This is a genomic window from Ruegeria sp. CDSA033 (assembly GCF_059612305.1).
In genome coordinates this window covers 54,730-109,092 of the sequence record NZ_JBXWQI010000006.1, presented here as the reverse complement: position 1 = coordinate 109,092, position 54,363 = coordinate 54,730, and the positions used below count along the sequence as shown (strand labels likewise).

Below are 54,363 nucleotides of genomic sequence, written 5' to 3'. Positions count from 1 at the left end.
TACAGAACGCCCTCAAGATCGTGCGTTTCTAGGAATGGATAGCGCTCTTTAGCTTCTTCCGGGGTCCACATCTCCATCGGGATGCCTTGATAGCGTCCCATCGCCATGGCGTGTTCGAACTCTTGCATCCGCTCTTTGCTGTGCGCCAGACGGATCGAGCCGGAAACGTGGTAGTTCATCGGATAGTCGACCTCTTCGCCCAGACGCGAATACAGCTCGGTCGAGTATCGCTGCATGTTCATGATCGCCCATGAATTCGAGAACGTAGGAACGTTACCCGCCGCGTGCCAGGTCGAGCCTGCGGTCAATTCGTTCTTTTCCAGCAGGACACAGTCGGTCCAGCCCTTCTTGGCCAGATGATACAGCGAGGAGGCCCCCACCACACCGCCACCGATAACAACCACGCGGGCTTTTGTCGGAAAATCGCTCATTGGTCTTGATCCTTGTTACTGTGCCCGTTGGGGCAGATCGTCTGTGATGTCGTAATAATCGCCCTTGTCGGCCACAAAGATGTGCCGGGCGAGCTGTAATCCGGTGGGCGTATCGAAAGCCCCCATGGAAATCGAAATCGTGTCCTCGTCATTGTGCTGCCAAAAGAGGAACGAGCCGCAGGAACGGCAGAAACCGCGGCGGGCGGTGTCCGAAGCGCGGAACCACGTAAGCGTATCGCTGGCGGTGAAGCTGAGGTTATCCTGATGTGTCCAGGTCGAAGACCAAACATGGCCGGACTGCTTGCGGCATTGACCGCAATGGCAGGCCGAAGGCGGTGAAAGCTCTCCGTCAATCGTGAACGCGACTGCGCCGCAGAGGCAAGAACCAGTTTGCATGTGACTACCCCCTTGCTGTGGGCGTGGAGCTGGCCCCCAGCAACACGCCATAGATGATGAAACAGGCGGCCATGACACGGCGCACCCATGTGTTGAACACAGCGCCCAGCGCCGCTTTGCCCATCAATGTGCCCATCACGGTGAACCCGGTGTAGCTGAGCGTGGTAATGACCAGCGCCGTGGGCATGATGACGACCATCTGCTGCCAAATCGGCACATCCGGTTGCACAAATTGCGAAAAGGCGGCGAGATACCCTGCCACGCTTTTGGGATTGATCGTCGCGACCGCCAGTGCGTGTAGATACACGTGACGCGCGGGGCGTTCGGTAACTGGCGCCGGACGCGATGCATTCATCCATCCGCGAACCCCAACCCAGATCAGGAACCCTGCACCAACCAGTTTGGCGATGAAAAACCCGGTTGGGGAGGCTGCGATCAACGCGGTCACACCTAGTGCTGACAAAATTAGAAACACGCTGGCCTGCGTTAGAATCGCCAGCACACCCAGCATCGCTTTGGGAAACGGCAGACTCATTCCGTTCGAGATGCAGTTTACCGCATTCGGACCCGGAGTGGTGACGAACACCACCCAGAACAATGCGAATATGGTCCAGGCTTCAAAGCTCATCAGTACACCGGCGGGGCGATAACCCAGATGGCCACTGCGGGCTCATCATAGGGGTTCGACCATTGATAGGGTTCATGTTTGATCCGAAAGCTGTCGCCGGGGCCGACCGAAAACTGGCGCCCACTGATCGTCAGTTCCAACCGCCCTGACACCATGTACCCTACCTCCTGCGTTGGTCGGTTGGCCGGAGTTTGCATTTTTGAACGTGGTTTGAACGTGGAATGCACCATTTCGAAATCATCGGTCAGATCGGGCGACAGCAGTTCTTCGATCAACCCTTCCTCACCGGACCCCATCGGGCGGCGCGTTCCGGCGCGCACCACATACCCCTGCTCATCTGCCGGAGCGGAGGAATGCGCGAACAGCATCGACATCGGCACGCCCAGACATTCGGCAATCTGGCGCAGGTCGGAAATTGAGGGGTCGGACTTGTCGCGCTCGACTTGGCTAAGCCAACCAACAGACCGACCCAGACGTGCAGCGATCTCGGTCAGCGTCAACCCACGCGCCTTACGCAAAGCCCGAAGATCGGCTCCGAGTGTGGCGCTGTGCGGGGCTTGGCTGTTCACTGAACACTCCGGGGTTTGGTGAAATTTTCTCCTCGTTTTTCACGATGCATTGATTCCGTGAAAAAACCAAGAATTTTTTCACTTGGGTCCACGACATTGTTTGGATATCCGTCAACCATGTGGATTGCGGTGATTTATCTGTGGGTCGTCAACACCCTGACTTTGCTTGCCTTTGGCTGGGATAAACTGCGGACAAGACGGCGGAAAAGGCGTATCCCGGAACGAAAGCTATTGTGGTTGGCGGCGCTGGGCGGCAGTCCAGGCGCATTGCTGGGGCGGTGGATTTTCAGACACAAAACCCGCAAGCGGCTGTTTTCATACTACATCTTTGGGATTTTCGGCGCTCAGGCTGTCCTGGCCTATCTTCTGGCGGCCTTGGAATTGCCCAGCCTGGTCTAGCGCGAGATTTCCATCAGGGATTAGGTGCTAACCATTTGGGAAACTGTCTGCTACACTCTCATTCTATCTGAATATGATTATTCTTACGCATTCGCAAAGGGTTGAATGACAAATGGACAACGGTATCGGCTTTTTCGACATAGTCTGGTCAATCTTCTGGCTGTTCCTGATGGTGGCCTGGTTCTGGGTGATGATTTCGGTTGTGGCCGATGTCTTCCGCTCTAAGGACCTAAGCGGCGGTGGAAAGGCAGTCTGGATCGCCTTTGTCATCCTGATTCCATGGATGGGCGTTCTGGCTTACCTGATCGTCCGCGGCGACAAGATGCACCAGCACAATGCCGAGGCCATGAGCCAGATCGAACAGGCGCAAAAGGACTATATCCGCTCGGTAGCCACAGTATCTGCTGCGGATGAACTGGAACGGCTTGCTGCGCTCAAGGAAAAAGGCGTTCTGACGGATGAGGAATTTGCAGCGCAGAAAGCCAAGCTTCTGAGCACCTGATAGGAAACACACACTAATCAAAATGGCCGGGGGTACGCCCCCGGCCATTTTTACTTGGCGAATACGCCGGCCAGAATTTCGCTCAGTTTCCTTGCGTCTTGTTCATTGAACGCGTTGGGTTGATCACTGTCGATATCGAACACCGCAATGACGTCACCGGCGGCGTTGTGCACAGGCAGAACCACCTCGGATCTGGTCGAAGATGCGCAGGCGATATGGCCCGGAAACGCATCCACATCCGGCACCAACTGTACCTCGCCCGTACGGGCGGCAGCGCCACAGACACCGCGGTCGAACGGGATGACCAGACAGCCGTGCCCACCCTGATAGGGTCCGATCTTCAAAAGCCCCGGCTCGGTGACACGGTAGAAGCCTGTCCAGTCAAAACGATCATCGGAATGATGCACCTCGCACGCGATGGTGGCCATCAGGGCCACGTTATCGGCTTCACCCTCGGTCAGGGCCGCGATGGTTTTGGCAAGTGTATCGTAATCAGCTGTCATGTCGGAACTCGTGGCAGGGGTTTGCGCCGGAGTATTTGGAAAAAGGTGAAGCGTCAAACGCGTTCGATGGCTATCGCCGTGCCTTCGCCGCCGCCGATGCAGATCGCCGCCACCCCGCGTTTCAGGTTTCGCTTTTCCAACGCGTTCAGCAGGGTGACCATGATCCGCGCACCCGACGCGCCAATCGGGTGACCAAGAGCGCACGCCCCGCCGTTCACGTTGACGATATCGCGGGGCAGACCCATCTCGTGCATGAACGCCATCGGCACGACGGCAAAGGCTTCGTTGACCTCCCACAGATCGACATCTTCTTTCGACCAACCGATATTGGTCAGCAGTTTTTGCGCGGCCGGAACTGGTGCGGTCGTGAACAGCCCCGGTGCCTGCGCGTGACTGGCATGGCCGACAATACGGGCACGAACAGTCAGACCCTGCGCTTGGGCTGCGTCCTCGGATGCCAGAACCAATGCAGCCGCGCCATCCGATATCGAAGAGGAGTTTGCTGCGGTGACAGTACCGTCCTTACGAAACGCCGGCTTGAGGGTCGGGATCTTCTCGGGCCGCGCCGAGAGTGGCTGTTCATCCGTGGCCTGCGTGACCTCACCCTTGCGGGTACGGACCGTAACCGGTGTGATTTCATCCGCGAATGCGCCGTTTTCCTGTGCGGCCAGCGCATTTGACAATGAACGCAGCGCATATTCGTCCTGCGCTTCACGTGTAAACTGAAAGGCCTCGGCACAGTCTTCGGCGAATGTGCCCATCAGGCGACCTTTGTCATAAGCGTCCTCGAGCCCGTCCAGGAACATATGATCCATTGCCTGCGCATGACCCAATCGCGCGCCTTCGCGCATTTTGGGCAAAAGGTAGGGGGCATTCGTCATGCTCTCCATCCCGCCTGCGATCATTGTATCGGCATGCCCTAGAGCGATCTGGTCATAGGCCATCATGGCCGCTTTCATGCCCGATCCGCACATTTTGTTCAGCGTTGTGGCGGGAACGTCTTCGCCCAACCCTGCCGCAAAACCGGCCTGGCGTGCGGGCGCCTGCCCCTGCCCGGCCGGCAAAACACACCCCATAAGGACTTCGTCAACGGTTTCAGTACCGGCCCCTTGCAATGCCGCCCTGATGGCGTCGCCGCCCAGATCGGCCGCTGTCACGGTATCGAACATCCCCTGAAACCCACCCATCGGGGTCCGCGCCGCGCCGGCGATAACGACTTGCTTCATCTGGATGCTCCTTCGCTTTTCTACTGAGATGGATACCGAATGGTAAGAATTGCCGTCTAGCGTATTTCTACGAATGATTTTCAGTTTAGAGAACCCGCGCGCATGGCCCTGACCAGTAAGATAACAGACACGACGCAGATCATTACCGTGCATTCGGACCGGATTGATGCCGCAATGGCCATTCAGTTCAAAGAAGACATGCGCAGTGAGGCCGAAGGTGGCGCGCCGCGTGTGGTCCTGGATTTGACGGGGGTCGAATTCATCGACTCAAGTGGCCTTGGGGCTATCGTCGCGTCGATGAAACAATTGGGCAGTGACCGCAGGTTGGATTTGGCCGGGTTGCACCCGTTTGTCGAAAAGGTGTTTCGGCTGACTCGCATGGATACGGTTTTCAACCTCTATCCTACCCTGGACGACGCTCTGACACCGTCGGCGGAATGACTTCACGGATTGAATAGGCGCGATGTCGATGGGGAACGGGAACTGCTTGGATTTGAGCTTTGCTGCAACCGAAGCCGAAGCCAGTGTTGGCATCGCCCAGCTAAGCAAAGGGTTGGAGGCGCAGGGCCTACCGCCACACAAGGCGAGTGACGTGAAAATCGCTCTGGCCGAGGCGATCAACAACGTGGTCGAGCACGCCTATGCGGGCGTCACTCCGGCCAAGGTCCGGGTGCATTGTCGCCTGCATCAAAACTGGCTGGACATTTTGATCTCTGACACCGGGACTCCTTTGCCTGGATTTCGCGTGCCCGATGGTGTGCCCGCGCCTTTGGGATCGACACTCGACGAGTTGCCCGAAGGCGGGTTTGGCTGGTTCCTGATCCACGAACTGACCAGCGACATTCGCTATGAACATCGCAATGGCTGCAACCGGTTGTCCCTGCGGTTTGACTTTCCAAACCCGACCACCTGACCCAAAATCGTCACATAATGGCCCAGATCGCACCATTGCCGCGCCGCAAACAAAGGGCAAAAAGGTATCCGTAGCTCAGATAGCTTCCCTCGGCGCCTCGTGTCACAGCCCCCACCCAGTGAACGGCGCCGAGGATCTTCTCCTTGATGTGACTAGACAATCTCTGACCACGCTTTACCTTCGGCGCGTTCAAAGGGAGAAGGCAAAGCTATGCGGGATTTTCACACTCCGGGTCGGTCCGAAGTTTTGGCAACCGAAGGAATGTGCGCCACATCACATCCTCTGGCCGCGCAGGCTGCGGTGAGTATTCTCCAACAAGGCGGCAATGCCATGGACGCCGCCATAGCAGGTGCCGTGCTGCTGGGCATTTGTGAACCGCAGATGACCGGGATAGGCGGTGATTGCTTTGTTCTGTTCAATCGCGCGGGCGAAGATCAAATTCGGGCTCTGAACGGGTCTGGCCGCGCGCCAGCAGCGGCGGATGCCGATCGGTTGCGGGCCGAAGGGCTGGATTCAGTGCCATTGAACACGCCCGATGCTGTGACCATTCCCGGTGCAATTGATGCGTTTTGCCATTTGGCAGAATCCGAAGGAAAGCTTGGGCTGGACGCAATTCTACAGCCAGCCATACATTATGCCGAGGTGGGTGTCCCGGTTGCACCCCGCGTCGCCATTGATTGGAATACGGGGGCTGCCACGTTACAGGGCGCCGCGCGCAGGCACTACCTGACTGACGGCGAAGCGCCAAAAACAGGTCAGGTCTTTCGCGCGCCAGGGCAAGCCGAGGTTCTGCGCCGGATTGCACGCAATGGTCGTGACGCCTTTTATTCCGGTGAAATTGCACAGGATATGATTGACGCCCTGACAGCATTGGGTGGTGTTCACACGGCCGAGGATTTTCTGGCCACGCAATGCACAAAAACCCAGCCTGTCAGCGGAAACTACAACGGCATTGACCTTGTCGAACACCCGCCCAACGGCCAGGGTGCGACTGCAATCCTGCTTTTGAACATCCTAAAGAACTTCGATCTGGCTGGTCTTGATCCATTTGGCCCAGAAATCATCCATCTTGAGGCCGAGGCGTCAAAACTCGCCTATGACGCGCGCAATCGGTTCATTGCGGACCCCGATCACACAACCCACGCTGAACGATTCCTCGACCAGAGCGTGGCGGACAAGCTGGCCGCGTTGATTGACCCCAAGCGCGCCATACCAGCGACGGCTCCACTAACCGAGTCCATTCATAAGGACACGGTCTATATCACGGTTGTTGACCGGGATCGGATGGCTGTTTCGCTGATCTATTCCATATTTCACAGCTTCGGGTCTGGCATCGCATCGGAAAAATACGGGATTTTGCTGCAAAACCGCGGCTCAGGCTTCAACCTGAGCGCCGGTCACCCAAACGAGCTTGGCCCGGGCAAACGCCCGATGCACACGATCATTCCCGGTATGCTCAAACAGGATGGCCGTGTGCTCATGCCATTTGGCGTGATGGGCGGCGCTTTTCAACCAACAGGCCACGCACGCCTATTGTCCAACCTCACGGATCATGAGTTGGGTTTGCAGGCCTCTGTGGACGCCCCGCGCGCCTTTGCATACGGCGGCGTTCTGAAACTTGAACGCGGAATTCCGCCCAGCACATCTCAACAATTGAGCGATTTTGGGCACAACGTTCAGGTTCCAGAAACGCCCCTTGGCGGAGCGCAAGCAATCCGAATCCGCACAGATGGTGTTCTGGAGGGCGCAAGCGACCCCAGAAAAGACGGTTGTGCGTTAGGTTATTGACCACCGGGGCGCGCAATCTGGCGCACCAAATTACTTAGTTCAAATTAAAGTGCAGCGGGTACGCGCCATTCTCGAAAGGACCGAACATGTCAGGAATATCAGGATGCTCAACCGGTTCCCCGGATTGGTCCGCAACCAGATTTTGTTCTGAAACATAAGCCACATAGAAGGATTGATCGTTTTCTGCGAGCAGATGATAAAACGGTTGATCCTTGATGGGGCGGCTGTCCTCGGGAATGGCCTGATACCACTCTTCTGTGTTGGAAAATTCCGGGTCCACGTCAAAAATCACCCCTCGGAAGGGATGCTTTTTATGGCGGACCACCTGTCCCAGGCGGTACTTGGCATTTGTCTTCAGCATTATCTCAGCCCCCAGAGATCTTACTACCTCTTTCCGGGCCGGAATGCCAATCATTGATCGGAAATTAAAGGAAACAGTCTGTGAACATCTTACTGACAGTGTTCGAAATTGTGGCGCCGGTTTTCTTGCTGGCGGGCATTGGATTCACCTGGGTCAAACTTGGTTTTGAGTACCGTTTGGAGTTTGTGACGCGCCTTGCCGTGACGCTTGCCGTGCCCAGCCTGATCTTTGTGGCGCTGATGCAAACCGAGATCCCGGCAGGAGAGTTGACCCGCTTCACACTGGCCGCAATTGCGGGTCATATTGGCCTTGCCGTGGCCTTTGGCGTTTTCGTTCGACTTTCAAACCTGGACCGTCGGACTTACCTGTCGCCACTGATTTTTGGCAATACCGGAAATCTGGGCCTGCCGCTGTGTATTTTTGCGTTTGGTCAGGCAGGTCTGGGTTTTGCAGTCATTTTCCTGGCAATTACCGCCCTGTTTTCTTTCACCTATGGAATTTACCTCGTCGCTGGAAAGGGTGCATTCGGCAAAGTTGCGCGCGAACCGATGGTTTGGGCAACCCTGCTTGGGGCCTTATTCCTATGGCAAGACTGGGAAACGCCACTGTTCCTGACCAATACGCTAGAGCTGCTAGGCCAAATGGCCATCCCCATGATGTTGATTACAGTCGGCGTGGCAATTGCAAGGCTGACGACCCGCAAATTGGGTCAGGCGATCTGGCTGTCCGTCCTGAAGCTGCTGGTCTGCTTCGCGCTCGGCTGGGCAATAGCTCGATTCTTTGATCTGGACGCAACCGCTTTTGGAGTATTGGTCCTGCAGATGTGCACCCCGGTCGCGGTTACATCGTACCTGCTGGCCGAGCGGTTTGACGCGGATTCGGACGCGGTTGCAGGGATGGTCATGGTATCAACTGTGCTAAGCGTGGGCACTTTGCCTATAATTCTAGCCATTGTTCTATAACGATTGTGATTTCCTAATCGCTCAATTTGCGCTAGAATAAAGAAAAAAGGCACGAGGCACATGAGCAGAATTCTTTTCGTACTCTTCGGGGTGCTGCTTTTGGCATCCTGCGGTGGCGGGTCCAAACAGCCACCGAGCAGATTGAATGACGCGTGCAGCATTGCGCGCGAACGGCCTGATTTTATCAAGGCGTTCAAAAGCACCGAACGAAAATGGGGCGTCCCAATTCACGTTCAAATGGCGACGATCTATCAGGAAAGCCGCTATAAACACGACGCACGTACGCCGCACCAATACGTTCTGGGTGTGATCCCCATGGGCCGTCAAAGCAGCGCCTACGGATTCAGCCAGGCGCTGGACGGCACCTGGGATGAATATCGCAAGGAAACCGGCAAACGCCGCGCCAAGCGGGACCGCATCCGCGATGCGTCAGATTTCATCGGCTGGTATATGAATAAAAGCCAACAGCGGAACGGTATTCACCCCACAGATACGCGCAACCAGTATCTGGCGTATCACGAGGGGCACACCGGCTTTGCCCGCGGTAGCCATAACAGCAAATCCTGGCTGTTGAACGTCGCCAATGACGTCGATGCACGCGCCAAGCTTTATCAGGCGCAGCTGGCCAATTGCCGCTACTGACAGGAGTGCGGGTCAGCGATTGCCTGACCCGCTTCTTTTTGATCTGGAAAACAGATCGTTGCTGAGATTTCCGCCGGTACTCAGCTGCCCCAGCAGAACGGTTGTCTGACTGCCGGCATTGTCGTGAATGACCCATTTGCGCAGCTCGATCGGGTCCCCCGTAAACATCAGTTCAATACGGCCGGATTCGGGGTTCTTTGGGTCCCGAGCGGTAACAACCGTGGCCGTCCCGTCAAAATCATGGGCAACCACCATATTCGCCTGACCCAGATTGACGTTGCGCGCCAGCACCAGCGACAACGGCGTACGTTTTAGCGGATACTGCTCCGGCGGTTGGTTCGATTTCGGATCAAAGATCTGCACCGTACCTGCGCGCGCCAGAACCACAGCGCTGTTGGGCGGGTCATATTCGAACCGCATCTTACCGGGGCGTTCCATCCACAGCTTTCCGGTACTCAGGGAACCGTCATCGTTAACTTGCGTAAACGTGGTCTCAACGGTTTTGAGACCATTGAGGTAGTTTGAGATTTGGGACAACGGCAGCTTATCAGCCGCCCAGGCCGCAGGCGCGGCGAGTGTCAAAGCAAGGGCAAAGGCAATCTGTTTCATAAGTCACCAGATAAGCGCTCTGCCCTTGTTATTAAATATCCTATTGCTCAGGGACGAGGATTTCGCGTTTCCCGACGTGATTTGCCGACGAAACAATGCTTTCATCCTCCATTTGCTCAACAAGTCGCGCAGCTTTGTTGTAGCCAATGGCAAGTTTCCGCTGAATGTACGAGGTCGAGCATTTGCGATCCTTGATCACAATCGCCACCGCCTGATCGTATAGCGCGTCTTCGCCGTTGGTGTTGCCGCCCGTGTTCAGGCCCAGAACCGCATCGATGTTGTCGGCTTTATCCTCAGATGGGCCGTCCAGCACGGTGTTCACATAGTCTGGTGGGCCGAACTGTTTTAGGTGGTTTACGATCTCTTCGACCTCTTCGTCCGACACAAACGGACCATGACAACGGGTAATCTTGGCGCCGCCGGCCATGAAAAGCATATCACCCTGCCCCAAAAGTTGCTCGGCACCCATTTCACCCAAGATCGTGCGGCTGTCGATCTTTGAGGTCACCTGGAACGAAATCCGGGTTGGGAAGTTCGCCTTGATCGTACCAGTAATCACATCGACCGAGGGACGTTGCGTGGCCATGATCAGGTGAATACCCGAGGCCCGCGCCATCTGCGCCAGACGCTGGATGCAGGCTTCGATTTCTTTGCCCGCGACCATCATCAGGTCAGCCATCTCGTCGACGATCACGACGATGTAGGGCATCGCCTCGGGCGCGAATTCTTCGGTCTCGAACGTTGGCTCGCCGGTTTCGTCGTCAAACCCGGTCTGGACGGTGCGGCTGAACAATTCTCCTTTGGCCAGCGCGTCTTTTACGCGGCCATTGTAGCCCGCGATGTTGCGCACGCCCATCTTGGACATCTTGCGATAGCGGTCTTCCATCTCGCCCACGACCCATTTCAGGGCGACAACCGCCTTTTTCGGGTCGGTCACAACGGGCGACAGCAGATGCGGAATGCCATCATAGACGGACAGTTCCAGCATCTTGGGGTCGATCATGATCAGGCGGCATTCGTCCGGTGTCAGCTTATATAGCAGCGATAGGATCATGGTGTTGATCGCGACCGACTTACCGGAACCGGTTGTCCCCGCAATCAACAAGTGGGGCATCTTAGCCAGGTTTGCGACCATGGATTCGCCGCCGATATCTTTGCCCAGCGCCAGTGGCAGCGCGTGGTTGCCATCGCCAAAATCACGGCTGGCAAGGATTTCGCGCAAAACCACCATCTCGCGGTTTTCATTGGGCAATTCGATCCCGATCACCGAGCGACCCGGCAGGGTCGAAACACGTGCCGACAGTGCCGACATCGAGCGCGCGATATCGTCGGCCAGACCGATAACCCGGCTCGCTTTCAGGCCCGGAGCAGGCTCTAGTTCGTACATGGTAACGACCGGGCCGGGGCGGACACTGGTGATCTCACCCTTGACGCCATAGTCGTCCAGCACGTTTTCCAACATGCGCGCGTTTTCTTCCAATGCCTCATCGCTGAGGTGATGGCGCTGAATGCTGGAAGGGTTGGACAGCAAGCTCAAAGGCGGCAGCTCAAAGTCCGAATGCCGGTCTTCAAAGGACAGCCCAGGTTGCGCTTCGGCCTGTGCACGACGCGACGGCGCAGGGGTGCGGCGCACGGGCTGCGCCACCACGGGTTTGCGCGGTTCGGCCACTGGAATTTTCATCGCAGGAAGCGGGGTCGGTTCGGGTTCGGGTGCGTCTTCAAATACGGCCTCATCCTCATAGACGGGCTCGGGCGCAAAATCATGATGCAGGGGTTCCTGCTGCCATTCGGGTTCAGGCTCGGCCGTCAACATCGGCTCAGGCGGCAGACCGTCCAATGTCATCGGCGGCTCGGGCGGAAGCTCCTCTCCGCCTCTGGCGTTCAGGATCAGCGGGTCCGGCCCCCGGCCACGCCCTTTGGTCAAAGGCAGGGTTGGATCGACCTCTGGCGCTACTTCACCCGCGGCCACCTTGCGATTGCGCACGGCTGCCGAAATCTTGGACTTGATACGATCTTCACCCGGCATTTCATCGAATCCGGCAACCGGTTCGCGGGCGACCAGTTCAGGTTCCGGCATGGGGTCGGCCCGGCGGATCAGGCTGGGCATACGCGCCAGCAGACCTGGTTTTGCAGGTTCGGGCTCTTCGAAATCCGGCTCTTCGAACATCGGATCGGCATACGCCATATCATCGTCAAACACCGCGTCGTTGGCCTCTGCGCGGATGGCCTTACGCTCTTCCCACTGTGCCCGGCGATCTCGTGCCGCCTGTGCGGTCACCGACGCACTGCGACCCAAGAGGTTCATCAACATGTCATAGGACATCACAAGACCCAACAAGAATGCACGCGCGCCTTTGCGCACGTCGGCTTTTGTGAACCCAAGGACAAATGTACCCAGCACCAGCATGCCAGCAGCCATCGCCAGCGACATCAGTTTGACCATGAAATGGGATGAGATGGGCAGCAGCGTCAGCAACGCGCCCATGACGGTATCACCAAACAAACCACCCAGCCCAAAGCTGTGGGTCGTGCGCCAGGCCTCGCCCGGCACCAAAGTCGCGGCGTAGACGGAAACGATGGCAATCCAGATCGGCGCAAAGATCAAGCGGGCCACCGCGCGGTCCTCGCCAAAATGCCCGGCAAAGCGTATGCCCCAACCGATCAGCACCATTGCGATGCTCCAACTGCCCCATCCGACGATCATGAACAGCGGCGCGGCGATCGACGCCCCAATCCGCCCCATCCAGTTCTGCACTGGCGCGTCTGTCGACACCATCCAGTTCGGATCATCCGGCGTGTAGGACCAGATCATCGCGGCTGAAGCCAGCCCCAGCAGGATCAGGGCGATCCCGATCAGTTCCTTGCTACGCCTTTCGATGGCGGCCTGGGTCGTACTGTCCAGCAATGGATCGCGGTTGCGCGCGTTATATGATGCCATTTTGCCCTCGTACCTCACGAATAGATGCAGTCACGGAGCGTAATCAGCCCCTGCCGCAACTCTGTTTTTGGGGCCACCATTGCGACCCGGATAAATTGTTCGCCCGGGTTTTGCCCCGGATCACCTTGAGAAAGATATGCACCAGGCAGCACCCGAACACCGGTTTCCTGCCACAGCCTTAATGTGGTTTCCTCGCCATTTTCGACTGGCAGCCATAGGAAAAACCCGGCTTCAGGCGCCATATAGCCCTGCACGCCCGCGAAAACCTCATCCGCGATCGTGTATTTTTCCTGATACAGCGCGCGGTTCTCTACAACATGCGCCTCATCTGCCCAAACTTTTGCGGCGGCAGCCTGCAAAGGTAGCGGTAAAGGCGCACCTGCGTAGTTGCGTAACTGCTTGACCCTCTTGATGGTCTCGGGACCACCGGCGATCAGGCCCGAGCGCAGACCAGCCAGATTGGACCGCTTCGACAGTGAATTGAATAAGGTGATCCGCTCCGGATCGGCCCCAAGTTCCTGCGCGACGGTCAGCACACCGGTTGGTGCCGTGTCGCGGTAAATTTCGGAATAACATTCATCCGCGAAGATGCGGAAATCATAGGTTTCGGCCAGTTGGATCAGTTCGACCCAATAGTCGCGCGAGGCGACTGCGCCCTGCGGATTGGCGGGAGAACAGATATAGGCCGCTACGGTGCGGTTCAGAACGTCCTTTGGTAGCCCCGAATAGTTCGGCAAGTGACCTGTGGCGGCAGTTGCGGATACGAATACAGGCTCGGCACGAACCGACAGCGAGGCCACCATATAGACCTGGTAGAATGGATTCGGGCACAGTATGACGGGCTTTTCACCGTTTTTCTGCTCGGGGCACAGCGCCATCGCGGCGTTGTACAATCCTTCGCGCGTGCCATTCAACGCCATCACGTTGGTGTCAGGGTCCATCGAAACGCCATAGCGGCGATCAATCCAGTCAGTAATCGCCGACCGCAACTCGGGCGACCCTTCGTTTGGAGGGTATCCTTTAAACCCGGCCGCGTTTTCTGTGATCACATCGGTGACCCACGCCGGAAAATCATGCATAGGCGCGCCAATGGTCATGTGAATCACTTCGCCACCCGGCTGGTGATGATCCAACAGGGTGCGCAGACGCGGGAATGCATATTCCGGTAGGTCCGAAAACCGTTCGGGGAAATTCATAACTACTGCCTCAATACCGGGATCATTTCGCCCCGTTTTACAGGCAGACTACAGATCGCGCCCGGTTTCGTCCAGACAAAGAGGTGGCGAATCAGGGGATTGTGGCATTCAGGCCAACGCCGCCTCGGCGGCTGATCCCAGCCTAAGCAGGGCCTCTTCCGAGCCTGGATATCCCATCATCAACACGCCACACCCGGGTATTCCGGTCGGCAGTGTCAGTGCAGCAAGTCCCATCAGATTGCCAATACGGGTGTTGCGCAGCGCCAACAGGTTTTCCGTGACGTAGTAGTCATGGTCATTCATCAACCGATCCAGATTCGGCGGCAAAATGGGCGCTGTCGGCGCAAGCACCGCATCAAACCCGGATGTGGCGGCATCCCATGCAGCCCGACAGGCTTTCAGCCTGGACCAGGCCGCGATGTAGTCGGCACCGGTCGCGTTTTGACCCGACCGAAACCGTTCCAGAATCTCGGGATACATGGCGTTAGGGTTGGCTTCGATCACATCGCGCCACAACCCATAAGCTTCGGTCGTGTACAGAATGCCGGACAGCGCCATGGCGTCGTGCAGCTCGGGGACGTCAAGCGGAACGATCTCGGCCCCTGCCTCGGTGAGTTTTTGCAACCCATCCTCAAAGGCCTTGCGCGGTTCATCCCTCAGGTCGTCCTGTGCCACAGTCTGAAGATTGGCAAAGCGGCGACCTTTCAGGCTGGCACCGCGAAGATCCGGTGGAGAGCGCCCCTCGAGCAAGGCCAGCATCTGAGCCGCGTCCTCGACTGAGCGGGTCAGTGGACCAACTGTGTCGAACCGCAGACACAAGGGCACTGTACCCTCAAGGCTGACGCGCCCGGCGGTGGTTTTCAGCCCGACCAGATTGTTCCAGGCCGCTGGAATGCGCACTGACCCGCCCGTATCCGAACCGATCCCACAGGCGGCAAGCCCCCAGGCCACCGATGCGGCCGCGCCGGAGGAAGAGCCTCCGGATACGGCGTCTTCATCGTCAATGCATGGGGGCGTGCCAGTGATCGGGTTCAGGCCAAGGCCTGAGAAGGCCAGCTCGCTCATATGCGTCTTGCCCAAACACACCGTGCCCATGGCGGTGGCGTTACGCACAACGACCGCGTCCATTTCGGGCACCCGGCCTTTCAGCAACGCCGAGCCTGCCTCAGTCGCGGTGCCGGCGGTGTCGAACAGATCTTTCCAGCTGATCGGCACACCATCCAGCAGGGAGCGCCGCAGGCCCAGATTGGCGCGCTCCTGCGCAGCCTGTGCCTCGGCTCGTGCACGATCATGCGTAACGCGGGCATAGATCCTGTCGCGGTGCGGATGCGCGTCGATGGCGGCCAGATAAGTCTCGGTCAATTCAACCGGATCGATCTGTCCCATGCCGATACCCCGACCCAGATCACACGCCGTCATGGTCAGCCAGTCCTGCATCCCCGCCCCCTCTGGAAAAAGCACTTTGGAGGACGGTAGCGACAGGACCGCACATGGACAATCCCGAAAGGGCGCGCATATTGCAGGCCATGGAACACAACTCGGATATCCTGATTGTAGGCGGCGGCCTGAACGGCCCGGCCCTGGCACTGGCACTGGCGCAGACAGGGCATTCTGTCACCGTTATTGACGCATTGGCTGAAAAAGCGCGGAAAAACGCGGCTTTCGACGGGCGCGCCTATGCGCTGGCGCTGGCCTCGCAGCGGCTGCTGGATGCGGTTGGCGTCTGGGACAAGGTGGCAGACCATGCCCAACCCATGCTTGAGATCAAGGTCACCGATGGCCATTCCGGCGCTGGTTCATCCCCGTTTTTCTTGCATTTTGACCATGCCGAGATTGAAGAAGGCCCGATGGGTTACATGGTCGAAGACCGCCACCTGCGCCGCGCGTTTCTTGACACAATGGCCGAACAAAGCGGTGTTACGCAGATCAGCGGCAAAACGGTTGTTGCCCAAGCCACCGACGAAACCGGCGTAACGCTGACGCTGGATGATGGCACGACCCTGACCGGCGGATTGTTGGTTGGCTGCGACGGGCGCCGCAGTGGCACCGCCGCGCGTGCTGGGATCAAGCGCACCGGTTGGGACTACGGCCAGACCGCGCTGGTGTGTGCCATCGAGCATGAGCTGCCCCATAACGGCGTGGCGCATCAGTTCTTCATGCCCCCCGGCCCCTTGGCGATTCTGCCGCTGACCGGCAATCGCAGCTCGATCGTCTGGAGCGAACGCTCTGAAATTGCCAAACGCATCAACGCCATGCCCGAGGCGGATTACCTGCAGGTATTGCGCCCGCGATTTGGTGATTTTCTGGGGAACATCCGTCTGCAGGGTGACCGGTTCACCTATCCGTTGAACCTGACCATCGCCAATTCCTTTATTGGTGACCGCATGGCGCTGGTAGGCGACGCCGCCCACGGCATGCACCCAATCGCAGGTCAGGGTTTGAATGCAGGTCTTCGCGACGTAGGCGCTTTGGCGGAAGTTCTGACACTGGCTGGACGGCGCGGCGAGGATATCGCATCAGTTTTGGTGCTGGAGCGCTATCAGGAATGGAGACGGTTCGACACGGCGGCGCTGGCCATGGCGACCGATGTGTTCAACAAGCTGTTTTCGAACGACAACCCGATTCTGCGCTTCGGGCGCGACATCGGGATGGAGATCGTTGGTTCAATGCCAGGCCTGCGCCGCGGCTTTGTACGCGAGGCCGCCGGGCTAACCGGAGACCTGCCGAAACTGCTGCAAGGGCGCGCGATTTAGTCTAGCTGCCGGGCTTCGTCCACCAACATCACCGGGATACCGTTGCGGATCGGAAAGGCTAGATTGGCGGCTTTGGACACCAGTTCCTGCTTTTCGGCGTCGTAGTGCAAAGTGGTGTGCGTCTGCGGACAGATCAGCGCCTCAAGCATGTGGCGGTCAAAGGGGTGTTCAGCTTCGGTCATTGCAGTTTTTCCTCGCTCGATCCGCCGCGCATGGCGAATTCAATCAATGTCACCAATGTCTCGCGGCGCGTGCGAAGGCAAGGTGCCTCAAGCAGCGCCTGTTTCTCTTCGGGATCGAAATCCAGCAGCATCGACAGAGAATTCACCAAAAGCTCGTCATCGGCATCCTTCAACGTGTCCCAGTCGGTCGAAAGCTGGCGCGAGGAAAAAAACCGTTCGAGCAAATCCAAAAACCGCGACCGATCGAACGCATTGTCCGCTTCGGCCTTGCCAAGATCGCGGTCAAACCCGTCCCATGAAACAGCACAACGGCGATAAGGCGTAAACGCATCCAACTCGGACTTGATCCGAAACCGCGAGACGCCGGACAGTGTGATCAGGTACCGACCGTCTTCGGTTTCAGAGAACTGCGTCACACGCCCGGCACAGCCGATTTGATGCAGTTTGCTTTCGTTGGACTGACATGGGTTCGGCTGGATCATACCGATCAGCCGTTCAGGCGTTTTCAGCGCGTCGTCCAGCATTTGCAGGTAGCGCGGCTCAAAAATATGTAGCGGCAAGCGAGACCGGGGCAGCAAAAGCGCCCCGGGCAATGGGAAAACGGATACCGTCTCCGGCAGATCAGCGGGATGCATCATGTACCCGAGTGTAGCCCTGATCAGGAATTAGGCAAATATCATCGAGCTGAGCTTGCGCCGCCCGTTCAGAACAATCGGATCATTGGGCTTCAGCGCGTCAAAAATGGTGAACAGTTGCGCCTTTGCGGCACCGTCATCCCACTCGCGGTCGCGGCGGAACAGTTCCAACAATTGCGTAACAGCCTCTTCAACTTCACCACTGGCGTGCAGCGCCTGTGCAAGATCGAACCGCGCCTGATGGTTGTCGGCATCTGCCTCAACCGCTGCTTTCAGCTCACCCACAGGACCAGCATCGGCAGCCTGTTTCGCCAGCTCCAGTTGGGCATGGGCGGCCTCAACCTCGGCCGAGGTTGAAATCTCTGCGGGTGCGCCGTTCAAAATCGCCTCGGCCTGCTCCAGATCGCCTGCTGCAATATGGGCGCGCACCAGACCGCCATAAGCGGCGGCGTGGTTCGGGTCTTCCCCCAGAATGGCGGAAAAGGTCTGTGCGGCATCCACAGCTGCGCCATCGGCCAGCATTTCTTCGGCGGCCAGAACAGCGTCATCCAACTGACCGCCGGGGCTTTCACCACCTGCGGCCTCAATAACTCGGTCCACGAACGCCTTGATCTCGGACCCCGGCACGGCGCCCTGAAACCCATCGACCGGCTGGCCTTTGTAGAACGCGTATACCGTCGGGATCGACTGAACGCGCATTTGAGAGGCGATCATCTGTGCCTCATCCACGTTGATCTTGACCATCTTCACCGCCCCTTTGGCGGCGGTCACAGCCTCTTCCAACAGCGGCCCAAGCGTTTTGCACGGACCACACCATGGGGCCCAGAAATCCACGATCACAGGGATTTCCTGCGAGGCCTCGACGACATCGGCCATAAAGGTGGCCTCGGATCCGTCCTTGATCAGATCGGCGGTATCGGGTCCGGCTGCGGCGTTCAGAAGGTCCATGGCATTCACTCTTTCGTTCGAATTTGGCCCCTATATGCAACTGCAAAGGGCAGAAACCAAGGGGAGAGTTGCAGGGTCAAAGGTCGAATGTCGCAAAGACTGGTGCGTGGTCGCTGGGTTTTTCCCACCCGCGCGCATCACGCAGAACGCGGCTGGAGTGCCCCGCGTTCGAGATATCCTGCGTGGCCCAGACATGATCCAGACGCCGCCCCTTGTCGGCAGCGTCCCAATCGCGGGCGCGATAGGACCACCAGCTGTACAGCTGCCCCTCGGGGATGTCCTTACGGGTTATGTCCACCCATCCGCCTGCGTCCTGCGTTTCGGCCAGGTGTTCAACCTCGATCGGTGTGTGTGAGACGACCTTGAGCAGTTTTTTGTGCGACCAGACGTCATCCTCGCGCGGGGCGATGTTCAGATCGCCAACCAGAATGGACTTTTCGGGCTTTTCGGCATGGAACCAGTCACGCATATCTGTGAGGTAGTCGAGCTTCTGCCCGAACTTCTCGTTCTTTTCACGGTCCGGGATGTCGCCACCGGCCGGGACGTAGAAATTGTGAATGGTGACACCATTTTCCAACCGCCCAGCGATGTGGCGCGCGTGGCCGAGACCTGCAAAATCCTTGTCACCGACTTCTTCCATCGGCAGGCGCGACAGGATGGCGACGCCGTTATACCCCTTCTGGCCCCTTGCAACCATGTGGGTGTACCCCAGTTCGGCAAATCCGTCGGTTGGGATCTTCTCAACCGGCGACTTGCATTCTTGCAAACACAGAATGTCCGGCGCTTCTTCCTGCAGTAATTTCAGCACGATAGGCTCGCGCAGGCGGACCGAGTTGATGTTCCAGGTAGCAAGAGTAAAGGGCATGGGGGATTCCTCTGTCGCGGTTGGGCGGAGGTTAGCGTGGTGAGGGATGGGGTGCCATAGGAAACGATCGAGGAAGAGCAGCTAAGCGGACAAAGTGTGAATTCGCTGCGCCAGACCCAAGGTCTGCAATTGATGTATAGCGTCTTGGAGTAACGGGTATTCTCGGACTCAGAAATGTCCGCGTCGCAGCTTTGATTACTCGAAGTTTAACGGGTGGATCGCGGTTGTTCCACTTCCGTTTCTGACGATTCAGCAACTCCTACACTTTCAAATCGCGATAGCAGACTCACAGCGATGTAAATCGCGGCACACATTAAAAGAAAACCCAAGAAGTTTGGTTCATAAGCTTCCCTTGCCTCACGATAAATGTTCAGGCCTTCGATGTTTCGAAGAACAGAAAACCCCAAAACCGCAACTCCGATAAATGTGGGCAACACCAGTAGGAAATACCGCCGAACACGCCGCCTACCAGTCAAATAGAGAAGTTTCCCACAGCTTCCGCACATGTGGAAGTCGGTTTTATTGAGCCCGCGATGGGGATTAGTTGAAGCCATCATTCGTGGTGGCTGAGGACGACCGCATTCCGGGCACTTAATACCGATAATCTTTGACCACCATGTCGGAAGCTCACCAATTCGCGGAATGCTTACTTTGGGTGGATTGCCAGTGTTTCTTGCCAATTTTCTACAACGTGCCTTTTCGTATAATCGTCTCAACCTTCGATTTGGAACCGCTTCAACGACAGTTTATTTCTGCTCAGTAGCTCTTTGTACTTCCCACAAAGCGGACCTTCCATCAACTTGCAGCGTCGGTCAAAGTGGGCTCAAAGCGGACTTCAAATCCCCACCGTCTACAAAAAAAAGCCGGGCCATAAGGCCCGGCAGTCCAACAGGGAGGTGCATGTCATAACCCGGACATGCGCGGGTTGGGAGTATTCTAATTACACATCCAGAGTATCACTTTGATCCACGTCAATCCACCCGGAGTTACGAGACCAAGCGATATCCGCCCGATTCTGTGACCAAAAGGCGCGCGTTCGATGGGTCGGGTTCGATCTTTTGGCGCAGACGATAGATGTGGGTTTCCAGCGTATGTGTGGTGACACCGGCGTTATAGCCCCAGACCTCGTGCAGCAGAACGTCGCGGGCGACCACGCCATCTGCCGAGCGGTACAGGAACTTGAGAATGTTGGTTTCTTTTTCGGTCAGGCGGATCTTTCGATCCTCTTCGGTGATCAACATCTTCATCGCCGGCTTGAAGGTATACGGCCCCAGTACAAAGACCGCGTCTTCGGATTGTTCATGCTGGCGCAACTGCGCGCGGATGCGGGCCAGCAGGACCGGAAATTTGAACGGCTTAGAGACGTAATCATTGGCACCGGCATCCAGACCCAGAATGGTATCTGCGTCGCTGTCATGGCCGGTCAGCATCAGGATCGGGCTTTTGACGCCTTGTTTGCGCATCAGACGGCACAGCTCACGACCGTCCGTGTCCGGCAGACCGACGTCCAGAATGACCAGATCGTAAATCGCCTCGCGTGCGCGCTCCATGGCGGATTGACCGTCTGCCGCTTCGAACACGTCGAAATCCTCGGTCATCACGAGTTGCTCGCTGAGCGCCTCGCGCAGATCTTCATCATCATCCACCAGCAGGATTTTCTTGAGCTGAGCCATGTCCGGTCCTCCTAAGCCTTTTCCACCATTTGCGTGCGAAATGTGCAATCAACAAGATTTACTGCAATGGTCTCACGCCCTCGTGTCTGACGCAGAGGAATTGTTTCACTTTTTCTTCCGTTCGGGGTAGATGAAGACCAACACGTTATAGGGTAACATAGATGAGTCTTATCCCCGATATCTCGGAATTGCTGGCACGGGCCCGCGCAGACCTGCGCATGGGCGTTCCAGTCGTATTGACTGATGACAGCGGGTTCAGCGTCATAGCGATAGCGTCCGAGACATTAAGCGCACAACGGCTGGCCGACCTACGGAACTTCGAAGGTCAGCCCGTGGTCGCGATCACCGTAAGACGCGCAGAAACGCTGAAGGCACGCGCATATGATGGCGACCTCGCACGGGTAATCATCCCATCAGACACCGACATCGCATGGGTTCAGGCGGTCGCCGATCCCTCGGATGATTTGAATACCCCGATGAAAGGCCCCCTGATGTCCGAGCGTCAGGGTAGTGCCAATCTGCACCGTATTGCCATCGCTTTGACGAAGTCCGCACGCCTCTTGCCGGCCGCCGTGGTGGTTCCCATTGATGACGGTCGCGATTTTGCGGTGGCACACGGCCTGACCTGCATCGACCACACCCGCGCTGCACCGCATCTGGCAGATCGAAGCGCCCTGCACGCGATTGCCGCCGCGCGCCTGCCGATGGAAGTGTCCGAGGCCGGGCGGCTGCACGTTTTCCGCCCAGAAGATGGCGGAGAAGAGCACTATGCCGTAGAAATAGGGCGTCCAGACCGAAGCAAACCGGTATTGGCCCGATTGCATTCGGCCTGCTTTACTGGCGATCTGATGGGTAGCTTGAAATGTGATTGCGGACCGCAATTGCGTGGGGCCCTTGCCCAGATGGGCTCCGAAGGTGCTGGCGTGTTGCTGTACCTCAATCAGGAGGGACGCGGCATCGGCCTTGCCAACAAAATGCGGGCCTATTTCCTACAGGATCAGGGTTTTGACACGGTCGAGGCCAATCACCGATTGGGGTTCGAAGACGATGAACGCGATTTCAGACTAGGCTCGGACATCCTCAAAGAACTTGGTTTTTCGTCGGTTCGATTGCTGACAAACAACCCGGCGAAAATCGCGATGATGGAAAAAACAGGCATCGCCGTGACCGAAAGAGTGCCGCTGAAAGTGGGTGAAACAGCCCACAACCGGGGATATCTGGCCACTAAGGCAGCGAAATCAGGTCATTTGCTGTGACCCCTGACGATCTGGTGCTTACGCCACGAGGCGTCCGGTTTGCCGGTCGCCTCTTTCCCTGTTCGGTCGGAAAAGGAGGCCTGACAGATGACAAGCACGAAGGCGATGGGGCAACCCCAATCGGGGTACACCACATTGTCGGTATGCTGTTTCGGCCGGACAGATTGGCAATTCCGGCCTCATGGGCCATCCCGATAGGCCCCGGAGATCTTTGGTCTGATGACAGCACGGACGGTCAGTACAATCAGATAGTCAGCGCGCCCTATGCGCCCAGCCACGAAAAGCTGCGGCGCGCAGATCCTTTGTATGATCTTGTTCTGATCACCGACTGGAACTGGCCGAACTCTGTGCAGGACCGCGGTTCAGCCATTTTCCTTCACCAGTGGAGACGCCCCGGCTACCCGACCGAAGGCTGTGTCGCGTTTCGCCGCGACCATTTGCATTGGATCGCGCGTAGAATTTCCCCCGGAACGCGTCTGATTATCCCGCAGGTTTGACTCGCTCGCCAAAGATGGCGGACCCCACGCGCACGTGGGTGGCACCCAACGCAATCGCCTGCTCGAAATCACCGCTCATCCCCATCGACAAGCCCGGCAACCCGTTGCGTTCAGCAATTTTGGCCAGCAACGCAAAATGCAGCGAGGGTTCTTCTTCAACTGGTGGAATTGCCATCAATCCCTGAACCGGCAAATCCAGTTCGCGGCACTCGGCGATGAAGGCGTCCGCATCAACCGGCATGATCCCTGCTTTTTGCTCTTCTTCTCCGGTGTTGACCTGAATGAACAGATCCGGGCAGTGGCCAAGCTCTTGCGCCAGCCGTGCCAGCGTTTTGGCCAACTTGGGCCGATCCACCGAGTGAATCGCGTTGAACAGCTCCATTGCCTGCCGGGCCTTGTTGGTTTGCAGCGGCCCGATCAGATGCAAATCTATCCCTGAGAATTGCTCTTTAAAGCCCGGCCATTTTTCGGCCGCTTCCTGCACGCGGTTTTCCCCAAAACAGCGGTGGCCCTGGCTTAGTACAGCCTCAACACGTTCATTCGGCTGGACCTTTGAAACCGCGATCAGCTTTGTCGAACCCGCAAGTCGTCCGGCGGCGGATTCGGCCTTGGCGATGCGGGCAGTGATGTCGTGCAGCGACATGGATTTCCTCTCTCTGCTTTGGGGCAGGAAAACACCAAGTCCGCGCAAAAGAAAAGGGCAGGTCCGAAGACCTGCCCTTAAACTTTGTGGTTTAGCTCAACTTAGAAGTTGAACTGAGCACCGAAGTCGGCACGTACACGGCTGTCGCCGTCGCCGCGCTTCTCTTGGCCGAGACCACCGCGCAGCGATGCACCGCCGCCCAGGTCGTACTTAACGCCGATACCATACTGCTGCAGGTCGTCATCCGCCGAACCGTCACCGTAAGCAGCGGTCAGAGTGGTTGCCGCGCCCAGGTTGTAGGCCAGCGACAGACCGTATGCGGTGCCGTTGCGATCGTCGTTTACAACGTCATCGTCAGCTACAAACAGAGTACCCGAGAAGTCACCGAATTCTGCACCCAGGGTCAGAACGGTCAGCGACTGCTTTTCGCTCGCGCTGTTCACGTTCGCCTTGGTCTGACCATAGGCCAGTGCAGCGGTGATGTTGTTGAAGTTGTAGGTTGCGCTGATGTCCCAGCGGTCTGCGTCCTGCGCAACACCGTCAAAAGCAATAGTTGCCTGGTCATATGACGCGCCGAATGCGAAATCGCCAACTGCGTACTGGAAGAACACAGCGTTCGAACCCGAACCGGTCGACGAGTAACCCAGGAAGCTATAGTCAACGCCCGAGTACTGACCGATGAAGGATTCCAGGCCAGGCTCGTTACCGTAGTAGTTTGCCAGGTTGTCGAAGGAACCAGCAACGTTGCCAGCGTCAACACGCAGACCACCGTAGATGACCGAGAAGCGTGCGCCGTTCAGGCCAGCCGAGTTGGCTTCGCCGGTGTCGGCGTTTTCGTCAGCCTGCAGACGAACACGAGCCGAGAACTCAACGCCGCCATCGGTTTCTGCGGTGCCGTCGATGTTCAGACGGAAACGCGAGACCAGGATGGTGCTGTCGGTTTCGACGTTCGCGGTGCCATCGGCAATGATGTCGCCGTTTGCGTCTGTGGTGAAGTTGTTTACGTCACCGGTACGGTCTTCGTAGTAGCCAATACCAAAACGGCCATAGCCGCTGAATTTAACGTCGGCCGCTGCAACACTTGCGGTTGCGATCAGAGCGGTCGATGCGAAGAGAACTTTTTTCATCTTGTTTCCCTCGGTTTCAAAAGTTTTTCTACTCGACACATGCCTCAGCACATGTCTCAGCACGGGAACCGTTTCGCTCGGATTACCCCCAAAGCGCAAGCTTGCCTTAAATGTGAAGGGTGCATTGGCCCCAAATTGGTGCAAGGATGCCACAGTCGATATTTGGGGACTAAACTGCCGTCCACACTGACATGTGTAACAAGAATAGGGTTGTTGCTGAACTGGACCTTGTCTAGGAGTAACACGTAACAAAGTAGACCAAGTGAAACAGGACCAGTCGACAATGCGCCTGCAGACGATTTTCGGTTTGATCATAATGACTGCTGCCGTGTCGGCCTGCGGACAGAATCAGAGTGCGGCTCCGAATCCCGCATTGCTGTATACAGATAGCACACGTACAGAAGAACGAGAGCTGAACGATCCAGAACGCACAACAATCTGGGATGTGTTCAACCGCGGGAATGCCGAACAGATCGTCAATGTAAATCGGTATCTTTGGGCTGCCTCGCTGGATGTGCTGAATTTCCTCCCAATTCAGGAAGTTGATCCATTTACCGGCGTGATCGTAACAGGTTACGGCACGCCACCCGGTGGCGGACGTTCTTATCGCGCGACCGTGCATATAAGTGACCCGGCCCTGGCGGCGCGGTCGCTTTCGGTGGCACTGCAAAGCAGCGGAGGCGCTCCGGTCAGCGCTGCAACGGCCCGGGCGGTCGAGGATGCGATCCTGAATCGCGCACGCCAGTTGCGCATTGCGGACAACAAACTCTAGCCACCCGCCGAAAATCACAATATTACCACGCCGGGTTCACGCCCGGCGTTTTCATTCACGAAGGACCGCACAATGTCGCGCTACTCGGCCACCGAAATCGAAGCAAAATGGCAAGAGGCCTGGGACAAGGCCGGGATCTTCAACGCCGACCATAAGGCGGACAAGCCGAAATATTATGTGCTTGAGATGTTTCCCTACCCGTCTGGGCGAATCCATATGGGGCATGTACGCAACTACACGATGGGCGACGTCATTGCGCGTCACAAGCTAGCGACGGGGCATAACGTGCTGCACCCGATGGGCTGGGATGCTTTTGGAATGCCCGCAGAAAATGCCGCCATGGCCATTGGCGGCCACCCGAAAGACTGGACATACAGCAACATCGCCGACATGCGCGGTCAGATGAAGCCACTGGGCCTGTCGATAGACTGGTCCCGCGAATTCGCCACCTGTGACCCCGAATATTATGGCCAGCAGCAGGCTCTGTTCCTCGATATGCTCGACACCGGGTTGGTTTACCGCAAGAACGCCGTGGTGAACTGGGACCCGGTCGACATGACCGTTCTGGCCAATGAACAGGTGGAAAATGGACGTGGCTGGCGCTCGGGCGCGCTGGTGGAACGGCGCGAGCTGACCCAGTGGTTCTTCAAAATCTCGGACTATTCCGAAGAATTGCTGGATGCGCTTGATACGCTGGAGAACTGGCCGGCCAAAGTGCGGCTGATGCAGGAAAACTGGATCGGCAAGTCGCGCGGCTTGCAATTTGGCTTCGAACGTACTGATGGTGGTGCGCCCATCACCGTCTATACGACTCGGCCCGATACGCTTTTGGGCGCGTCCTTTGTTGGTATCTCGCCGGATCACCCGATTGCCAAGCAGCTTGAGGCTGGAAACCCAGAAGTGGCTGAATTTGTTGCAGAATGCCGCAAAGGTGGCACCACGGAAGAGGCCATCGAAACGGCCGAAAAGCTGGGTTACGACACCGGCATTCGCGTGCGTCACCCGCTGGACCCGAATTGGGAACTGCCGGTCTGGATCGCCAATTTCATCCTGATGGATTACGGAACTGGCGCGATCTTTGCCTGCCCCGCGCATGACCAGCGTGATCTTGATTTCTGCCGCAAGTATGGCCTGCCGGTCATCGACACCTTCTTTGCACTGGATGACGATACGCCGGTCGACAAGATCGCCTTTGTGCCGCCGAAAACTGAAAAAGTCCGCTGGGTGGACCACTTCGCAGGCCTGACCGAGGCCACGGGGGATGAGGCGATCAACGCCACCGTCGATTTCGCGGAAAGATCAGGTTGGGGTGAAGGCGTCACAAAATACCGCCTGCGCGATTGGGGGCTCAGCCGTCAACGCTATTGGGGCTGCCCGATTCCGGTCGTACATTGCGACAAATGTGGCACCGTGCCCGAGAAGAAAGAGAATCTGCCGATCGAATTGCCTTACGACGATGGCAACGGCAAACCCATCGACTTCTCGATCCCCGGCAACCCGCTGGACCGCCATGCCAATTGGCGTGACACCCCTTGCCCGTCTTGCGGCGCGCCTGCCAAGCGTGAAACCGATACGATGGACACCTTTGTCGATTCGTCGTGGTATTTTGCCCGTTTCACCGCGCCGCGTGCTGACACGCCCACCGATCTGGCCGAGGCCGAATACTGGATGAATGTCGACCAGTATATCGGCGGGATCGAGCACGCGATTCTGCACCTGCTCTATTCGCGCTTCTTCGCGCGGGCGATGAACATCACGGGTCATATGCCGGAGAAAGCCATCGAACCGTTCAATGCTCTGTTCACGCAGGGCATGGTCACGCATGAGATCTATCAGACACGCGACGCCAATGGCCGTCCGGTCTATCACCTGCCCGAAGATGTGACCGACGGAAAACTGGCCGACGGCACCGAGGTTGAGATCATTCCTTCGGCCAAGATGTCTAAATCCAAGAAAAACGTGGTCGACCCGGTCAGCATCATCTCGGCCTTCGGCGCCGATACCGCGCGTTGGTTCGTCCTGTCCGATTCGCCGCCTGAGCGAGACGTCGAGTGGACCGCATCCGGTGCCGAAGCCGCATTTAAGCACCTCAGCCGCGTGCACCGCATCGCCTCGGAAATCGCCGAATCGGATGTTCCGGCCAATGCCGAGGATGAAGCCCTGCTGCGCGAGATGCACAAAGCCATCCATGACGTCACAGGCGGCGTCGAATCTTTCGGCTTCAATGCCTCAATCGCCAAGCTTTATGCTTTCACCAACACGCTGGCCAAATCCAAGGCAGGCACCGCAGCCAAACGCGAGGCCGCCAAAACACTGGCACAGCTGATGTCGCCGATGACCCCGCACCTGTCCGAGGAGCTTTGGCAGCTGCTGGGTGGCGAAGGGCTGGTTGCCACGGCGCCATGGCCAATTGCGGATGCAGCTATGCTAGTGGACGACACCGTCACCCTGCCGATCCAGATCAACGGCAAGCGCCGCGCGGAAATCAGCGTGGCCAAGGATATGCCCAAGGACGAGGTTGAAAAAGTCGCGCTGAGCACCGAAGCTGTGCAAAAGGCGCTGGATGGCGCTACACCCAAGAAAGTAATCGTTGTACCGGGCCGGATTGTGAATGTCGTCGTTTAACCGCAGAACCTTTTTGCTGATGCCGCTGGCCCTTGCCGCCTGCGGGTTTGAACCTGTGTACGCTCCGGGCGGATCGGGCTCGGCGCTTTTTGGTCGCGTGGAAGTGTCGGCACCAAACACGGTCACCAGCTTTCTTCTGGTCGAAGATCTGGAACAAAAGCTAGGCCGTAGCGCAACATCCGGCAGTGAATACAGTCTGGACGTTTCCGTCGTGACCCAGACGGTGGCGGCATCGATCACCTCAACGAACGAAACCAACCGTCTTATCATCAACGGGACCGCCAACTATTCGCTTAGATCGAAAGCGACGGGGCAAGTTCTTGCCTCGGGCTCGGTGACGGACTTCGTGGGGTATTCGGCTGCCGGTTCCACCGTATCCACCCTGGCTGATGAGCGGGATGCAACGCAGCGCCTGATGGTGATTCTGTCCGATCAGATCATCAGTCGGCTGTACGCCACGCCGGACCTGTCCGCATGAAGCTGAGCCCGCGCGAGGCCGAGGGATATTTTTCGAGACCCGACGCGGACAAGACCGGGCTGTTGATCTACGGTGCGGATGCGATGCGCGTGGCGCTAAAGCGGCAACAGGTTTTGGCCGCTCTGCTGGGGGCAAACGCCGAAGAAGAGATGCGGCTGACCCGCCTGCCCGGAAGCGATCTGCGTGGCGATCCGGCCTTGTTGCTGGATGCGGTCAAGGCGGTCGGGTTCTTTCCCGGGCCGCGCGCTGTGTTCGTCGAAGACACAACCGACACGGCCGCCCCGGCAATCCTTGCCGCGCTGGAGGATTGGGTGGCTGGCGATGCCCAGATCATCGTCACCGCCGGGCAGCTCAAGGCCAGTTCCAAGATTCGCAAAGCGTTCGAATCGCACCGCTCGGCCTATGCGGTAGGTATCTATGACGACCCGCCATCCCGGGCCGAAGTCGAACGAGTACTTTCTGAGGCCGGTTTGCAGAACATTCCACGCGATTCGATGGCCGCGATTGCTGAGCTGGCAACCGGTATAAGCCCCGGTGACTTTACCCAAACGATTGAGAAACTGTCGCTTTACAAGCGCGGTGACAGTTCCGAGCTGACCATTGAAGACGTCGAAGCCTGCGCGCCCCGCTCGACCGAGGCCGCACTGGATGATGTGCTGAACGTGGTTGCCGATGGTCGCGCGGGTGAAATCGGCCCGCTGATCCGACGTTTGCAATCACAGGGCACCAATGCGGTCAGCCTGTGCATCGGCGCGACAAGGCACTTCCGCACTTTGTACGCCTGCGCATCCGATCCGGGCGGAGCAGCACAGGGCATCGGCAAGCTGCGCCCCCCGATCTATGGGAAACGGCGCGACCGCATTCTGCGTCAGGCCCAAGGGTGGGGTGCGCCAAAATTGCAAACTGCGTTGACGGTTCTGACAGATACGGACCTGTCGCTGCGCTCGGCCGGGCAAACGGCACCGGCCATGGCATTGGTCGAACGTGCCATGATCCGTTTGGCGATGCTGGCGCGGACCCGCTAACCGCTTTGATCCAACCAATATGCCGCCGAACGCCCAGCCCAACGGCCGGTCGCCAGGCAGGCTGTCAGAAGGTACCCCCCGGTCGGGGCCTCCCAATCCAGCATCTCGCCCGCGCAAAACACTCCGGGACATGCAGTTAGCATGAGCCCCTCATTAAGCGCCGAACGTGGCACACCTCCTGCTGTGGAGATGGCCTCGTCCATCGGGCGCAGGCCCGAGTGTCTGATCTGCAGATGCTTGATCACGCTTACGTCTAGCGATGGAAACTGGCCATCGCGCTTGGACATTTCATGAAACAGGGCAACCTTTTGCGGAGACAGGTGAAGAGATTTCTTCAGCCACTGGGACAGGGTCGTTTTCGATTTCTTTGACGCAAACCGGCTACGCAACGTATCGGCATCCAAATCCGGAACCAAATCAACAAAAAGCGGTGCTCTGTCACGCAAGGCCGGGGTCAGTGAGTACAATCCGCCCCCTTCCAACCCTGTCGCCGACACCGCAGCCTCGCCGCGGCTCTCCAACTCTCCGGCCCTCCACCGAACCGATTTCAAAGCCGCGCCAAAATGCGGCTGCATATGGGGGCTCCAATCTACGGAAACGGCTGAGTTTGCGGGTGCGAAAGGCGAGAGTGGTACGCCTTTATCTTGTAGCACCAATGCCCATGCTCCGTTTGATCCCAACCGCGACCAGCTTGCCCCGCCCAGCGCAAGAACTGTCACATCGGGGCACAGGTTCTGCCTGCCAACAGCCGTGTCGAATACGGCTTGGGCACCATCCCAGCCAACCCACCGCCAGCGTGTTCTGACCTGAACGCCAGCCTCTGCCAGCCGTGCCAGCCACGCCCGCAACAGCGGAGAGGCCTTCATCGACGTCGGAAACACCCGACCGGTCGAGCCCGTGAACAACTCTTGCCCCAACCCTTGCGCCCATGTTTGCACGTCCGACGCATCGAATTCGGCAATCATTGGTCGCAACCAGGTCGCGGCCTCACCATAGGATCCCAGCAAAGTTTCAAACGGCTCGTCCTTGGTCAGGTTCAGCCCGGACTTTCCCGCCATCAGGAACTTTCGCGCAACCGAAGGCTTGGCTTCGGCCACCACAACAGAATGCCCGGCATTGGCCAGTTCCTCGGCCGCCATCAGGCCTGCGGGTCCGCCGCCGATCACCAGTGCCTGTGCCATCCCTGCCCTCTTGCCTTTCGCGCCACCTGACGCAACCTTACCCTCGTCATGACGAACAGCGATCCGATCTGCCCGCTCTGCAACCGCCCGATCCCGGACGGGGGCGGAAGCCTGCACCATCTGATCCCAAAACTCAAAGGGGGCAAGGGCGGACCCACCGTCCTGCTGCACCAGATCTGCCATAAAGAGGTGCATGTAACCCTGACCGAGGCGGAATTGACCCGTGAATTCAACACCGTCGAGGCCCTGCGCGCCCATCCGAGGTTGGAGAAATTCCTGAACTGGGTTCGCAAACGCCCGCCCGGGTTTCGGTCGAAGGTTCCGGGCAAGCGTTGGGGTCGTTGATCAGCCGGGGTTTACCGGGTCGCCAAACGCATCCCGTGTCGGCGCGGCAAGCCCTTGAAACTCCAACCCGCGGTAATCGGGAACATTGGAAAATTGGACGCCGTCGACGTGCTGGAACTCCAACGTTGTGTAGGGGCGTTTCCAAAGCCATTCGCGGTTTTCCACGGCCCAAGGGTCTGGGTTTGGCGGAACCTCGTCGGTGAATGCATAAAAATGCAGATCAAACCCGTATTGACCAACATCCTGCATCGAAAGCAGGCGCATACCCTGATCACGACAGAATGCGTCCTCGGCTGCTATATCCCCGGTGCGCAGGGTGATCTGGCCGATACAAGCCTGCGCAAACGGATCGCTCGGGTCTGCCGCGTTTGGCGGCCGGTTCCCTTCAAAATCATGCTGAAGCAGTTCGATCACGAACCCTTCGGGGTCATTGAGGTGACACATATACCCAATGTCCAGAAACTGTTTCGGATCTGATGCCTCAATTCCCTTTTCGCGCAAAAATGCGGCCGCCAGATCGACATCCGGTACGGTGATGCCGATCTTCCAATAGCGTTGTCCGGTGTCATGGGTGTATCCGCCGCCGCCAGGCATCAGCAGCAAATCGGCGTCCTGCCCCGGATAGCCAATGCGCAGGCTCACTCCTTGAGTTTGCACCGACATTCCAAGAACGTCCGTATAAAATTTGCCCAGTTGTTCAGGATCGGCGACGCGCAGTCGCAGGCCAGACAACCTCATCGACACAGCCCTGCGATACCGGCAGCGATCTTGGGATCGGCGGCGGTGCTATCAGCGACCAGTTCACGCGCTGTCTGCATCAGCGCATCCGGTGCCACCACCCGATCCACCAAACCAAAGGCATAGGCCTCGTCCGCGGTGATCTTTTGCCCGGCCATCAGGACCAACTTGGTGCGTGACGGCCCTATCAGCGCCGACATGCGCACCGGATCGGACGGTTGCGGGAGAAAGCCCAGCTTCATCACAGGATAAAAAAACTTGGCAGACGGGACCGCAATTCGAATGTCACAGGCGAGCACCATCCCGTTCGCGCCGCCCGCCAAAGTGCCATTCAAAGCGGCGACGGTCAGGCATCGAAGGGCAGCGATCGCACCCGACAAACGCTCCCATACGTCCGAGGTTGCAAGCCCAGCGCGCGCCTCGGCCAGATCGGCGCCGGCGCTGAACACGCTGCCCGCTCCGGTCAGGATAAACGCGCGTGCCTCGGTAGCGGCTTCGGCAATTTCGGCCAATTCGGTCAACATCGCCCCAGTCAGCGCGTTGGCTTTGCCGGGGTTGTTCAGAGTGACGATCCACAACCCGTCTTCTTTCTTCAGTTCGATCACGTCAGCCCAACCCTTTGTCGAATATCTTCACGCCGCAAAGAGATTTCGGTCCCCAAAAATTCATCCGCATCGGACGTGCACATCCACAGCAGCGCCTTCGCTGGCCAGTCGGCAGGGATATGATCGCTCCAGTCCAACTGGCTGACGGCGTTGATACCGCTTGTCTTGATGACCCGCTGCATACCCGTCGCCACGGTCCCCGGCGACAGACCCATGGCGCGGATACCGTGCAACGATTCCTCAAGATGGAGGCATTCCGTCAGCATTTTTGCACCGGCCTTGGAGGCACAATAGTGGCTCCATGCCTCAACCGGGTTCGAGGCCGCGCCTGATGATACGGTCAGCACGGTGCCTCCACCGGCTGCGCGCATGATGGGCAGGGCAGCGCGCATTCCGTAGAACACACCCTTGAGGTTTATGTCGATCGCCTTGTCCCAGGCCGCAACATCCGCGTTCGAAAGATGAAAGATCGGATCAATGACGCCGGCGTTCCCGATAAGAACATCCAAACCGCCAAAGCGGTCGACGCAATCTGCCACAGCCTGTTCGACCTGCGCAAAATCACTGACGTCACATTCCAGTGCGATTGCGTTTTCGCCCAGCGCAGATGCCAATGCGGCGATCTGATCGCGGCTACGCGCGAGCAGCGCCACGTTTGCACCTGCTGCGGCAAAAAGGCGCCCTGCCTCTGCTCCGATGCCGCGGCTGGCCCCAGTTATCAGTACGGTTTTCCCCTGCATTTGGTTCCTATACCTCCAACGGTTTGAATTTGTGTGAATGCTTACCGCGCGAAGGGGGAAAGGGTCCAGCCCTTGCCCCTTGACGCCCGACGCCACAAGCACGACGATGCCGGCAAAATTATCTAGAAGGGTACTGTAATGTCCGTTTTCCTTCGCCGCAGTTGCGGTGCTGTTTTGGCTTATGCCGTTATCACACAAGGCGCACTTGCCGACCTGACCTCGCAGGATGTCTGGAATGACTGGAAAACCTATCTGGGCCAAATGGGGTACACCGTTTCTGGCGACGAAACCGTTTCAGGCAATGTAACTACGATTGCCGACATGGCCGTTTCGATGGACCTGCCGGAAGAGGATGCAACCTTCCAGATGGTCGTTCCGGAAATGAGCCTGACGGAAAACGGCGACGGCACGGTCAGCATCGATTTCCCTGACACCTATGTGATGACGGTGTCCGGCCAGGGAGATGGCGAGGAATTCTCGGTCGATATCAACTATTCTGAGACCGGAATGAACCTAGTCGTTTCGGGCTCGCCCGACGAGATGACCTACGACTATTCGGCCGACACGATAGGTATCAAGCTGGATGGTCTGAATGTGGACGGCGAAAAGATGCCCGCTGATGCGCTGGCGCTCAGCCTGAACATGACAGATCTGGCAGGCAGCTCGGTTATGAAAATCGGCGAAAACCGTGACATAGAACAGAAGTTCACTGCGGGTGGGATGACCTATGATATGGCATTTCAGGACCCGGACAGCGGCGACACGGCTAGGGTTGACGGCTCGATGAGCCAGTTGGCGTTTGAAGGCACAAACGTTATCCCATCCGAATTCGACATCTCGGACCCGCAGGCCTTCTATAAGGCGGGCTTCTCGTTCTCGGGGCTGTTCACCTACGGATCCGGCCAGAACGCGATTGCAGGCACCAGCGAAGGCGAGGCATTCTCGGTCGGAAGCGAATCCCAAGGTGGCAAATTTGGCGCCAGCATCGACGCCGAGCGTCTTGCCTATGATATCGAGCAGAACAGCGCGAAAGTCGCAGTGACGACCGCCGACCTGCCCTTCCCGATTGAAATCGCGATGGAGAATGCCGGGTTCAAGTTTGAAATCCCGGTGCAGAAATCCGAGGAAATCCAACCGTTTGGATTCGCCATGAACCTGACTGACTTCACCATGTCGGATATCCTGTGGAGCATGTTCGACCCAGCAGGCGCCCTGCCGCGTGACCCGGCGACGATTGCGCTGGACACCACCGGAACCGCCAAGGTTCTGTTGAACATCTTTGATCCCACCGCAGTCGAAAACCTGGATACATCTGACGCAGCACCGGGCGAGTTGCACTCGCTGAAGATCAACGAACTGCTGGTGTCTCTGGTCGGGGCCAAGCTGACCGGTGAAGGCGATTTCACCTTCGACAACTCCAACGTCTCAGAGTTCGACGGAATGCCCACGCCGACCGGCGTTGCCAAGCTGAAACTGAATGGTGCCAACGCCCTGATCGACAAGTTGATCGAGATGGGGCTGGTGTCAGACAGCGATGCAATGGGCGCGCGGATGATGATGGGTCTGATGGCCGTACCGGGTGACGAGCCCGACACGCTGAATTCGGAAATCGAATTCACTGCGGATGGTCAGATTCTGGCGAATGGCCAACGTATCAAGTAACACTTCGGGAAGGCGGCACCGCTGCCTTCCCAATCCTTCGCCCGCGGTGCGAACTCCGGCACCGGGCGCATCGTGGCGAATTCCATTTCAATAGTTTGCTCAACCTAAAATAGCCGCAGGCCTTGCGAGACCGGCGGTCCAAGGCTAGGTCGAATGCACACAGACCGGAGGCCTCATGACCCGCACACCCGAAGAAATCAGCCATAACCTGCTGGACGCGGCCCGCAAAGCCGGGGCCGAAGCGGCGGATGCCATCGTTCTGGATGGCTCATCGGTATCGGTTGAAGTCCGCAGTGGCGCGCTGGAGCACGCGGAACGGTCCGAAGGCACCGACCTGGGACTGCGTGTGTTTCTGGGCAAGCGGCAGGCGATCGTCTCAAGTTCGGACAGTCGCCCCGAAACGCTGACGGCGATGGCGCAACGTGCGGTGGCCATGGCAAGCGAAGCTCCGGAAGATCCTTTTACAGGGTTGGCCACACCCGACCAGCTTGCAAAAGACTGGGATATCGCGGCGCTGGAACAATTCGACCCGACGCCGGAACCATCGGCAGATGCGCTTTTGCAGGATGCGCTGGCTGCCGAAGCTGCCGCATTGGCAATTCAGGGTGTGTCCCAAGTATCCGACGCAGCGGCAGCCTACGGCACCCACCGCGTGCATCTGGCTGCCACAAATGGCTTTTCCGGCGGGTATTCCCGCAGCAGCCGCTCGACCTCTTGCGTTGCCATCTCGGGCGAAGGCACGGGGATGGAACGTGACTATGACGGCGACAGCCGCACGTTCCAAAATGACCTGCGCAGCCCTGATGAGATTGGCCGCTCGGCAGGTGAACGCGCCGTTGCACTGATTGGGGCACAAAAACCCGCGACAGGCACATTCCCTGTTCTGTTTGACGAGCGGATTTCGTCTTCGCTGATCGGTCATCTTTTGGCCGCCAGCAACGGCGCCGCCATTGCCCGTGGTGCGTCATGGCTGAAGGACAGTCTGGGAGAGCAGGTCTTACCCGAACACCTGTCACTGATCGAAGACCCGCACCGCCCGCGTATCTCGGGCTCTCGCCCCTTTGACGCCGAAGGTTTGCCAACACAGCGAAGGGCCGTTGTTGAAAACGGAGTGCTGACCGGTTGGACGCTGGATTTGGCCAGCGCACGAAAACTGGGCATGACCTCGACCGGGAATGCGGCGCGTGGCGTGTCTGGCCCCCCATCGCCCAGCAACTGGAACCTGAGCCTGACCCAGGGCACGCACAGCCGGGACGATCTGCTGCGTGACATGGGAACCGGCCTGCTGGTGACCTCGATGATCGGTTCGACAATCAACCCTAACACCGGCGATTACTCACGTGGGGCATCAGGCTTTTGGGTCGAAAACGGAGAAATCACCCACCCCGTCAACGAATGCACGATCGCTGGCAATCTGCGTGACATGCTGAAACGGATTATTCCGGCAAATGACGCACGCACGTATTTGTCCCGCGTGGTGCCATCGATCCTGATCGAAGGAATGACACTTGCCGGCACTTGACCTGCAACTGCTGATTGACGCCGCATTAGAGGCCGGAAAGATTGCCACTCGGTTTTCGGGGACCACGGCGCAACGCTGGGATAAACCCGACGGGGCCGGCCCGGTGACCGAAGCTGATCTGGCCGTGAACGCGATGCTTGAAAAAATGCTGCCCGCAGCGCGTCCGGGGTATGGCTGGTTGAGCGAAGAGACTGAGGATTCAGCTGACAGGCTGTCGAAAGACCGCGTTTTCATCATTGATCCCATCGACGGCACCCGCAGCTTTGCTGAAGGCTCGCGGACATGGGCCCATTCATTGGCCATCGCCGAACAGGGCGAGGTGACGGCCGCTGTAATCTACCTGCCACTGCGAAACCTGCTATATGCCGCAGCAAAAGGTCAGGGTGCTACGCTCAACGCCGAAAAGATCCGGGTCAGCGAACTCGGTGTGTTGGAAAGCGCCCAAGTTCTGGCCGCGAAACCCAACATGCAGCCGCGACACTGGCGTCAGGGGCAGGTACCCGAGTTCAAACGGAACTACCGGCCATCTCTGGCCTATCGCATGGCCCTTGTTGCACAGGGACGATTTGACGGGATGATGACCCTCAGGCCCAGTTGGGAATGGGACATCGCCGCAGGTGATCTGATTATACGCGAAGCCCTCGGCCGGTGTTCGGACCGCGCAGGGCTGCCTCTGCGGTTTAACAATGAAATTCCGCGACTGAACGGTGTGATCGCTGCGGGTTCAGGTGTTTATGGGCTACTGTCGGAACAACTCGAACCGGAAAGCCCTGGAATCGCACCATGAGCAAGCCCCGCTCGTTAAGCCTTGCCGCCTATCGCGTGCTGTCCTGGGGTATGCAGAATACCGCCGGCAACGGCGATATCGCGCGCCCCGAGGGCGAGGTTCTGTGGATTCACATCAACGCTTGGGAACGGCACCGCGCCATTGTCGACTTCTGCCAAAGACTGCAGCAGGCGCGCCCCACCCTATCGGTGGTGCTGACCGCGCCACCCGATGCAGATCTGACAAGATGGGCCAGCAGTGGATACCCTCTGGTCAACCTGCCCACCGAACAAACCGGGGCTGCGCGCGCGTTTCTGGACCATTGGCAGCCGGATATCGGAATATGGGTCGGGGGCGGCCTGATGCCCAATTTGATCACACGCGCCGAGGAACGCGGGATTCCCCTGATGTTGATCGAAGCACAGGCGGACGTGAAAATCGCACGGGGCGGTCGTTGGTTGCCCGATATCACAAGATACACGATTGACTGTTTTCAGACGATCCTGTGCACGACACCAGAAATCGCCCGTCAAATTCGGCGGCTAGGCGTCGCTTCGAACAAGGTGCAAGAGGCACCGCCCCTTCATGTCAGCCCAAACCCGCGCCCATGGCCCGAGGACGAGCTGATCGAAGTGAACCATGCGCTGTCTGGCCGACCGGTCTGGTTGGCGGCGTGGGTCCAGGACAAAGAATTCATCTCGGTCCTCAGCGCGCATAGACAGGCAATGCGCATGCTGCCGCGTTTGGCATTGGTGTTGCAAGTGGCCGACATTACCGAAGCCGGGCCACTGCACCGGCGGCTTGAGGCGATGGATCTGCGCTGCACCAACTGGGATGAAAGCGGGACGATCGAGGATATGACTCAGGTGATCCTCTCCGCCGTGCCCGAGGATCTGGGTCTTTGGCAGCGGGTGTCGCCCGTTACCTTCATGGGCAGCTCTCTGGAACGCGGCGCCGGGGGCGCGGATCCGCTGATCGCCACGGCGCTGGGATCAGCTGTGATCCACGGCCCGTTTGTGCACAGCCAACAACAGCTTTACGATCAGCTTGACCGGGCCGGGGCCGCGCGCACGGTCAGGTCCGCCACCGAACTAGGCGATGCAGTGGTGGAACTGTTGGCACCGGATCAGGCCGCCAATATGGCGCTGGCCGGGTGGCAGATCGTTACCGAGGGTGCGCCGCAGGCGGATCACCTGATCGACATGATTCAGGACTACCTGGACCAGCGGAGTGCAGACGATGCGAGCACCTGATTTCTGGAATACCGCGCCAGATCGGCTCGACCTGCGCGCACGGCTACTGGCACCTCTTGGGCGGCTCTATGCTGGCGCTACGGCGCGTCGGGTCGCCTCGGAACCCGGCATTAACCCGGGTGTTGCTGTCATTTGCATTGGCAACCTGAACGCGGGTGGCACCGGCAAGACCCCGACTGTGATCTGGATGATCGAGCAATTGCGCGATGCCTGGCATGAGACACATGTGGTCACGCGCGGCCATGGCGGCTCGCTCGAAGGGCCGGTGCGCGTGGACCCCGGCAAGCATACCGCGGCGCAGGTCGGGGATGAGCCCCTGTTGCTGGCGGCATTTGCCGATGTCTGGGTCGCCAAAGACCGCGCCGCTGGAGCAAAAGCAGCCGCCGCGGCGGGTGCCACAGTCATCGTGCTTGACGACGGGTTTCAAAACCCCTCGGTGGCGAAGGATTTCTCGGTCATTGTGGTGGACGCATCGCGCGGATTTGGAAATGGACTGTGCTTACCGGCTGGCCCGCTGAGGGAACCGGTGGAAGTCGGATTACGGCGCGCTGATCTGGTGCTGTCCCTTGGCAAAGCTGATGCCCAAATCGAGTTTGCCGAACGCTGGGGGAAAAAACTGTCCGTCCCACATGCGACCGGCGCGGTTGAGCCGCTGCAAACCGGCATGGATTGGAGCGATACGCCTGTTCTTGCCTTTGCAGGCATCGGACACCCCGAGAAGTTCTTTGCCACTTTGCGCCAACAAGGCGCGACCTTGCTGCGGGCCGAAGCGCTGGATGATCACCAGCCGCTGACACCCGCCCTGATGACCCGTCTTGAAAACGAAGCCCGCTTGTTGCGCGCGCAAATGGTCACCACGGAAAAAGACGCCGTTCGCCTGCCCGCTGCGTTTCGCAGCAAGGTCATCACGCTTCCGGTTCGTCTGAAGGTCGATGAGGCGGACAAGATCAGGCAGATGCTTTTGCAGATCGCCCCGTCGCCCTGAAGGACGACCGGCCCGGATTGAGCCGGTCGTAAAAGCAATTAGCTGCCCAGTTCGTCTTCGATCAGCTTTTTGAAACCGTCATAGGACTGATTCTCGACCTGCTTGCCATTCACGATAAAGGACGGAGTCGCCTGAATACCGTCGCGCTCGGCGTTTCCCTGATACCAGGCGACCAGCGTCTGCGCGCGGGTTCCGTCCTGCAGGCAAGCCTCAAGCTGATCATTGTCGATACCAGCCAGACGCCCGATTTTGCGCAGCTCGTCCACGATTTCAGCGGGACCACCGGCTTTGGTCCACTCGGACTGGCCTTCGTAGATCAGGTCGGAGATGCCAAAGAACTTTTCGGGCCCGCCGCAGCGTGCAACCATCGACGCCCACAGGCCATAGCGGTCAAAGTAGACCTCGCGATAGATGAACTTCACCTTACCTGTGTCGATGAAATCCTTCTTGAGCTGCTTGTACGCTCCCGTGTGGAAATTCGCACAATGCGGGCAGGTGTAGGACGCATATTCGATGATCTCGACTGGTGCGTCTTCGGCGCCCAGAGTCATCTCGACGATGGTCGAGGTGTCCAGATCGGCCTCTTGCGCCTCGGCGCTGCTAATCAGCGGATAGGCGGGGTTGGAATTTGACAACGACAGCCAATAACCGCCAGCGGCCACGGCGACGGCCGCACAAATTCCGGTTGCAATACGGCTCATTTCTCAGCCCTTTCTCAGCGTTTTTGCTTGGATAAAACGTTACGGCCCAGACGTTCAAGGGCTGCGCGCAGATCACCATCGTGAACTTCCTGCGCAGCGCGGTCTGCCTCGGCTTCTATTTCTGGTTCGATCTTGGGTTTCGCTTGTTTCGGCTTGTGGTCGAAACTGGCCTGCCCCTCGGCAAATCCTGTCGGAGCGGTCTGGGTGATGCGCACCCGGCTGATGGCATTATAGCCATAAACCGCGTTCACCTTGCCGCGCAATTGTTCCTTCTGCATCTCCAGCATCGGGGCCTGCGGTCCGGTGGTCAGTACCGTCAGCGTGGCACCAATGCCACCCTTCCCGTAACCCACTTTTACCGGTCGCGCGATAGCGGCCATATCCTGTCCAACGATCTCGGACCAATGGGTCAGCAGGCGTGATACGGCAAAGCCCCGGCTTTCACCGGCGCGCCTGATCTGGTCGTTCAGCAATGTCGCGGTGCGTTTGAACCCGCGGGTCGAAGAACGTCTGCGCTGCATCTGGTTTCCAACTCCTGCGCCGCTATTGTAAAGGGCAGGACAACAGGCGCCAGCGAAACCCGACAGGGAGATAGATAAAACTTGCGTGACTCCGGTGAATTTGACGTGAGCAGTGCGCTGCTGGATTGGTACGACCGCCATGCCCGCGAGATGCCTTGGCGCGTAGCTCCCGCCGATAGGGCTGCGGGTGTGATGCCCGACCCCTACCGCATATGGTTGTCCGAGGTCATGCTGCAGCAGACCACTGTTGCGGCCGTACGCGACTATTTCGTGCGGTTCACAACCCGTTGGCCGACAGTTCAGGCACTGGCCGCCGCCCCGGATGATCAGGTCATGGGGGAATGGGCAGGACTTGGCTATTACGCGCGTGCGCGGAACCTTCTGAAATGCGCCCGGGTCGTTGCCGAACAACATGGTGGAACGTTCCCCGATACCTATGACGCGCTCCTCAATTTGCCGGGAATAGGTCCCTACACCGCCGCTGCAATTTCCGCCATCGCCTTCGACCGACCCGAAACCGTGTTGGACGGCAACGTAGAACGGGTCATGGCCCGACTTTTCGACATTCACGACCCTTTGCCCGGTTCAAAACCGCAACTGAAAAAGCATGCGGCTGCACTTACGCCTGCCACGCGACCGGGAGACTATGCGCAGGCGGTCATGGACCTGGGGGCAACAATCTGTACACCAAAATCTCCGGCCTGCGGTATCTGTCCGATGCAAGCCCCCTGCGCCGCTCGCGCCGCTGGAACGCAATCCGATTTGCCACGCAAGACTCCCAAAAAGCCCAAACCCACGCGATACGGCCATGTCTATATAGCCCAAGGCGATAACGGAGCCTTTCTGATGGAACGTCGTCCCGACAAGGGGCTGCTGGGTGGTATGCTGGGCTGGCCGGGGTCAGAATGGTCAGACGGCCCGGCCGAGGCACCGCCCTTTCCGTGCGAATGGCAGGTGCTGCCGGGTGAGGTACGCCATACATTTACCCACTTCCACCTGATCCTGCGGATCTGGACGACCACGCTGCCGGTCGGCTGGTCGCATAACGATCTGATTGTCATGGAAAAACACGCTTTCCGCCCCAGTGACCTACCTACTGTTATGCGCAAAGCGTATGACCTCTGGCGCTCTACGTAACCCATTGTGTGGCATTGCCGGGTAGGGCTAGTCTGCCCATAGTTTCTCGGAGCAAAGCGATGATCGCATCAGACAGTCTGTCACGCTGGCAAGCGGTATTGCCCTTCTGGGTGTCCTTCCTGCTGATCCCCGTCATTTGGCTTACCGCCGTTGCCGGAGGCTGGTGGGTCTTGCTTGTGCCTCTTTCGACTTGGTGGGCGTTTGCAGTTCTGGATCGGTTAACGGGGCTGAACCTTGAAAATGCCGATCCGGCCACGCCGGACGGCGGTCTCAAATGGTACATTCTGCTGACCAAGGCATGGGCCCCGGTTCAGTTTCTTACGCTGTTTGGGTTGCTCTGGTACGCCACTCATACCGATCACCTGTCTGTTTTTAGCAAGATTGGGTTGTTCTTCGGGATGGGTGTGATCTCGGGCACCATCGGGATTAACTACAGCCATGAACTGATGCACCAGAAAGGGCGGTCGGAACGTTGGCTGGGTGATATTCTACTAGCCATGGTGCTGTATTCTCATTTCCGGTCCGAACACCTGCTGGTCCACCACCGCTATGTCGGAACACCACGCGATCCGGTCACTGCGCGGTACAATGAAGGGTTTCACCGCTTCTATCCACGCGTTCTGTGGCAGTGCCTTGCATCCGCCTTCCACGCAGAACGGGACAAGCTGGCGCGCAAGCAACGTCCGTGGACCGACCCGGCGAACCCGTTCTGGCGCTATTGGGCGCTTCAGGCAGGCATGCTGATTTTGGCCTTCGTGGTCGGGGGATGGTCAGGTGTGGCCCTCTTTCTGGTGCAAGCGGGCGTCGCCATATGGCAGCTGGAACTGGTGAACTACGTCGAACATTACGGCCTGACCCGCAAACATCTTGGCGACGGCAAGTACGAGCATGTCCAGCCGCGCCATTCGTGGAACGCCTCGCAAAAAGCGTCGAACTGGCTGCTGATCAACCTGCAGCGTCACTCGGACCATCACTACAAACCCAACCGGCGCTTTCCGCTGCTGCAGCATCATTCGGAAGATGCGGCCCCGCAACTGCCCTATGGCTATCCGGTTATGACCGTCGCTGCGATGGTCCCACCGCTTTGGCGGCGCGTCATGAACCCCCGCGTTCGGGCCTGGCGGCGGCAATATTATCCCGAAGTCACTGATTGGAAGCCGTACAACAGATCTCTCAACCCGTTACCGCGTTCGTGACCGCAGCGCGCGCCCGCGCGCTGCCCGGCCCAACAGAATGACGCGCATCTCTGATGCGTGACAGATCGGCGGGAGCCGCCCGTTCTACTGCGCCCAGATATCCATAGTGCCCTGCACCCCGCGGACTGGCTGGTTTTCATGCTTCACAAAACCTGCTGTCAGGTCGGCGGCGTTATTTCCCTCCTGCATCACCTGTGCCCGGACCGCGTCACTCAGCACCACGCGAACACCAAGGTCACGCGTCATCGCTTCGAGCTTGGCGGAGACATTCACCGCATCCCCGATAACCGCAAATTCCAATCGGTTCGCTCCGATATCTCCCAATACAACCGAGCCATAGTGAACCCCAATTCCTACACGAATTTCCGGCTCTCCTGCCCGCCGCCGCTCCAGGTTCCAGCGATCAATCACATCCACCATATCGCGGGCGCAAGCCACCGCGTTACTGGCATCCAATGGAGTCGTCACCGGCGTACCGAACGTGGCCATCAGACCATCCCCAAGATATTTGTCCAACGTGCCATGATGGCGAAACACTTCGGTTTCCATTCGCGCGTGAAAGCCGCGCAAAACTTCAATGACTTCATACGGGTCGCGCCCAGCAGCGAATTTGGTAAACCCCACGATGTCGATGAACAAAACGGCGATGTCTTCTTTGCGAACCTGCTTGAGCGGCTCATCATTCTGGCTGAGTTCGTCCACGACGTTCGGAGAGAAATATCGCGACAGGTTTGCACGCTCCCTCTCAAGCCCGGCATTTGTCATCAACAATCGATTGAGCCGCCGCATCGAGATACCAAGCGTAACCGCGACCATTAGGAATACGATCACCTGCTGAATACGCTGAGGGACCATGAAACTGTTGGGGTCCAGCAACTCCGCAACATCCGGATACCCGGCCAATGCCTCGTACACGCGCTCACTGATGCCCGGGAATGGCGTAGCCACCCACCAGGCGATGATCCAGCCTACCGTCCACATCGCCGCCGTCCACGTGCCGATAGCCACGACTGTGCGCCACGAATAGGCCAGAGTTCCCGCTGCCAGAATGATGAAGAAATACTGGAAGTTATCGAACCGGTATTGCATTGCCAGCGGTCGAACATCATCGCTGAACGGGTTCGGCACGATCATCCCCAAAGTCATGATCAGCAAGTCGACGAAGATCAGCAAAAGCTCGACCCGTGACTGCCCCACGCTGCCAGCCCGCCGGATCAACCAACCATTGGCGCAGATCAACAACAAAATGAAATGATACCACAGGACATCCCAATTGGGGTTCAGGTAGATCAACAAAATGCCGGTAAGGCCCATCGCCACCCAGCGGGCGCGGACGGCAAGTTCCAACCCTTCGCGCTTGTGCCGTTCCAGCGCAGCCTCGGTGTACTTGTTGTCCAGATCATACTTGTCTGGCTGTGTCACAAAAAACCGCCCAAATCGGGATTCGCTGGCTGTGGTATCCGACATTGCCAAGGTTCCTTCCGTAAGCAGCAGGACAAGGAATCTCATATCGGAACTGAATGAAGAATAAAACAAAAGACCCCGCCGAGATCGGCGGGGCAAGGCGTAGTGCCTTGTGTCAGGCCACAGGCACCGGCGGTATTTTTAAAATCAGTTGTGCAACTCGGCCCGGATCTGCTGACGCAAAACGTCGATCGGCACCGTTTTGCCATCGCGTTTAAAGCACCAGTAAGTCCAGCCATTGCAAGAGGGCGCGTTTTCCAGATGTGCCCCGACCTGGTGGATCGAACCTTTGACGTTATCGCCCACCAGCGTTCCGTCAGCCCGAACCTTGGCCTTGTGGCGTTGATTCATCGAATAAAGCTCCTCACCCGGGCGTAGCATGCCGCGTTCAACCAACTGACCAAAGGGCACGCGCGGCTCAGCGCGCTTGCTTGCGCTGACTTCCAGCGCCTCACGGTCGAACTTGCGAACTTTGGAAATCCGCTTCTCGGCGACCTTGCGATAGCTTTCCTCACGCTCAATCCCGATGAATTCGCGGCCCAGCATCTTTGCGACGGCACCAGTGGTACCCGTGCCAAAGAACGGATCCAGAATAACATCGCCCGGGTTGGTCGAACCGATCAGGACACGGTGCAACAGGGATTCCGGCTTTTGCGTCGGGTGCGCCTTGTCGCCGTTTTCATCCTTGAGGCGCTCATGCCCGGTGCAGATTGGCAGAACCCAATCGCTGCGCATCTGAATGCCTTCGTTCAGTGCTTTCAGAGCTTCGTAATTGAACGTGTACTTAGCACCTTCGCGTTTTGAGGCCCAGATCATCGTCTCATGCGCGTTGGTAAGCCGCTTGCCGCGGAAATTCGGCATCGGGTTCGACTTGCGCCAGACAACGTCGTTCAGAATCCAGTATCCGGCGTCCTGCAGGGCTGTGCCAACGCGGAAGATGTTGTGGTAGGAGCCAATCACCCAAATCGCGCCATTGGGCTTGAGCAGACGATGCGCCGCTTTCAGCCATTCGCGGGTGAACTGGTCATAAACACCAAAGCTTGAAAACTGATCCCAGTGATCGTCAACCGCATCAACCTGGCTGTTATCGGGGCGGTGCAACTGGCCCTTAAGCTGCAGATTATACGGGGGATCCGCGAAAATCAGGTCAACCGACTCCGCGGGCAGACTGTTCATCACATCGATGCAGTCCCCGGATAGAATCGTGTTTAAAGGGAGCGCTGTTGCGCCCTTTTTGGTTGTCGTTGTCATATCTCTGCCTCAAGTTCCACGGCGCTTTTGCGCTCATTTGGTTGAGACAAGGATGAGTCAAAGTCGATTCGCCGTCAATTTCTTTTTTGAATCAGCAGCTTACGATTTACTCTTGATACAAGATATTGTGTACCGGCTTGAACGAACGCCTATGATGTGGGGTCACACCAAGTTTTTGCAGCGCTTCCCTGTGTTGTTTTGACGGATAGCCTGCGTTCTTCTCCCATCCATAGCCTGGATGCTGTTGCGCCAAATCCACCATCAGTTGATCGCGCCAGTTTTTGGCAATGATCGAAGCCGCCGCAATCGACACGGAATGCGCGTCCCCTTTGACCACCGCCTGCGCCGGGATCGTCAAACCCCGCGGGATCATGTTTCCGTCGATCAGCAGATAGTCGGGCGGCGGATCCAAGGCCGCAACCGCACGTTCCATCGCCAGATGCGAGGCACGCAAGATGTTGTGTTCGTCAATCTCGGCAACCGAGGCTTCAGCTATCGCAAATTCAGCCCGGTCACGTACCGCGATATCCAAAACAGCCCGTCGTTTCGCCGTCAGTTTCTTGGAATCGTTCAGCCCCTCGGGAATATCTTCGGGGTTCAGGATCACGGCGGCGGCAACCACAGGCCCGGCCAATGGCCCACGGCCCACCTCATCCACACCGGCAATGCGCAGATACTCTTGCGCCACTGCCGCCTGTTCAATCGAATAATCTGGCGTTGTCATACCAACCGAAAACAGCGTTTCGCGCCCCACCGCAAGACAAAAAGAGAGGGCGGCTTGTGCCACCCTCTCCTGCGCGGCGCTTCTGTGGCGCCGCTCCTGCTCGAAAGTGATTACTTGTAAACGACGCGGTATCCCTTCTGGCGCAGGCATGCGGGTTCATATGCCCGATTCACCTTATTGCCGTTCCAGAAACCGACCTTGCACTCTTGCGGCAGGCTGTTGGCATGTTTGTAGTGCTTCTTGAGGCATTTCGGTGCCAGAAGCGGGTGATTGTTCGAATAGGCGCTAAACTTGCGCAGGCATTTCTGCGGCAGATCATACCGCGCGACGTGTTGCGGCAAGGGGCGCACTGGGTAACTGGGCTGGGCCACATAAGGCTGAGGCGTATAGGTCTGATGACGCGTCGTCCGGTCCTTGCGTTTTTCCTTGTTGTAGTAGTGGACCCCGGCACCGATGATCGCGATGGCGGCAAGGCCGCCAAGGATGTCCTTGGCATCCGCCGCTCGCGCCTGCGAGGCTGAGACGCCGGTGATGGTGATAGCGGTGGCAACGATAAGGGCGATGAACTTCCGGTGCATAATGCGTGTCCTTCCTGGTGTTTCGGGGCGATCCGACACAGACCGCAAACGTGATGCCCCAACACTGGGTCCGCTCCCTTCAGACAAGCAATAACGGGCGGTTGTTATCCGATATCACCCCCCTCAAACCCCTTATGTTATTGAATATCGTGCGAACCCATGCGCAGGATGCAGCCTATGAAACCAATCCTCTCTTCTCTGGCCGTTGCGGCCCTGATATCGCTTGGTACTGCTGCGTCGGCAGAGTGCTATGCGGATTACAAGGCCAAGCAGGATAATCCACTGCGGCTGCACTACGGCGTGATGCAGGTTTCGGCCTGTGACAAAGGCCAGGCTCAGCAAGAAGCCTCAAAACGCCTCAGCGCGTCGGGCTGGACATTGTTGAATGTCATGTCTGTCTTTGGGCCAGAAGGGTTGGATAAAAGGAAGGCCAATGCCGGACAATTCTATCTCCGTTACTGATACCCGGCGATCTGGCACCAGACTGGTCGGCGCAGGCATAGCGGCCATCATCCTGATTCTTGTCACGGCCGCCATCTTTCTGTTCTGGACGCTACCCGACGCCAACGCCTTTAATGCACGTGTCGAACGGCTCTTTGTCGAAAGTGATCTGACCTCACAGACCGAAATCCGGCTGTTGGAGATTTTGGCCCAATCCGGCACCGCCTTTGCCGATACTCTATCCAGCTATCGGATGGTGATTTTCGTATTGTTGGTTTTTGCCAGCGCCATGCTTGTGACGGCGCTGGTCTTTCTGGTGATGCTGGTGATGCTGAACCGCCGGATGGCGCAGATCGAGCGCACGGGTATTCAGGTCACGTCGCTGCTGATCAGTCGCGAGGAAAACACCGTATATCTGAATAATATGGACTTCAAACTGACCCCAGCTGCGATGGAGACCCTGTCGGTCCTTGCCGAATCCCGACTGGATGACGAGGTCCTGTCCGGCGTTCAGATCGAAGCAGTGATTTCGGGCAAAAGCGCCGCCGATTGTGACGAAGCCGCTGGCGCTACGCGGATAAAACGGCTGCGTGACGCCTTGGGTAATCAGATGGTCAGCGAATTGCTGGTCAAGAACATCGCCAAGAAAGGCTATATGTTGTCCATCGAAAAGGACGTGATCCAGATGGTCTGATCCAATAGGACCGCACAGCTATCGTGCAGAAAAATGCCGAGGCTGCCCCTTGGAAAACCTCTTCACAAGGCCCATCCTATAGGGACCCCGCGCCAGGGAGGATGAAGATGAACGTCCACGCCACAGCAAGACCAAAAGGCTATGGAATCTCGGTCGAACCTTTAGATGGTAAGATTGCGATTTACCGGGACCAGACCCTTTTAGCCGAAAGCAGCAACGCCAAAGTCATGTACGAAACACGGCTGCCGCCGACGATCTACATTCCGCGCGAAGACGTGCTGGTGGATCTCAGCGACGAAACCGAGCTGCAGACTTTTTGCCCCTTCAAAGGCACCGCAACCTATCACGACGTCATTCTTGGCGGCGAACGGCTCGCCAATTCCGTATGGGCCTACGAAGAAGCCCTCCCCGAAAGCGCTGCCATTCAGGGGCATATCGGGTTTTTACCCAATGCTTATTCCCGGATCGATTTGGGCGACAACCAACTGCGGGAACCCCAAGACGGCAATATCAGCGGCCCTTTGATCGATTGGCTGATGCGTGGGGCGTCCGCAAACAACACGCCTGAGGCGTTCACCAAAGCGCTGGCCGAGAAAATGCTGGAACACGGGATTGCCATTCAACGCCTCAGCATTCTGACATGGTCCCTGCACCCGTTGATCGCGGGCAAACACTATATTTGGGAAAAGGGCGAGGCTGAGATCTCGACCAATGTTCCGACCTATGAAATCCACGACCACCCGGCATACATCAACAGCCCGTTGCGGCATGTGTCGAACGGGCTGGGCGGTGTGCGTCAGCGGTTGAACGCCGAAAACCCCCACAACAGCTTTCCGATCATGGAAGACCTGCGGGAAAAGGGGGCAACCGACTATGTCGCCATGCCGTTGCCGTTCTCGGATGGGCGGACCAACGTTCTGACCCTGACCTGTGATCACCCGGACGGTTTCACGACCGAAAACCTTGGGCTGGTGTTCGAATGTTCGCTGGTCATAGCCCGGTTCTATGAGGTTTTCATGCAGCGCGAAAACGCGCAGGTCCTGCTGGAAACCTATGTCGGAAAACGATCGGGTGCGCGCGTACTTGGGGGTGAAATCCGGCGCGGTGACGGCGATGAAATTGATGCTGCCATCATGTTCTGCGACCTCCGCAATTCGACCAGTCTTGAGGAACAGCTTGGGCGCGAGGCGTATATCAATCTGTTGAACGACTTTTTCGAAACCGTTTCTGGCATCGTGCATGAAAATGGCGGCGAGGTCCTGAAGTTCATAGGCGACGCTGTCCTTGCCGTGTTTCCGGCAGGCGAGGATGCAAAAGCCGCCCGCGATAATGCCCAGCGCAGCGCCATCGATATTGTCGAAAGACTGGGAGAGCTGCGCCAATCAGGGTCCGATGTGCATTGCGATTGCTCCATCGGCGTTGCCTATGGGCGCGTGACCTACGGCAATGTCGGCTCGCGCGAACGGCTGGACTTTACCGTGATCGGACAAGCCGCGAATATCGCTGCGCGTCTGGGTGAATACGGAAAAACCAAGAACCACAGGATTGTCGTGTCTGCCGATATTCTGCCTGCTTGCGCCAACGCCTTGCCGCTTGGCGACGTCAAGCTGCATAACGTGTCGCAACCTGTCGAGTCATATGCTCTCAGGACTTCCGCGGATGCCGTTCTGAACGCTTGAAGTCCGCAATCGGCTTGTATGTTTCAAAGCGCTGAGTATTGGGATTTCTGATCAAGGTTCGGGTGCGTGACCAATGGTTTCCATGCCTTACCCGCCCAGTAGGATCAGCGCGGTCTGCGCCGGGGAAATGATGCTTTCAAGCTGGGCGATCTGACTGCGGGCAAGGAACTGATCTGTCAGCCGCCCGACCGCAGCCTCATCCTTGAACTGGGTCAGGTCGTCGGACCCGGTCAGCCCTGACAACCTGTCTTTGAATACTTCCAACTGTCTGTCGATGTTCAACTGGCCAAAGCTGGACGGTAACCCAAGTGCCGTCTCCATCATGCGTCGCAGCGGTGGCAGGCTCATCAAATCGAACCATTTGGTATCTTTGCTGCCCGCCTTTTGCGCCAGATCACCCAGCGCATGCTGGGCATACAAAGCGATACGCATCGTTTCATCTGACTCGCCCACCGCGATTTCAAAACGCGACACGACATTGTCGTGCGCAATGTCCTCCATGTTGATGATCAGCCCGGTTTTGCGAACCTGGCCCGGCCCCAGCCCAAACGCCTCGGAAAATTGCCGATACCTTTTGTCGGATAGACGGTTGGATAGCGCATCCTGGGCTTTTGTCCCGTCGGACAGGATTTTCTGGATGAAATAGCGATTGTCCAGGTCAGACTCCAACCCAAAGGCGCCCAGCGCGACTTGCAACAACCGGCGGTCGGACACCAGATCCTCTGCCGTTTGGACCTTTTTGATGTTTTCCAGAAAGTACTCGCTGTCCCTTTTGTTGACGGAGGATGAGGAAAAGCTGTCGATCTGGGCGTCATATGTACGCTGTAGAAACCGCCAACCGACAATGCCGCCTGAAGGTATGACCGGCTGGAACGTCATTACTGGTAGGCCATCAGCCGCTCTTCGCGCGGCAGCAGCGCGCGCAGAGCCTTGAGGCACTTGTAAAATTGCTGGTCCAACAGCGCCTGGGTTGCCTCGGACAAAACCCGGCGACTGTCGGCGTCGGTAAAGACCTGGCTCAGCTCTTCGACACGCCGCAACAATTGTTGGCGGGCCTGATCAGGTTCCATATCGCCAGACAGCACCAGCTGAGCGGCATAGCAGACGCGTCGAACCGGCGTGTTTACCTGATCCGGGTGAATCGCATCCCGCAGGCGCAATACGTTTGCCTCGGGCGTCATGATCGAAAACTGACTGCGCCGGTCGCCATTTTCAACGACCACGCCGTTGATCAAAACCCGCTCTTTCGGTGCCAATTTCAAAACCAATCCTGCCATCAGGTCGCCCCCATTTGGCGAAGGCCACGCAGAACTGCCATGTTGATCTCTAACAAAGGTTCAACCGAGGCTTTGTTCCCTAGTACCTGACTGCTGTGCTGTTCGGTAAACTCGGCCAGATAGAATATCCGCGCACGCAGATCATTGGGCAGCGCATTGTCAGAGTCGGTGACACCACTGGCCAATACAGTCCACAGGCGCCGGTTTTCATGCAGAGCCTGCACAAATGCACCAAAATCGGACTGCTGACGGGCCGCGGCGGCCTTGAGCCTGCGTGTGATTTTCGAAATCGCTTCGTATTCAGTGTCGCGCGGGGTTCGCGTTGGCGCGGCAGTCTGCGCATATGCTCGTTGTGCAAGGGCTTGCGGTGTCACGTGAAATCCTTCCAGTAATCCGCCATTTGGCGGTTAGAATCAGGGCGCGTCGCCGCGCCCCGACCATGGTCCTGAACTTAGCGGAACAGAGACAAAATCGATTGCGGTGCCTGATTGGCAATCGACAGCGACTGGGTGGCCAGCTGCTGCTGAACCTGAAGAGCCTGCAGACGAGCCGAGGTCTCCTCCATATCCGCATCGACCAAGGCGCCGATCCCGGATTTGAACGAGTCCGCCAGGTTCGAAATGAACTCTTTCTGCGTCTCGATCCGACCCTGCGAAGAACCAAAAGCGGCCGATGCGTCGATCGATGTGTCGATCAGCGTTTCGATTGTGGCCAACGCGGCCGTTGCCCCTGCGCCGGTCGAAACGTCAATGCCGGTCAACGCGCCAAGACCACCCGAACCCGCGTTCACGTACTGAGCCGAGAACGAGATGTCTGTGCCGGTCGCATTGGCAACGGATAAGGTGCCTGCCGTACCCGAGTCATAGTCTACCGTCAGACCCGAGATACCCAGCTCTTCAATCTTCGCCTTCAGGCCTATGGCAACAATATCACCGGTGGTCGCGGCAGCCGCATCTGTTGCGGAAACCGTGTAGGACACGACCTGATCGTCGATCGCCACGACAACTTTGTCACCAGCCGCAAACGCGCCACTGGATTCGTCTGTCACCAGGGCCGCTGCCGAAGTTGCACCGTTGTCAATCGTTGCACCTACGCGGTCATTGCCGGTGGAAGATCCAGTCGAGCCGTCAAAGACCTGAGCCGCCGTGTACCCGCCGGTCGAAAGGTCCTGACCCGCAACAGTGATGGAAGACGCGGTTACGTTGCCTGCATTGTCCCGGTCAAGGGACGCGAGGATCGAAGCAGAACCGGCTGAGCCGTTAACCAGGTTGAGACCGTTGAATTGCGCGGCGTTCACCACCGAGTTGATCTGATCCTTCAACGCGGTGACATCGTCGTTGATCTTATCGCGATCAACGTTGTCTTCCTGTGCCGCAACGATCTTGCTTTTCATCTGAGACAGCAGATCAGTGACCGTTTCGGATGCGTTGCGCGCAACCGCCACGGTGGATTCACCCAGGGCCAGGCTGTCCTTGATCGCGTTAAAGCCTTTGACATCCGATTCCATGACCTTGGAAATCGCCCAGACGGCCGAGTTGTCTTTCGCAGTCGCAACGTCCTTACCCGTCGAGATCGCGTTCCGCGTTGCCCCAAGATCCTTGTTGACCGACTTGAGAGTTTGCAGCGCAACCATGGCGCCATTGTTTGTCAGAATGCTGGACATTAGCTTTCTTCCTTTTCCGTTCGGGCCCTTTGCGCCCATGCTCATCCCGCCACTGGTGCGGGCTTTGACGTCTTTCTGATCGGTGCGATCCGCCGTCGGGCTGTTCGCGCCACCTGATTTGTCCAGGTGCCCGAACACCTTTGACGTCGATCCCCTAACGGAGTGCTAAAGCGAGAAGGTCAGAAACCTCGGATTTGAATCAAACCCGTATCTACGCCCGTTTTTCCAGCTTGGCTTGATGGCGGACGGAAAATTCGCTGCGCTGCCCGTCTGCACCATAGGTGGTGAATTCCTGCCGCACGCGCCGTAACTCGGCCATGCGGTTGGCCACCGCGCGAATCCCTTCGGCGGCGCTGTTTAGTAACGCCTGGTTCCGCTCGACCTTTCTTTGCAGGCGGATCAGCTCATCACTATCAAAGACGTCAAGATCATTAATCGCACCAATCAGCTTTTCCTTTTCCGGAGCCGTATGATGCAGACGATCCAGATCGCCCTGCACCAGCGCGTTTTGCTCAAGCTCAAGAACGTCTTCGAGTGATTTTATAAGGCCGGCTTCAGGCGTCTTTGGCATCGGTTTTCTCCATCATGGATTGGAACAGGATTTCAGACAGACCAACGCCACCGGATCTGGCCAGCGCACGGGCCTGATGCTGAACTAGAAATGAGGCAAACTGATCTTCACCCGCACCGCCGCCAATGGATTGGCGCGCTTGGCCCAGCCCGGCCGATTTCAGCATCTCACTCAGAAACGCGGTCTCTAGTTCTATCGCCGCCTCCCGCAATTTCTGGGAATAGGCGGGGGGTTGAGATGGGGAGAGAGGCGGGGAAACCTTCATTGCTTTCTCCAAAAATTGCATCGAACTTTTTCGATCAAAAGCGAAAGCAGTTAAAATAAACGTAACTTCCTGCAGGCAGGTTTCCGGTCACACAACCGGAGTCGGAGCAAAATGCCCAACCCTCTTTCAGTGATGTCATCCTCGCCAACCGCAACCGCCAAACCCCACGGGATCAATCCCGAGCATGGGGATGAAAGTGGCACGACGTTTGAGGCCGTGCTCAAACAACACAAAGGTGAGAACAAGGAAGAAGCAGCCGCTCTTAAAGGCGCTGAACCAGAACCGGACGTGGACGTTGAAACGGACGAGGCTGTCTTGCTTGAAGATACAGAAGTGCCCGCTGATCCCAACCAGAGTGAGCGGACACCCCTTCTGGACACACGTCTTGAAGTGAGCACAAAACGCGATCCCGCCGAAACACCCGTGTCAGCTGCGTTACCCGACACGCGCAGTCCGAAAGTGCCTGAAACCGAGCAAACCGGCCAGGCCAATACGGTCGATAAACTGGATGCAGGCATCAATGATTCGCGCAAAGTTACCCCGGACCTTCAGCACAGCGCGGCTTTGAGGCCCGCGTCACAACCAATAGCAACGCGGGGAAAGGCGGACCTCGCGACTTCTGTGTTGCAACCTGTGGGTATATCCCCAAAAGATACCGCAGACCTGACCGTTCATACAGCGCGGCACCAGCGTGAAACGCAACATCCGCCGTTAAACAATCTTGCACCACCGCAAACGACCAACCCGGATCGCGCGCCGAGCATCGCTCAATTGCAGATGTTCGCGCCGGAAAAAACCCGTGCTCAGACTGACGCGCCAGCAACTCACGAGGTGGAAGACATTCACGCCCTCAGGGCAGATT

60 protein-coding genes (2 of these 60 cut by a window edge) are annotated in these 54,363 nt (G+C 57.9%); 26 read left to right on the top strand and 34 right to left on the bottom strand.

Going from position 1 to position 54,363, the window contains the following annotated elements:
* The 4 genes in view from AC2FLA_RS10580 to AC2FLA_RS10565 are tightly spaced (at most 15 nt apart) and all read right to left on the bottom strand, a layout consistent with a single transcriptional unit that may run on beyond the window.
* Positions 1 to 431, bottom strand: the 5' end (the start) of a protein-coding gene (locus AC2FLA_RS10580) for a GcvT family protein (protein WP_496722049.1). Its footprint begins 2,020 nt before the window's first position; 431 of the gene's 2,451 nt are visible here — the first part of the coding sequence; it begins with the start codon at positions 429 to 431; its stop codon lies off the left edge, out of view.
* 15 nt (positions 432 to 446) lie between these two features.
* Positions 447 to 827 (bottom strand): GFA family protein, encoded by a 381-nt coding sequence (locus AC2FLA_RS10575; RefSeq protein WP_496722047.1) that lies wholly within the window; start codon positions 825 to 827, stop codon positions 447 to 449.
* 4 nt (positions 828 to 831) lie between these two features.
* Positions 832 to 1,455 (bottom strand): LysE family translocator, encoded by a 624-nt coding sequence (locus tag AC2FLA_RS10570; RefSeq protein ID WP_496722045.1) that lies wholly within the window; start codon positions 1,453 to 1,455, stop codon positions 832 to 834.
* Complete coding sequence (locus tag AC2FLA_RS10565) at positions 1,455 to 2,024, bottom strand: helix-turn-helix domain-containing protein (protein ID WP_472724551.1); 570 nt, start codon at positions 2,022 to 2,024, stop codon at positions 1,455 to 1,457. The genes AC2FLA_RS10570 and AC2FLA_RS10565 overlap by 1 nt, the downstream gene beginning before the upstream one ends.
* A gap of 117 nt (positions 2,025 to 2,141) precedes the next feature.
* Between AC2FLA_RS10565 and AC2FLA_RS10560 the strand changes: the two genes are divergently transcribed.
* Together AC2FLA_RS10560 and AC2FLA_RS10555 are read left to right on the top strand one after the other, a co-directional pair.
* The gene (locus AC2FLA_RS10560) at positions 2,142 to 2,423 is read left to right on the top strand and encodes a DUF1294 domain-containing protein (protein WP_496722043.1); all 282 of its coding nucleotides are present in this window, start codon (positions 2,142 to 2,144) and stop codon (positions 2,421 to 2,423) included.
* A gap of 112 nt (positions 2,424 to 2,535) precedes the next feature.
* Positions 2,536 to 2,925, top strand: a complete 390-nt coding sequence (locus AC2FLA_RS10555) for an SHOCT domain-containing protein (protein WP_058279764.1) — start codon at positions 2,536 to 2,538, stop codon at positions 2,923 to 2,925.
* A gap of 50 nt (positions 2,926 to 2,975) precedes the next feature.
* Here the strand turns inward: AC2FLA_RS10555 and AC2FLA_RS10550 are convergent, their stop codons facing one another.
* Together AC2FLA_RS10550 and AC2FLA_RS10545 are read right to left on the bottom strand one after the other, a co-directional pair.
* Positions 2,976 to 3,428 carry a GAF domain-containing protein gene (locus tag AC2FLA_RS10550; RefSeq protein ID WP_496722041.1) on the bottom strand — a complete coding sequence of 151 codons (453 nt, stop codon included), beginning with the start codon at positions 3,426 to 3,428 and terminating at the stop codon, positions 2,976 to 2,978.
* 53 nt (positions 3,429 to 3,481) lie between these two features.
* Entirely contained in the window at positions 3,482 to 4,654 is a 1,173-nt protein-coding gene (locus tag AC2FLA_RS10545) for a thiolase family protein (protein WP_496722039.1), read from the bottom strand.
* A 102-nt stretch (positions 4,655 to 4,756) separates the two neighbouring features.
* On the opposite strand from AC2FLA_RS10545, the gene AC2FLA_RS10540 reads away from it, so the two are divergent.
* The 3 genes from AC2FLA_RS10540 to AC2FLA_RS10530 all read left to right on the top strand — a co-directional run bounded on the left by AC2FLA_RS10540 (position 4,757) and on the right by AC2FLA_RS10530 (position 7,355).
* The gene (locus AC2FLA_RS10540; RefSeq protein ID WP_496722037.1) at positions 4,757 to 5,095 is read left to right on the top strand and encodes an STAS domain-containing protein; all 339 of its coding nucleotides are present in this window, start codon (positions 4,757 to 4,759) and stop codon (positions 5,093 to 5,095) included.
* 22 nt (positions 5,096 to 5,117) lie between these two features.
* Positions 5,118 to 5,567 carry an ATP-binding protein gene (locus tag AC2FLA_RS10535; protein ID WP_496722035.1) on the top strand — a complete coding sequence of 150 codons (450 nt, stop codon included), beginning with the start codon at positions 5,118 to 5,120 and terminating at the stop codon, positions 5,565 to 5,567.
* A gap of 210 nt (positions 5,568 to 5,777) precedes the next feature.
* Positions 5,778 to 7,355, top strand: coding sequence for a gamma-glutamyltransferase family protein (locus tag AC2FLA_RS10530; RefSeq protein WP_496722033.1), 1,578 nt, complete (start codon positions 5,778 to 5,780; stop codon positions 7,353 to 7,355).
* Between the two features lie 34 nt (positions 7,356 to 7,389).
* On the opposite strand, the gene hspQ is transcribed toward AC2FLA_RS10530, so the two are convergent.
* A complete protein-coding gene (gene hspQ / locus AC2FLA_RS10525) occupies positions 7,390 to 7,716 on the bottom strand; it encodes a heat shock protein HspQ (RefSeq protein WP_108861127.1) in 327 nt (108 codons plus the stop codon).
* Between the two features lie 80 nt (positions 7,717 to 7,796).
* On the opposite strand from hspQ, the gene AC2FLA_RS10520 reads away from it, so the two are divergent.
* On the top strand, positions 7,797 to 8,678 hold the full coding sequence (locus tag AC2FLA_RS10520) for an AEC family transporter (protein WP_496722031.1): 882 nt from the start codon (positions 7,797 to 7,799) through the stop codon (positions 8,676 to 8,678).
* Between the two features lie 60 nt (positions 8,679 to 8,738).
* On the top strand, positions 8,739 to 9,320 hold the full coding sequence (locus AC2FLA_RS10515) for a transglycosylase SLT domain-containing protein (protein ID WP_058279757.1): 582 nt from the start codon (positions 8,739 to 8,741) through the stop codon (positions 9,318 to 9,320).
* Between the two features lie 12 nt (positions 9,321 to 9,332).
* On the opposite strand, the gene AC2FLA_RS10510 is transcribed toward AC2FLA_RS10515, so the two are convergent.
* The 4 genes from AC2FLA_RS10510 to AC2FLA_RS10495 form a co-directional block, all read right to left on the bottom strand.
* The gene (locus tag AC2FLA_RS10510) at positions 9,333 to 9,929 is read right to left on the bottom strand and encodes a LolA family protein (RefSeq protein ID WP_496722029.1); all 597 of its coding nucleotides are present in this window, start codon (positions 9,927 to 9,929) and stop codon (positions 9,333 to 9,335) included.
* Positions 9,930 to 9,969: 40 nt separating this feature from the next.
* On the bottom strand, positions 9,970 to 12,867 hold the full coding sequence (locus AC2FLA_RS10505) for a DNA translocase FtsK 4TM domain-containing protein (RefSeq protein ID WP_496722027.1): 2,898 nt from the start codon (positions 12,865 to 12,867) through the stop codon (positions 9,970 to 9,972).
* A gap of 14 nt (positions 12,868 to 12,881) precedes the next feature.
* Positions 12,882 to 14,063 carry an aminotransferase class I/II-fold pyridoxal phosphate-dependent enzyme gene (locus AC2FLA_RS10500; RefSeq protein WP_496722025.1) on the bottom strand — a complete coding sequence of 394 codons (1,182 nt, stop codon included), beginning with the start codon at positions 14,061 to 14,063 and terminating at the stop codon, positions 12,882 to 12,884.
* Between the two features lie 108 nt (positions 14,064 to 14,171).
* On the bottom strand, positions 14,172 to 15,500 hold the full coding sequence (locus AC2FLA_RS10495; protein ID WP_496722023.1) for an amidase: 1,329 nt from the start codon (positions 15,498 to 15,500) through the stop codon (positions 14,172 to 14,174).
* 53 nt (positions 15,501 to 15,553) lie between these two features.
* On the opposite strand from AC2FLA_RS10495, the gene AC2FLA_RS10490 reads away from it, so the two are divergent.
* Positions 15,554 to 16,816, top strand: coding sequence for an FAD-dependent monooxygenase (locus AC2FLA_RS10490; RefSeq protein ID WP_496722021.1), 1,263 nt, complete (start codon positions 15,554 to 15,556; stop codon positions 16,814 to 16,816).
* On the opposite strand, the gene AC2FLA_RS10485 is transcribed toward AC2FLA_RS10490, so the two are convergent.
* The 5 genes from AC2FLA_RS10485 to AC2FLA_RS10465 form a co-directional block, all read right to left on the bottom strand.
* Positions 16,813 to 16,998: a Trm112 family protein gene (locus tag AC2FLA_RS10485; RefSeq protein WP_058272562.1), complete on the bottom strand. Its 186-nt coding sequence runs from the start codon at positions 16,996 to 16,998 to the stop codon at positions 16,813 to 16,815. The two genes, AC2FLA_RS10490 and AC2FLA_RS10485, sit on opposite strands and share 4 nt — an antisense overlap.
* Entirely contained in the window at positions 16,995 to 17,636 is a 642-nt protein-coding gene (locus AC2FLA_RS10480) for an LON peptidase substrate-binding domain-containing protein (protein WP_496722019.1), read from the bottom strand. The genes AC2FLA_RS10485 and AC2FLA_RS10480 overlap by 4 nt, the downstream gene beginning before the upstream one ends.
* Positions 17,637 to 17,663: 27 nt before the next feature.
* Complete coding sequence (gene trxA, locus AC2FLA_RS10475) at positions 17,664 to 18,581, bottom strand: thioredoxin (RefSeq protein ID WP_496722017.1); 918 nt, start codon at positions 18,579 to 18,581, stop codon at positions 17,664 to 17,666.
* 76 nt (positions 18,582 to 18,657) lie between these two features.
* The gene (locus tag AC2FLA_RS10470) at positions 18,658 to 19,446 is read right to left on the bottom strand and encodes an exodeoxyribonuclease III (RefSeq protein ID WP_496722015.1); all 789 of its coding nucleotides are present in this window, start codon (positions 19,444 to 19,446) and stop codon (positions 18,658 to 18,660) included.
* A gap of 986 nt (positions 19,447 to 20,432) precedes the next feature.
* Entirely contained in the window at positions 20,433 to 21,119 is a 687-nt protein-coding gene (locus AC2FLA_RS10465; RefSeq protein WP_058272567.1) for a response regulator transcription factor, read from the bottom strand.
* A 161-nt stretch (positions 21,120 to 21,280) separates the two neighbouring features.
* Here AC2FLA_RS10465 and ribA point away from each other — a divergent pair, with 161 nt between their 5' ends.
* Positions 21,281 to 22,375 (top strand): GTP cyclohydrolase II, encoded by a 1,095-nt coding sequence (gene ribA, locus AC2FLA_RS10460; protein WP_058272568.1) that lies wholly within the window; start codon positions 21,281 to 21,283, stop codon positions 22,373 to 22,375.
* Positions 22,372 to 22,872, top strand: a complete 501-nt coding sequence (locus tag AC2FLA_RS10455; RefSeq protein WP_496722013.1) for a L,D-transpeptidase family protein — start codon at positions 22,372 to 22,374, stop codon at positions 22,870 to 22,872. Before ribA ends, AC2FLA_RS10455 begins: the two co-directional genes overlap by 4 nt.
* On the opposite strand, the gene AC2FLA_RS10450 is transcribed toward AC2FLA_RS10455, so the two are convergent.
* Together AC2FLA_RS10450 and AC2FLA_RS10445 are read right to left on the bottom strand one after the other, a co-directional pair.
* On the bottom strand, positions 22,856 to 23,515 hold the full coding sequence (locus tag AC2FLA_RS10450) for a YggS family pyridoxal phosphate-dependent enzyme (RefSeq protein ID WP_496722012.1): 660 nt from the start codon (positions 23,513 to 23,515) through the stop codon (positions 22,856 to 22,858). The two genes, AC2FLA_RS10455 and AC2FLA_RS10450, sit on opposite strands and share 17 nt — an antisense overlap.
* Before the next feature lie 101 nt (positions 23,516 to 23,616).
* Positions 23,617 to 24,642, bottom strand: a complete 1,026-nt coding sequence (locus tag AC2FLA_RS10445) for a porin (RefSeq protein ID WP_496722010.1) — start codon at positions 24,640 to 24,642, stop codon at positions 23,617 to 23,619.
* A 283-nt stretch (positions 24,643 to 24,925) separates the two neighbouring features.
* Between AC2FLA_RS10445 and AC2FLA_RS10440 the strand changes: the two genes are divergently transcribed.
* From AC2FLA_RS10440 to holA, 4 genes are all read left to right on the top strand, one after another.
* Positions 24,926 to 25,414, top strand: a complete 489-nt coding sequence (locus tag AC2FLA_RS10440; RefSeq protein ID WP_108861114.1) for a DUF3576 domain-containing protein — start codon at positions 24,926 to 24,928, stop codon at positions 25,412 to 25,414.
* A gap of 72 nt (positions 25,415 to 25,486) precedes the next feature.
* Complete coding sequence (gene leuS / locus AC2FLA_RS10435) at positions 25,487 to 28,039, top strand: leucine--tRNA ligase (RefSeq protein WP_496722008.1); 2,553 nt, start codon at positions 25,487 to 25,489, stop codon at positions 28,037 to 28,039.
* On the top strand, positions 28,026 to 28,517 hold the full coding sequence (gene lptE, locus AC2FLA_RS10430) for an LPS assembly lipoprotein LptE (RefSeq protein ID WP_496722006.1): 492 nt from the start codon (positions 28,026 to 28,028) through the stop codon (positions 28,515 to 28,517). The genes leuS and lptE overlap by 14 nt, the downstream gene beginning before the upstream one ends.
* Positions 28,514 to 29,542 (top strand): DNA polymerase III subunit delta, encoded by a 1,029-nt coding sequence (holA, locus tag AC2FLA_RS10425; protein ID WP_496722005.1) that lies wholly within the window; start codon positions 28,514 to 28,516, stop codon positions 29,540 to 29,542. The genes lptE and holA overlap by 4 nt, the downstream gene beginning before the upstream one ends.
* Here the strand turns inward: holA and AC2FLA_RS10420 are convergent.
* Positions 29,539 to 30,723, bottom strand: coding sequence for a TIGR03862 family flavoprotein (locus AC2FLA_RS10420; RefSeq protein ID WP_496722003.1), 1,185 nt, complete (start codon positions 30,721 to 30,723; stop codon positions 29,539 to 29,541). The genes holA and AC2FLA_RS10420 overlap by 4 nt on opposite strands.
* 48 nt (positions 30,724 to 30,771) lie before the next feature.
* On the opposite strand from AC2FLA_RS10420, the gene AC2FLA_RS10415 reads away from it, so the two are divergent.
* The gene (locus AC2FLA_RS10415; RefSeq protein ID WP_496722001.1) at positions 30,772 to 31,068 is read left to right on the top strand and encodes an HNH endonuclease; all 297 of its coding nucleotides are present in this window, start codon (positions 30,772 to 30,774) and stop codon (positions 31,066 to 31,068) included.
* Here AC2FLA_RS10415 and AC2FLA_RS10410 read toward each other — a convergent pair whose 3' ends face one another.
* Genes AC2FLA_RS10410 through AC2FLA_RS10400 form a run of 3 tightly spaced genes read right to left on the bottom strand, consistent with a single transcriptional unit; the run spans position 31,069 to position 33,151 of the window.
* Entirely contained in the window at positions 31,069 to 31,806 is a 738-nt protein-coding gene (locus AC2FLA_RS10410; protein WP_496721999.1) for a VOC family protein, read from the bottom strand.
* The gene (locus AC2FLA_RS10405) at positions 31,803 to 32,411 is read right to left on the bottom strand and encodes an enoyl-CoA hydratase/isomerase family protein (protein WP_496721997.1); all 609 of its coding nucleotides are present in this window, start codon (positions 32,409 to 32,411) and stop codon (positions 31,803 to 31,805) included. Before AC2FLA_RS10405 ends, AC2FLA_RS10410 begins: the two co-directional genes overlap by 4 nt.
* Entirely contained in the window at positions 32,408 to 33,151 is a 744-nt protein-coding gene (locus AC2FLA_RS10400; RefSeq protein ID WP_496721995.1) for an SDR family oxidoreductase, read from the bottom strand. The genes AC2FLA_RS10405 and AC2FLA_RS10400 overlap by 4 nt, the downstream gene beginning before the upstream one ends.
* A gap of 138 nt (positions 33,152 to 33,289) precedes the next feature.
* On the opposite strand from AC2FLA_RS10400, the gene AC2FLA_RS10395 reads away from it, so the two are divergent.
* The 5 genes from AC2FLA_RS10395 (at position 33,290) to lpxK (ending at position 39,339) form a co-directional block, all read left to right on the top strand.
* On the top strand, positions 33,290 to 34,813 hold the full coding sequence (locus tag AC2FLA_RS10395) for a DUF2125 domain-containing protein (protein WP_496721993.1): 1,524 nt from the start codon (positions 33,290 to 33,292) through the stop codon (positions 34,811 to 34,813).
* A gap of 175 nt (positions 34,814 to 34,988) precedes the next feature.
* Entirely contained in the window at positions 34,989 to 36,335 is a 1,347-nt protein-coding gene (locus AC2FLA_RS10390; protein WP_496721991.1) for a TldD/PmbA family protein, read from the top strand.
* The gene (locus AC2FLA_RS10385) at positions 36,322 to 37,122 is read left to right on the top strand and encodes a 3'(2'),5'-bisphosphate nucleotidase CysQ (protein WP_496721989.1); all 801 of its coding nucleotides are present in this window, start codon (positions 36,322 to 36,324) and stop codon (positions 37,120 to 37,122) included. The genes AC2FLA_RS10390 and AC2FLA_RS10385 overlap by 14 nt, the downstream gene beginning before the upstream one ends.
* On the top strand, positions 37,119 to 38,354 hold the full coding sequence (locus tag AC2FLA_RS10380) for a 3-deoxy-D-manno-octulosonic acid transferase (RefSeq protein ID WP_496721988.1): 1,236 nt from the start codon (positions 37,119 to 37,121) through the stop codon (positions 38,352 to 38,354). The genes AC2FLA_RS10385 and AC2FLA_RS10380 overlap by 4 nt, the downstream gene beginning before the upstream one ends.
* Positions 38,341 to 39,339: a tetraacyldisaccharide 4'-kinase gene (gene lpxK / locus AC2FLA_RS10375; protein WP_496721986.1), complete on the top strand. Its 999-nt coding sequence runs from the start codon at positions 38,341 to 38,343 to the stop codon at positions 39,337 to 39,339. The genes AC2FLA_RS10380 and lpxK overlap by 14 nt, the downstream gene beginning before the upstream one ends.
* A 38-nt stretch (positions 39,340 to 39,377) precedes the next feature.
* Here the strand turns inward: lpxK and AC2FLA_RS10370 are convergent, their stop codons facing one another.
* Positions 39,378 to 40,040 carry a DsbA family protein gene (locus AC2FLA_RS10370; RefSeq protein WP_496721984.1) on the bottom strand — a complete coding sequence of 221 codons (663 nt, stop codon included), beginning with the start codon at positions 40,038 to 40,040 and terminating at the stop codon, positions 39,378 to 39,380.
* Positions 40,041 to 40,054: 14 nt separating this feature from the next.
* On the bottom strand, positions 40,055 to 40,561 hold the full coding sequence (locus AC2FLA_RS10365) for a DUF721 domain-containing protein (RefSeq protein WP_108861099.1): 507 nt from the start codon (positions 40,559 to 40,561) through the stop codon (positions 40,055 to 40,057).
* 81 nt (positions 40,562 to 40,642) lie between these two features.
* On the opposite strand from AC2FLA_RS10365, the gene mutY reads away from it, so the two are divergent.
* Complete coding sequence (gene mutY / locus AC2FLA_RS10360) at positions 40,643 to 41,698, top strand: A/G-specific adenine glycosylase (protein WP_496721982.1); 1,056 nt, start codon at positions 40,643 to 40,645, stop codon at positions 41,696 to 41,698.
* Between the two features lie 59 nt (positions 41,699 to 41,757).
* Complete coding sequence (locus tag AC2FLA_RS10355) at positions 41,758 to 42,894, top strand: alkane 1-monooxygenase (RefSeq protein WP_496721980.1); 1,137 nt, start codon at positions 41,758 to 41,760, stop codon at positions 42,892 to 42,894.
* 84 nt (positions 42,895 to 42,978) lie between these two features.
* On the opposite strand, the gene AC2FLA_RS10350 is transcribed toward AC2FLA_RS10355, so the two are convergent.
* The 4 genes from AC2FLA_RS10350 to AC2FLA_RS10335 all read right to left on the bottom strand — a co-directional run bounded on the left by AC2FLA_RS10350 (position 42,979) and on the right by AC2FLA_RS10335 (position 46,911).
* The gene (locus AC2FLA_RS10350) at positions 42,979 to 44,361 is read right to left on the bottom strand and encodes an adenylate/guanylate cyclase domain-containing protein (RefSeq protein ID WP_496721978.1); all 1,383 of its coding nucleotides are present in this window, start codon (positions 44,359 to 44,361) and stop codon (positions 42,979 to 42,981) included.
* 144 nt (positions 44,362 to 44,505) lie between these two features.
* The gene (locus AC2FLA_RS10345) at positions 44,506 to 45,609 is read right to left on the bottom strand and encodes a site-specific DNA-methyltransferase (protein ID WP_496721977.1); all 1,104 of its coding nucleotides are present in this window, start codon (positions 45,607 to 45,609) and stop codon (positions 44,506 to 44,508) included.
* 106 nt (positions 45,610 to 45,715) lie between these two features.
* A complete protein-coding gene (gene rnhB / locus AC2FLA_RS10340; RefSeq protein ID WP_496721975.1) occupies positions 45,716 to 46,333 on the bottom strand; it encodes a ribonuclease HII in 618 nt (205 codons plus the stop codon).
* Positions 46,334 to 46,443: 110 nt separating this feature from the next.
* Positions 46,444 to 46,911 carry a hypothetical protein gene (locus tag AC2FLA_RS10335; RefSeq protein ID WP_113791791.1) on the bottom strand — a complete coding sequence of 156 codons (468 nt, stop codon included), beginning with the start codon at positions 46,909 to 46,911 and terminating at the stop codon, positions 46,444 to 46,446.
* A 177-nt stretch (positions 46,912 to 47,088) separates the two neighbouring features.
* On the opposite strand from AC2FLA_RS10335, the gene AC2FLA_RS10330 reads away from it, so the two are divergent.
* The 3 genes from AC2FLA_RS10330 to AC2FLA_RS10320 all read left to right on the top strand — a co-directional run bounded on the left by AC2FLA_RS10330 (position 47,089) and on the right by AC2FLA_RS10320 (position 49,725).
* On the top strand, positions 47,089 to 47,373 hold the full coding sequence (locus AC2FLA_RS10330) for a hypothetical protein (RefSeq protein ID WP_058272591.1): 285 nt from the start codon (positions 47,089 to 47,091) through the stop codon (positions 47,371 to 47,373).
* Entirely contained in the window at positions 47,345 to 48,046 is a 702-nt protein-coding gene (locus tag AC2FLA_RS10325; protein ID WP_496721973.1) for a winged helix-turn-helix domain-containing protein, read from the top strand. Before AC2FLA_RS10330 ends, AC2FLA_RS10325 begins: the two co-directional genes overlap by 29 nt.
* 107 nt (positions 48,047 to 48,153) lie before the next feature.
* Positions 48,154 to 49,725, top strand: coding sequence for a DUF427 domain-containing protein (locus AC2FLA_RS10320; RefSeq protein ID WP_496721971.1), 1,572 nt, complete (start codon positions 48,154 to 48,156; stop codon positions 49,723 to 49,725).
* Positions 49,726 to 49,812: 87 nt separating this feature from the next.
* Here AC2FLA_RS10320 and AC2FLA_RS10315 read toward each other — a convergent pair whose 3' ends face one another.
* The 6 genes from AC2FLA_RS10315 to AC2FLA_RS10290 all read right to left on the bottom strand — a co-directional run bounded on the left by AC2FLA_RS10315 (position 49,813) and on the right by AC2FLA_RS10290 (position 53,501).
* Positions 49,813 to 50,604 carry a DUF1217 domain-containing protein gene (locus AC2FLA_RS10315; RefSeq protein WP_496721969.1) on the bottom strand — a complete coding sequence of 264 codons (792 nt, stop codon included), beginning with the start codon at positions 50,602 to 50,604 and terminating at the stop codon, positions 49,813 to 49,815.
* Complete coding sequence (gene flbT, locus AC2FLA_RS10310) at positions 50,604 to 51,002, bottom strand: flagellar biosynthesis repressor FlbT (protein WP_496721967.1); 399 nt, start codon at positions 51,000 to 51,002, stop codon at positions 50,604 to 50,606. Before flbT ends, AC2FLA_RS10315 begins: the two co-directional genes overlap by 1 nt.
* Positions 51,002 to 51,376 carry a flagellar biosynthesis regulator FlaF gene (gene flaF / locus AC2FLA_RS10305; protein WP_113791796.1) on the bottom strand — a complete coding sequence of 125 codons (375 nt, stop codon included), beginning with the start codon at positions 51,374 to 51,376 and terminating at the stop codon, positions 51,002 to 51,004. Before flaF ends, flbT begins: the two co-directional genes overlap by 1 nt.
* A 77-nt stretch (positions 51,377 to 51,453) precedes the next feature.
* Positions 51,454 to 52,665 (bottom strand): flagellin N-terminal helical domain-containing protein, encoded by a 1,212-nt coding sequence (locus tag AC2FLA_RS10300; protein WP_496722162.1) that lies wholly within the window; start codon positions 52,663 to 52,665, stop codon positions 51,454 to 51,456.
* A gap of 211 nt (positions 52,666 to 52,876) precedes the next feature.
* Positions 52,877 to 53,236 carry a flagellar biosynthesis protein FlgN gene (locus tag AC2FLA_RS10295; RefSeq protein WP_496721965.1) on the bottom strand — a complete coding sequence of 120 codons (360 nt, stop codon included), beginning with the start codon at positions 53,234 to 53,236 and terminating at the stop codon, positions 52,877 to 52,879.
* A complete protein-coding gene (locus AC2FLA_RS10290) occupies positions 53,220 to 53,501 on the bottom strand; it encodes a rod-binding protein (RefSeq protein ID WP_496721963.1) in 282 nt (93 codons plus the stop codon). The genes AC2FLA_RS10295 and AC2FLA_RS10290 overlap by 17 nt, the downstream gene beginning before the upstream one ends.
* Before the next feature lie 111 nt (positions 53,502 to 53,612).
* On the opposite strand from AC2FLA_RS10290, the gene AC2FLA_RS10285 reads away from it, so the two are divergent.
* Positions 53,613 to 54,363: the 5' portion of a flagellar hook-length control protein FliK gene (locus tag AC2FLA_RS10285; RefSeq protein ID WP_496721961.1), read on the top strand. It continues 461 nt past the right edge of the window; only the first 751 of its 1,212 coding nucleotides appear in the window; it begins with the start codon at positions 53,613 to 53,615; its stop codon lies beyond the right edge, outside the window.

What these genes read in the sequence shown, in the direction of transcription:
- AC2FLA_RS10575 (WP_496722047.1), bottom strand. Translation starts at nt 827, where the DNA reads ATGCAAACTGGTTCTTGCCTCTGCGGCGCAGTCGCGTTCACGATTGAC.
- AC2FLA_RS10570 (WP_496722045.1), bottom strand. Translation starts at nt 1,455, where the DNA reads ATGAGCTTTGAAGCCTGGACCATATTCGCATTGTTCTGGGTGGTGTTC.
- AC2FLA_RS10560 (WP_496722043.1), top strand. Translation starts at nt 2,142, where the DNA reads ATGTGGATTGCGGTGATTTATCTGTGGGTCGTCAACACCCTGACTTTG.
- AC2FLA_RS10555 (WP_058279764.1), top strand. Translation starts at nt 2,536, where the DNA reads ATGGACAACGGTATCGGCTTTTTCGACATAGTCTGGTCAATCTTCTGG.
- AC2FLA_RS10550 (WP_496722041.1), bottom strand. Translation starts at nt 3,428, where the DNA reads ATGACAGCTGATTACGATACACTTGCCAAAACCATCGCGGCCCTGACC.
- AC2FLA_RS10545 (WP_496722039.1), bottom strand. Translation starts at nt 4,654, where the DNA reads ATGAAGCAAGTCGTTATCGCCGGCGCGGCGCGGACCCCGATGGGTGGG.
- AC2FLA_RS10540 (WP_496722037.1), top strand. Translation starts at nt 4,757, where the DNA reads ATGGCCCTGACCAGTAAGATAACAGACACGACGCAGATCATTACCGTG.
- AC2FLA_RS10535 (WP_496722035.1), top strand. Translation starts at nt 5,118, where the DNA reads ATGTCGATGGGGAACGGGAACTGCTTGGATTTGAGCTTTGCTGCAACC.
- AC2FLA_RS10530 (WP_496722033.1), top strand. Translation starts at nt 5,778, where the DNA reads ATGCGGGATTTTCACACTCCGGGTCGGTCCGAAGTTTTGGCAACCGAA.
- hspQ (WP_108861127.1), bottom strand. Translation starts at nt 7,716, where the DNA reads ATGCTGAAGACAAATGCCAAGTACCGCCTGGGACAGGTGGTCCGCCAT.
- AC2FLA_RS10515 (WP_058279757.1), top strand. Translation starts at nt 8,739, where the DNA reads ATGAGCAGAATTCTTTTCGTACTCTTCGGGGTGCTGCTTTTGGCATCC.
- AC2FLA_RS10510 (WP_496722029.1), bottom strand. Translation starts at nt 9,929, where the DNA reads ATGAAACAGATTGCCTTTGCCCTTGCTTTGACACTCGCCGCGCCTGCG.
- AC2FLA_RS10505 (WP_496722027.1), bottom strand. Translation starts at nt 12,867, where the DNA reads ATGGCATCATATAACGCGCGCAACCGCGATCCATTGCTGGACAGTACG.
- AC2FLA_RS10500 (WP_496722025.1), bottom strand. Translation starts at nt 14,063, where the DNA reads ATGAATTTCCCCGAACGGTTTTCGGACCTACCGGAATATGCATTCCCG.
- AC2FLA_RS10495 (WP_496722023.1), bottom strand. Translation starts at nt 15,500, where the DNA reads ATGCAGGACTGGCTGACCATGACGGCGTGTGATCTGGGTCGGGGTATC.
- AC2FLA_RS10490 (WP_496722021.1), top strand. Translation starts at nt 15,554, where the DNA reads ATGGACAATCCCGAAAGGGCGCGCATATTGCAGGCCATGGAACACAAC.
- AC2FLA_RS10485 (WP_058272562.1), bottom strand. Translation starts at nt 16,998, where the DNA reads ATGACCGAAGCTGAACACCCCTTTGACCGCCACATGCTTGAGGCGCTG.
- AC2FLA_RS10480 (WP_496722019.1), bottom strand. Translation starts at nt 17,636, where the DNA reads ATGATGCATCCCGCTGATCTGCCGGAGACGGTATCCGTTTTCCCATTG.
- trxA (WP_496722017.1), bottom strand. Translation starts at nt 18,581, where the DNA reads ATGGACCTTCTGAACGCCGCAGCCGGACCCGATACCGCCGATCTGATC.
- AC2FLA_RS10470 (WP_496722015.1), bottom strand. Translation starts at nt 19,446, where the DNA reads ATGCCCTTTACTCTTGCTACCTGGAACATCAACTCGGTCCGCCTGCGC.
- AC2FLA_RS10465 (WP_058272567.1), bottom strand. Translation starts at nt 21,119, where the DNA reads ATGGCTCAGCTCAAGAAAATCCTGCTGGTGGATGATGATGAAGATCTG.
- ribA (WP_058272568.1), top strand. Translation starts at nt 21,281, where the DNA reads ATGAGTCTTATCCCCGATATCTCGGAATTGCTGGCACGGGCCCGCGCA.
- AC2FLA_RS10450 (WP_496722012.1), bottom strand. Translation starts at nt 23,515, where the DNA reads ATGTCGCTGCACGACATCACTGCCCGCATCGCCAAGGCCGAATCCGCC.
- AC2FLA_RS10445 (WP_496722010.1), bottom strand. Translation starts at nt 24,642, where the DNA reads ATGAAAAAAGTTCTCTTCGCATCGACCGCTCTGATCGCAACCGCAAGT.
- AC2FLA_RS10440 (WP_108861114.1), top strand. Translation starts at nt 24,926, where the DNA reads ATGCGCCTGCAGACGATTTTCGGTTTGATCATAATGACTGCTGCCGTG.
- leuS (WP_496722008.1), top strand. Translation starts at nt 25,487, where the DNA reads ATGTCGCGCTACTCGGCCACCGAAATCGAAGCAAAATGGCAAGAGGCC.
- lptE (WP_496722006.1), top strand. Translation starts at nt 28,026, where the DNA reads ATGTCGTCGTTTAACCGCAGAACCTTTTTGCTGATGCCGCTGGCCCTT.
- holA (WP_496722005.1), top strand. Translation starts at nt 28,514, where the DNA reads ATGAAGCTGAGCCCGCGCGAGGCCGAGGGATATTTTTCGAGACCCGAC.
- AC2FLA_RS10420 (WP_496722003.1), bottom strand. Translation starts at nt 30,723, where the DNA reads ATGGCACAGGCACTGGTGATCGGCGGCGGACCCGCAGGCCTGATGGCG.
- AC2FLA_RS10415 (WP_496722001.1), top strand. Translation starts at nt 30,772, where the DNA reads ATGACGAACAGCGATCCGATCTGCCCGCTCTGCAACCGCCCGATCCCG.
- AC2FLA_RS10410 (WP_496721999.1), bottom strand. Translation starts at nt 31,806, where the DNA reads ATGAGGTTGTCTGGCCTGCGACTGCGCGTCGCCGATCCTGAACAACTG.
- AC2FLA_RS10400 (WP_496721995.1), bottom strand. Translation starts at nt 33,151, where the DNA reads ATGCAGGGGAAAACCGTACTGATAACTGGGGCCAGCCGCGGCATCGGA.
- AC2FLA_RS10395 (WP_496721993.1), top strand. Translation starts at nt 33,290, where the DNA reads ATGTCCGTTTTCCTTCGCCGCAGTTGCGGTGCTGTTTTGGCTTATGCC.
- AC2FLA_RS10390 (WP_496721991.1), top strand. Translation starts at nt 34,989, where the DNA reads ATGACCCGCACACCCGAAGAAATCAGCCATAACCTGCTGGACGCGGCC.
- AC2FLA_RS10380 (WP_496721988.1), top strand. Translation starts at nt 37,119, where the DNA reads ATGAGCAAGCCCCGCTCGTTAAGCCTTGCCGCCTATCGCGTGCTGTCC.
- lpxK (WP_496721986.1), top strand. Translation starts at nt 38,341, where the DNA reads ATGCGAGCACCTGATTTCTGGAATACCGCGCCAGATCGGCTCGACCTG.
- AC2FLA_RS10370 (WP_496721984.1), bottom strand. Translation starts at nt 40,040, where the DNA reads ATGAGCCGTATTGCAACCGGAATTTGTGCGGCCGTCGCCGTGGCCGCT.
- AC2FLA_RS10365 (WP_108861099.1), bottom strand. Translation starts at nt 40,561, where the DNA reads ATGCAGCGCAGACGTTCTTCGACCCGCGGGTTCAAACGCACCGCGACA.
- AC2FLA_RS10355 (WP_496721980.1), top strand. Translation starts at nt 41,758, where the DNA reads ATGATCGCATCAGACAGTCTGTCACGCTGGCAAGCGGTATTGCCCTTC.
- AC2FLA_RS10350 (WP_496721978.1), bottom strand. Translation starts at nt 44,361, where the DNA reads ATGTCGGATACCACAGCCAGCGAATCCCGATTTGGGCGGTTTTTTGTG.
- AC2FLA_RS10345 (WP_496721977.1), bottom strand. Translation starts at nt 45,609, where the DNA reads ATGACAACGACAACCAAAAAGGGCGCAACAGCGCTCCCTTTAAACACG.
- rnhB (WP_496721975.1), bottom strand. Translation starts at nt 46,333, where the DNA reads ATGACAACGCCAGATTATTCGATTGAACAGGCGGCAGTGGCGCAAGAG.
- AC2FLA_RS10335 (WP_113791791.1), bottom strand. Translation starts at nt 46,911, where the DNA reads ATGCACCGGAAGTTCATCGCCCTTATCGTTGCCACCGCTATCACCATC.
- AC2FLA_RS10330 (WP_058272591.1), top strand. Translation starts at nt 47,089, where the DNA reads ATGAAACCAATCCTCTCTTCTCTGGCCGTTGCGGCCCTGATATCGCTT.
- AC2FLA_RS10325 (WP_496721973.1), top strand. Translation starts at nt 47,345, where the DNA reads ATGCCGGACAATTCTATCTCCGTTACTGATACCCGGCGATCTGGCACC.
- AC2FLA_RS10320 (WP_496721971.1), top strand. Translation starts at nt 48,154, where the DNA reads ATGAACGTCCACGCCACAGCAAGACCAAAAGGCTATGGAATCTCGGTC.
- AC2FLA_RS10315 (WP_496721969.1), bottom strand. Translation starts at nt 50,604, where the DNA reads ATGACGTTCCAGCCGGTCATACCTTCAGGCGGCATTGTCGGTTGGCGG.
- flbT (WP_496721967.1), bottom strand. Translation starts at nt 51,002, where the DNA reads ATGGCAGGATTGGTTTTGAAATTGGCACCGAAAGAGCGGGTTTTGATC.
- AC2FLA_RS10300 (WP_496722162.1), bottom strand. Translation starts at nt 52,665, where the DNA reads ATGTCCAGCATTCTGACAAACAATGGCGCCATGGTTGCGCTGCAAACT.
- AC2FLA_RS10295 (WP_496721965.1), bottom strand. Translation starts at nt 53,236, where the DNA reads ATGCCAAAGACGCCTGAAGCCGGCCTTATAAAATCACTCGAAGACGTT.
- AC2FLA_RS10290 (WP_496721963.1), bottom strand. Translation starts at nt 53,501, where the DNA reads ATGAAGGTTTCCCCGCCTCTCTCCCCATCTCAACCCCCCGCCTATTCC.